Origin of the sequence: Flavobacterium sp. NRK1, assembly GCF_024054175.1 — a bacterium.
Lineage (GTDB): Bacteria > Bacteroidota > Bacteroidia > Flavobacteriales > Flavobacteriaceae > Flavobacterium.
In genome coordinates, this window is the sequence record NZ_JAMXLA010000001.1 from 245,940 (window position 1) to 288,372 (window position 42,433).

Annotated in this window: 44 protein-coding genes and 3 tRNA genes; 23 read left to right on the forward strand and 24 right to left on the reverse strand. The window is 37.1% G+C overall.

From position 1 onward, the window contains the following. The first annotated feature begins 31 nt into the window (after window positions 1-31). Window positions 32-113: transfer RNA gene (locus NHE85_RS01170), tRNA-Leu, on the forward strand. A 94-nt stretch (window positions 114-207) separates the two neighbouring features. Here NHE85_RS01170 and NHE85_RS01175 read toward each other — a convergent pair. Beyond that, window positions 208-555, reverse strand: a complete 348-nt coding sequence (locus tag NHE85_RS01175; RefSeq protein ID WP_252808897.1) for a nuclear transport factor 2 family protein — start codon at window positions 553-555, stop codon at window positions 208-210. 400 nt (window positions 556-955) lie between these two features. Here NHE85_RS01175 and NHE85_RS01180 point away from each other — a divergent pair, with 400 nt between their 5' ends. Beyond that, window positions 956-1,528, forward strand: coding sequence for a dihydrofolate reductase family protein (locus NHE85_RS01180; protein WP_252808898.1), 573 nt, complete (start codon window positions 956-958; stop codon window positions 1,526-1,528). Between the two features lie 70 nt (window positions 1,529-1,598). Next, entirely contained in the window at window positions 1,599-2,162 is a 564-nt protein-coding gene (locus tag NHE85_RS01185) for an outer membrane beta-barrel protein (protein ID WP_252808905.1), read from the forward strand. 191 nt (window positions 2,163-2,353) lie between these two features. Here NHE85_RS01185 and NHE85_RS01190 read toward each other — a convergent pair whose 3' ends face one another. Beyond that, window positions 2,354-3,787, reverse strand: coding sequence for a hypothetical protein (locus tag NHE85_RS01190; protein WP_252808907.1), 1,434 nt, complete (start codon window positions 3,785-3,787; stop codon window positions 2,354-2,356). Window positions 3,788-4,070: 283 nt separating this feature from the next. Between NHE85_RS01190 and NHE85_RS01195 the strand changes: the two genes are divergently transcribed. The 4 genes from NHE85_RS01195 (at window position 4,071) to NHE85_RS01210 (ending at window position 7,901) form a co-directional block, all read left to right on the forward strand. Beyond that, window positions 4,071-4,919 carry an SDR family NAD(P)-dependent oxidoreductase gene (locus tag NHE85_RS01195; RefSeq protein WP_252808908.1) on the forward strand — a complete coding sequence of 283 codons (849 nt, stop codon included), beginning with the start codon at window positions 4,071-4,073 and terminating at the stop codon, window positions 4,917-4,919. Between the two features lie 84 nt (window positions 4,920-5,003). Continuing rightward, window positions 5,004-5,924, forward strand: a complete 921-nt coding sequence (locus tag NHE85_RS01200) for an AraC family transcriptional regulator (RefSeq protein ID WP_252808910.1) — start codon at window positions 5,004-5,006, stop codon at window positions 5,922-5,924. 29 nt (window positions 5,925-5,953) lie between these two features. Further along, window positions 5,954-6,709, forward strand: a complete 756-nt coding sequence (locus NHE85_RS01205) for an AraC family transcriptional regulator (protein WP_252808913.1) — start codon at window positions 5,954-5,956, stop codon at window positions 6,707-6,709. A gap of 28 nt (window positions 6,710-6,737) precedes the next feature. Then, window positions 6,738-7,901 (forward strand): NAD(P)/FAD-dependent oxidoreductase, encoded by a 1,164-nt coding sequence (locus NHE85_RS01210; RefSeq protein WP_252808915.1) that lies wholly within the window; start codon window positions 6,738-6,740, stop codon window positions 7,899-7,901. 40 nt (window positions 7,902-7,941) lie between these two features. On the opposite strand, the gene NHE85_RS01215 is transcribed toward NHE85_RS01210, so the two are convergent. Then, a complete protein-coding gene (locus NHE85_RS01215; RefSeq protein ID WP_252808917.1) occupies window positions 7,942-8,862 on the reverse strand; it encodes an SRPBCC domain-containing protein in 921 nt (306 codons plus the stop codon). A 226-nt stretch (window positions 8,863-9,088) separates the two neighbouring features. On the opposite strand from NHE85_RS01215, the gene NHE85_RS01220 reads away from it, so the two are divergent. Beyond that, window positions 9,089-10,084, forward strand: coding sequence for a GlxA family transcriptional regulator (locus NHE85_RS01220; protein ID WP_252808919.1), 996 nt, complete (start codon window positions 9,089-9,091; stop codon window positions 10,082-10,084). Between the two features lie 49 nt (window positions 10,085-10,133). On the opposite strand, the gene katG is transcribed toward NHE85_RS01220, so the two are convergent. Continuing rightward, entirely contained in the window at window positions 10,134-12,407 is a 2,274-nt protein-coding gene (gene katG / locus NHE85_RS01225; RefSeq protein WP_252808921.1) for a catalase/peroxidase HPI, read from the reverse strand. 227 nt (window positions 12,408-12,634) lie between these two features. On the opposite strand from katG, the gene NHE85_RS01230 reads away from it, so the two are divergent. Further along, window positions 12,635-13,330, forward strand: a complete 696-nt coding sequence (locus NHE85_RS01230) for a VIT family protein (RefSeq protein WP_252808923.1) — start codon at window positions 12,635-12,637, stop codon at window positions 13,328-13,330. 68 nt (window positions 13,331-13,398) lie between these two features. Next, window positions 13,399-14,316: a phytanoyl-CoA dioxygenase family protein gene (locus NHE85_RS01235; protein ID WP_252808925.1), complete on the forward strand. Its 918-nt coding sequence runs from the start codon at window positions 13,399-13,401 to the stop codon at window positions 14,314-14,316. A gap of 101 nt (window positions 14,317-14,417) precedes the next feature. Here the strand turns inward: NHE85_RS01235 and rpsT are convergent, their stop codons facing one another. From rpsT to proS, 4 genes are all read right to left on the reverse strand, one after another. After that, window positions 14,418-14,672: a 30S ribosomal protein S20 gene (rpsT, locus tag NHE85_RS01240; RefSeq protein WP_252808927.1), complete on the reverse strand. Its 255-nt coding sequence runs from the start codon at window positions 14,670-14,672 to the stop codon at window positions 14,418-14,420. 35 nt (window positions 14,673-14,707) lie between these two features. Beyond that, window positions 14,708-14,779, reverse strand: a tRNA-Glu gene (locus NHE85_RS01245). A 22-nt stretch (window positions 14,780-14,801) separates the two neighbouring features. Continuing rightward, window positions 14,802-14,873, reverse strand: a tRNA-Glu gene (locus tag NHE85_RS01250). A 79-nt stretch (window positions 14,874-14,952) separates the two neighbouring features. Then, the gene (gene proS, locus NHE85_RS01255; protein ID WP_252808929.1) at window positions 14,953-16,425 is read right to left on the reverse strand and encodes a proline--tRNA ligase; all 1,473 of its coding nucleotides are present in this window, start codon (window positions 16,423-16,425) and stop codon (window positions 14,953-14,955) included. 103 nt (window positions 16,426-16,528) lie between these two features. On the opposite strand from proS, the gene NHE85_RS01260 reads away from it, so the two are divergent. The 4 genes from NHE85_RS01260 to NHE85_RS01275 all read left to right on the forward strand — a co-directional run bounded on the left by NHE85_RS01260 (window position 16,529) and on the right by NHE85_RS01275 (window position 21,182). Continuing rightward, window positions 16,529-17,638 carry a hypothetical protein gene (locus tag NHE85_RS01260; RefSeq protein WP_252808931.1) on the forward strand — a complete coding sequence of 370 codons (1,110 nt, stop codon included), beginning with the start codon at window positions 16,529-16,531 and terminating at the stop codon, window positions 17,636-17,638. A 64-nt stretch (window positions 17,639-17,702) separates the two neighbouring features. Further along, window positions 17,703-19,220: an OmpP1/FadL family transporter gene (locus NHE85_RS01265; protein ID WP_252808932.1), complete on the forward strand. Its 1,518-nt coding sequence runs from the start codon at window positions 17,703-17,705 to the stop codon at window positions 19,218-19,220. A gap of 168 nt (window positions 19,221-19,388) precedes the next feature. Next, window positions 19,389-20,717 (forward strand): 30S ribosomal protein S12 methylthiotransferase RimO, encoded by a 1,329-nt coding sequence (gene rimO, locus NHE85_RS01270; protein ID WP_252808933.1) that lies wholly within the window; start codon window positions 19,389-19,391, stop codon window positions 20,715-20,717. 78 nt (window positions 20,718-20,795) lie between these two features. Next, window positions 20,796-21,182 (forward strand): hypothetical protein, encoded by a 387-nt coding sequence (locus NHE85_RS01275; RefSeq protein ID WP_252808934.1) that lies wholly within the window; start codon window positions 20,796-20,798, stop codon window positions 21,180-21,182. A 1-nt stretch (window position 21,183) separates the two neighbouring features. Here NHE85_RS01275 and NHE85_RS01280 read toward each other — a convergent pair whose 3' ends face one another. Then, window positions 21,184-23,385 (reverse strand): radical SAM protein, encoded by a 2,202-nt coding sequence (locus NHE85_RS01280; RefSeq protein ID WP_252808935.1) that lies wholly within the window; start codon window positions 23,383-23,385, stop codon window positions 21,184-21,186. Window positions 23,386-23,600: 215 nt separating this feature from the next. Between NHE85_RS01280 and NHE85_RS01285 the strand changes: the two genes are divergently transcribed. The 5 genes from NHE85_RS01285 (at window position 23,601) to NHE85_RS01305 (ending at window position 26,891) form a co-directional block, all read left to right on the forward strand. Next, window positions 23,601-23,879: a hypothetical protein gene (locus tag NHE85_RS01285; RefSeq protein ID WP_252808936.1), complete on the forward strand. Its 279-nt coding sequence runs from the start codon at window positions 23,601-23,603 to the stop codon at window positions 23,877-23,879. A 63-nt stretch (window positions 23,880-23,942) separates the two neighbouring features. Continuing rightward, window positions 23,943-24,398, forward strand: a complete 456-nt coding sequence (locus NHE85_RS01290; RefSeq protein ID WP_252808937.1) for a hypothetical protein — start codon at window positions 23,943-23,945, stop codon at window positions 24,396-24,398. Continuing rightward, window positions 24,398-24,742: a hypothetical protein gene (locus tag NHE85_RS01295; protein ID WP_252808938.1), complete on the forward strand. Its 345-nt coding sequence runs from the start codon at window positions 24,398-24,400 to the stop codon at window positions 24,740-24,742. Before NHE85_RS01290 ends, NHE85_RS01295 begins: the two co-directional genes overlap by 1 nt. 60 nt (window positions 24,743-24,802) lie before the next feature. Further along, entirely contained in the window at window positions 24,803-26,392 is a 1,590-nt protein-coding gene (bshC, locus tag NHE85_RS01300; RefSeq protein WP_252808940.1) for a bacillithiol biosynthesis cysteine-adding enzyme BshC, read from the forward strand. 79 nt (window positions 26,393-26,471) lie between these two features. Then, the gene (locus NHE85_RS01305) at window positions 26,472-26,891 is read left to right on the forward strand and encodes a nucleoside-diphosphate kinase (protein WP_252808942.1); all 420 of its coding nucleotides are present in this window, start codon (window positions 26,472-26,474) and stop codon (window positions 26,889-26,891) included. A 72-nt stretch (window positions 26,892-26,963) separates the two neighbouring features. Here NHE85_RS01305 and NHE85_RS01310 read toward each other — a convergent pair whose 3' ends face one another. Beyond that, window positions 26,964-27,260, reverse strand: a complete 297-nt coding sequence (locus NHE85_RS01310; protein WP_252808944.1) for a DUF721 domain-containing protein — start codon at window positions 27,258-27,260, stop codon at window positions 26,964-26,966. Next, window positions 27,260-27,679 (reverse strand): hypothetical protein, encoded by a 420-nt coding sequence (locus tag NHE85_RS01315; protein ID WP_252808946.1) that lies wholly within the window; start codon window positions 27,677-27,679, stop codon window positions 27,260-27,262. Before NHE85_RS01315 ends, NHE85_RS01310 begins: the two co-directional genes overlap by 1 nt. Before the next feature lie 102 nt (window positions 27,680-27,781). Between NHE85_RS01315 and NHE85_RS01320 the strand changes: the two genes are divergently transcribed. Then, window positions 27,782-28,855, forward strand: coding sequence for a serine hydrolase (locus NHE85_RS01320; RefSeq protein ID WP_252808948.1), 1,074 nt, complete (start codon window positions 27,782-27,784; stop codon window positions 28,853-28,855). Window positions 28,856-28,924: 69 nt separating this feature from the next. Here the strand turns inward: NHE85_RS01320 and NHE85_RS01325 are convergent, their stop codons facing one another. The 11 genes from NHE85_RS01325 to ddpX form a co-directional block, all read right to left on the reverse strand. Beyond that, window positions 28,925-30,142, reverse strand: coding sequence for a hypothetical protein (locus NHE85_RS01325; RefSeq protein ID WP_252808950.1), 1,218 nt, complete (start codon window positions 30,140-30,142; stop codon window positions 28,925-28,927). A gap of 117 nt (window positions 30,143-30,259) precedes the next feature. Then, a complete protein-coding gene (ftsY, locus tag NHE85_RS01330) occupies window positions 30,260-31,213 on the reverse strand; it encodes a signal recognition particle-docking protein FtsY (RefSeq protein WP_252808952.1) in 954 nt (317 codons plus the stop codon). 101 nt (window positions 31,214-31,314) lie between these two features. After that, window positions 31,315-31,467: a DUF4295 domain-containing protein gene (locus NHE85_RS01335; RefSeq protein ID WP_143373223.1), complete on the reverse strand. Its 153-nt coding sequence runs from the start codon at window positions 31,465-31,467 to the stop codon at window positions 31,315-31,317. Window positions 31,468-31,476: 9 nt separating this feature from the next. Continuing rightward, window positions 31,477-31,659, reverse strand: a complete 183-nt coding sequence (rpmG, locus tag NHE85_RS01340; protein WP_008253902.1) for a 50S ribosomal protein L33 — start codon at window positions 31,657-31,659, stop codon at window positions 31,477-31,479. A gap of 26 nt (window positions 31,660-31,685) precedes the next feature. Continuing rightward, a complete protein-coding gene (gene rpmB / locus NHE85_RS01345) occupies window positions 31,686-31,922 on the reverse strand; it encodes a 50S ribosomal protein L28 (RefSeq protein WP_135218024.1) in 237 nt (78 codons plus the stop codon). A 79-nt stretch (window positions 31,923-32,001) separates the two neighbouring features. Continuing rightward, entirely contained in the window at window positions 32,002-33,249 is a 1,248-nt protein-coding gene (locus NHE85_RS01350; protein WP_252808953.1) for a CinA family nicotinamide mononucleotide deamidase-related protein, read from the reverse strand. A 3-nt stretch (window positions 33,250-33,252) separates the two neighbouring features. Continuing rightward, on the reverse strand, window positions 33,253-33,597 hold the full coding sequence (locus tag NHE85_RS01355; protein ID WP_252808955.1) for an Hpt domain-containing protein: 345 nt from the start codon (window positions 33,595-33,597) through the stop codon (window positions 33,253-33,255). Beyond that, window positions 33,597-34,208, reverse strand: a complete 612-nt coding sequence (locus NHE85_RS01360; RefSeq protein WP_252808957.1) for a fumarylacetoacetate hydrolase family protein — start codon at window positions 34,206-34,208, stop codon at window positions 33,597-33,599. Before NHE85_RS01360 ends, NHE85_RS01355 begins: the two co-directional genes overlap by 1 nt. A gap of 21 nt (window positions 34,209-34,229) precedes the next feature. Then, complete coding sequence (locus NHE85_RS01365) at window positions 34,230-35,006, reverse strand: 3'-5' exonuclease (RefSeq protein WP_252808959.1); 777 nt, start codon at window positions 35,004-35,006, stop codon at window positions 34,230-34,232. Window positions 35,007-35,081: 75 nt separating this feature from the next. Next, window positions 35,082-35,303 carry a hypothetical protein gene (locus NHE85_RS01370; protein WP_252808960.1) on the reverse strand — a complete coding sequence of 74 codons (222 nt, stop codon included), beginning with the start codon at window positions 35,301-35,303 and terminating at the stop codon, window positions 35,082-35,084. Then, complete coding sequence (gene ddpX, locus NHE85_RS01375) at window positions 35,269-35,919, reverse strand: D-alanyl-D-alanine dipeptidase (protein ID WP_252808963.1); 651 nt, start codon at window positions 35,917-35,919, stop codon at window positions 35,269-35,271. Before ddpX ends, NHE85_RS01370 begins: the two co-directional genes overlap by 35 nt. A gap of 232 nt (window positions 35,920-36,151) precedes the next feature. Here ddpX and NHE85_RS01380 point away from each other — a divergent pair, with 232 nt between their 5' ends. Both NHE85_RS01380 and NHE85_RS01385 read left to right on the forward strand, forming a co-directional pair. Then, the gene (locus tag NHE85_RS01380; RefSeq protein ID WP_252808965.1) at window positions 36,152-36,595 is read left to right on the forward strand and encodes a hypothetical protein; all 444 of its coding nucleotides are present in this window, start codon (window positions 36,152-36,154) and stop codon (window positions 36,593-36,595) included. A gap of 101 nt (window positions 36,596-36,696) precedes the next feature. Next, complete coding sequence (locus NHE85_RS01385) at window positions 36,697-36,948, forward strand: T9SS type A sorting domain-containing protein (protein WP_252808967.1); 252 nt, start codon at window positions 36,697-36,699, stop codon at window positions 36,946-36,948. A gap of 56 nt (window positions 36,949-37,004) precedes the next feature. Here the strand turns inward: NHE85_RS01385 and NHE85_RS01390 are convergent, their stop codons facing one another. Both NHE85_RS01390 and NHE85_RS01395 read right to left on the reverse strand, forming a co-directional pair. Then, window positions 37,005-38,429, reverse strand: coding sequence for an RtcB family protein (locus NHE85_RS01390; protein ID WP_252808969.1), 1,425 nt, complete (start codon window positions 38,427-38,429; stop codon window positions 37,005-37,007). A gap of 1,155 nt (window positions 38,430-39,584) precedes the next feature. Next, window positions 39,585-41,102, reverse strand: a complete 1,518-nt coding sequence (locus NHE85_RS01395; RefSeq protein ID WP_252808970.1) for a TROVE domain-containing protein — start codon at window positions 41,100-41,102, stop codon at window positions 39,585-39,587. Between the two features lie 283 nt (window positions 41,103-41,385). Between NHE85_RS01395 and NHE85_RS01400 the strand changes: the two genes are divergently transcribed. Then, the gene (locus tag NHE85_RS01400) at window positions 41,386-42,408 is read left to right on the forward strand and encodes a YafY family protein (protein WP_252808974.1); all 1,023 of its coding nucleotides are present in this window, start codon (window positions 41,386-41,388) and stop codon (window positions 42,406-42,408) included. The last annotated feature ends 25 nt before the right edge of the window (window positions 42,409-42,433 follow it).

The following is a 42,433-nucleotide window of genomic DNA, read 5'->3' on the forward strand; positions in this document are numbered from 1 at the left end:
GCTAATGCTTAACTTTTTTTGTTTATACTAAGGCCTCGTGGAGAAATTGGTAGACTCGCCATCTTGAGGGGGTGGTGCTGCAAGGCGTATGGGTTCGAATCCCATCGAGGTCACAGAAAAATTTAAAGCCTTCAAAATCAATGATTTTGAAGGCTTTTTTAGTTCATGCATTTTAATATTTATCATAATTATGCTTCAGACTAATAATTAAATTTCAATATCCATTCTTCTTAACAAGTCGGCCTCTAAGGTATAGATGTGTTTTACTTGCCCATCAAAAATTGAATTTCCTTGCAGGTCTCTCACAATTTGATGAACAGTCACTTCAAATGCGCCATTTGATCGTTGATTAAATCCGATGGGTTCAACAGTTGGGTTTATTTCCGTCCATTGTCGTGTCCAATATCCTCTTATTGCATCGTGTCCACTTACATAACCGCCTTCAAAGGCTTTTGGCCATTGAACTTCCGGGTGAAAAGTTGAAAGTGCCGTATCTATATCTCTTAAATTAAAAGCCGCATAGGCTTTTTTGATTAAATTTTCAAAATGAGTCATTAATAAAGGTCTTTTATTTTTTTTATAATCAGAATGTAAAAGTCTGGATTTCTATTGTTAGTTGTATATATCAATCGAGGAATTTATAACTAAATCTAAGAGTTTGTTTTTATAATAGATATTGAGTACAAATTTGAAACATTCCCCTTATATAGCAATATGAACTGTAGTAAATTTAAATGGAAAACCTTTTGTTTTAATACTAATCGTAAAAATGGAAAAAATAGATGTAGTTGAAAATCAAATACTAGTAATAGGCCATGCCATTAATAGAACTCTATAATAAAATTGTCGCGTTATCCCCTTACAATTGTCTTTAATGCACGTTTATATAAAAATCAGATAGCATACTTTTGATAAAATTTTTACCTAACCAACAACAAATTAAAATATAGAAACTATGAGAAAAATAATTTCATTTATGCATATATCGCTTGACGGCTTTGTAGCAGGACCGAACGGAGAAATGGACTGGATAAAAGTTGACGAAGAAATTTTTGATCATGTAGGTAAACGTATAAGCGAAGGTGACACTTCATTATATGGGCGGGTAACTTACGAGATGATGGAAAATTACTGGCCTACAGCAGCAGACAAACCTACCGCTACCAAGCATGATATTGAACACTCACAGTGGTATAGTAAAGTTCATAAAGTTGTTTTATCAAAAACAATGAAAGGCATGGACTTAGATAACACAACAATTATTAGCGGCAATCTTACGGACAGAATAAATGAAATAAAACAACAGACTGGTAAAGACATCTTACTTTTTGGCAGCCCGAAAGCAACACATTCACTTATTCAAAACAATTTAATTGACGGATTCTGGCTGTTTGTTAATCCTATAATTCTTGGACAAGGGATTCCATTATTTAAAGATATCAAAGACAAAATAAAACTGAATTTATTGACTACAAAGCAATTTACCTGTGGAGTAACTGAATTGAACTACATAGTAGACAGGCAGTAATAATAAATACTTATCGAGTAAACAGAATTAAAGCAATAAATAGTAAGTTTGCGCGCTAAAAATACTTCAAATGAACAAACTTTGTTTTTACTTTATTGTCATTCTATTTTCAGGTATATTATTTAATCCTGTTTATGCGCAAATAAAAAAAGGTGAGTATATAAATGCCTCCATAGGAATAGGAATATGTGCACCCTCTGACGAATCTGAAATAGATGGGTCTGGATTTTATGCACAGGCCGAATATGTTTTGAACTTTAATAGCTGGATAGGTGTAAGACCATATGTAGGCGTAGTTGTAGCATCAGGCGAATCTGAAGAACAAGAAATGCCTGAATTGAGAATTAAATCTAACGCAGCTTTACTGGGAGCAAAATTTCGTCTTACCGCTCCTATCCCCTACGTTGCGCCATTCGTCGAATTAGGTATTGGTATGTCTGCCGGCTCATTTGAAACCCATACAGAATATACCGACCTGAAAAAAAATGGGGTGCTTTTACACGTTCCTTTCACATTAGGATTGGCATTAGACCGCAAAAATAATTTTGATGTTAAATTCTCCTACTATTACCATAATTCTGTTGATCAGTTCTCGGGAGCAGCAGCACTTGGATTTTCTTTTCCAATAGAATAAAATCATGTAACAATTTTAATTTGGCTACTACCAGTTATAATACTTGATTAAATTTATTTATATTTTTCTTGAGTTACACAGTATAAAATTAAAGCCTGTAAAATCAATGATTCTACAGGCTTTTTTTAGTCTATTATATTTACAGGTCAATTAAAAGACCTGCGATATAAAAGTCAGTTATGCTGTACTAATTAATTTGCGTCCGGAATAGCATAAACAACAGAAGTTACCGGAGTACCCGATAAATTATTGGTAATAATACAGGTATTACCTTTAAGACCATCAGTACCAAATGACATCACGGTTGTTGTATCGATTATGGGGTAAGCCAAAATATACATAAGCGGAACATAAATAATACTATTCATGGTAACACCATTATAAATAACCTGGTTATTGTTTGTTACTGTTAATGTATCGCCTTGCTTATTAGTCATAGTAACACCGCCAAATACAGTTAAAGGAACCGGATTAAAAAGTGTATAACCTGTTACCTTATGCCCCATGATACTGCCGGTTATAGTAACCAGAGAGTCATTCTCAGAATTATATTCACGGTTAAATGTTAAAGTTATTGACTCATTCTTCATCGTCAATGTATTATTTTCAAATGTCATTGTTTTCGGATCAAAATAGTATCCTTTAGAGGTAACACCATCCAATGAAACACTAATCATTACCTGGTAAACATCATAATCTTTTGCTTCGTTTGCGGTTACATATTGTGCCTGAACTGATAAAAAAGCAAGTGATGTAAGAGATGATGTAGAAGCAACAGACTGAGTATTATCAAGCGATTTAAGTGGATAATAGCCACTAAACCCAGCCAATGCATTTCCGGTAATGTCATTCAATTCAAATGGAGCCATTGTAGCGGTTGGTATCGTCAATAAAGACCTCGTATTTACAGTATTTGATGCTTTGTCAACAATCATATTATTGCAGGCAAAACCTTTTTCTGCGGCAGTACCCATAATTAAGCTTACAGAATCGGAACCATCAACAAACGAGAAATAATACATATTTAAATTATACACATAAGTTGAAACAGGCTGTAATCCGTCTTTACCATTATCATACAAAATTTTATAATCCTCTTCAATACTCATTACATTCTTTTGTACTTTATTTTCTGGAAAGTAATATTTACCTACGTAAAGAGAAGAAGGTATAGGATTATTATAGGTTGTTCCTGTTACAGTTACAGCAGACTTTCCCTGAAGTGAAATCGATCCTGAGCATGTCGCAGTCGTTCCTTCACTTCTATCTGTACGGGTAAAGGTTAAATTAAAATCCGCACCCCCTAAATTAACATAGGGCTGTACTAATTTTGTACCATCAAAAGTTCCTGTGAACGGATATCGGTTAGATGTTTTTCCGTCTAGCGATACTATTAAGTCTAAAAAATAAACAGGAGTTGTCGATCCATTTTTAATAAGCATATTAGCATCAATTGCAAAAAAAGCTCCCTCAGCTGTATTTAATGTGTAATAACCATTAAATTTCATTAACGCCTGATTATCTGGATTCGGCTTGATGTCAGCTACCTGAATCTTCTCAATTTGTCGGTGATATTTAGCCAATTCTAACATTGGTACAGCGGTCTTAACCATTTCTTTTTCCATTGTAAAACGTATTTATTTATAAGTGAAATTTTAATTTGTGTTTATCTGAAAACATAAAGCCTTTACACTTATAAAAGTAAACTCCTAATCAAAGGAAAATATGAGTATAAATACCTGATTTCAGTAATCACGTACTTACACCTAATAATACTCTCCTAAAATTAAAACACGAATATTGTTTTATGACCTGTTTTCTCATTTAGGTTACAAATACCCTCATTTAGACTACATACGGCTAATGCTATCTGCTGACCTTTGTAGTATCAATTTAAACTAAAAATTTATGATACAGGAAAGTAATTCATCAGGTAAAGTATGGTTCATTACAGGTACTTCGAGAGGTTTTGGCCGTGTCTGGACCGAAGCTGCACTAAAGCGTGGCGATAAAGTAGCTGCTACAGCACGTAACATGGCAAGTATAGCCGACTTAAATGAAAAGTACGGTGAAAATGTATTAACTCTTGAACTGGATGTTACAAAACCGGAACAAGTTAAAACAGCCGTAACACAAGCTCACGATCACTTTGGAAGGCTGGATATTGTTTTCAACAATGCAGGATACTCATTAGTCGGTACCATAGAAGAAGCAAGTGCAGATGATGTAAAGGCTATGTATGAAACAAATATTTTTGGTGCTCTTTCTGTTATTCAGGCAGCTTTACCATTATTGCGCAAACAAGGTAGCGGACATATAATAGGCACGTCAAGTAATCTTGGCCATGTTGTCCTGCCCGTAATTGGATATTACTGTTCGTCTAAATGGGCGTTTGAAGCCATACATGAAACCCTTGCAGCAGAAGTTAAAGCTTTTGGCATTAATGTAACTATTATAGAGCCTGGTGCTTATGCCACAGAATTTGGCAGTCAGGAATCATTAAAGTTTGCACCGGCACTTGACATTTACACCGATTTTAAAGAGCAGTTTTTTGACAGCTTAAAAAGTATGGAAAGAGGTGACCCGAATGCAACACAGGAAGCTATTTTTAAAATAGTTGATGCCGAGCATCCGCCATTAAGGTTGTTTTTAGGAGACCAATGCCTGCCCTGGGTACGCACAGCTTATGCGGAAAGATTGGCTACGTGGGAAGAATGGGCAACGGTTTCAAACTCCGCTCAGGGAAAATCAGTATAGATAAGTAACGGAATAATTGTTGATTAAAAAATGATAACCGATATACCCCCTTGTATTGGTTATCATTTTTACTAAATTTATAGTATGAAAAAAGAAGAAGATATCCCTTATAAATTTGATTCTTTGTTAGATGCTTATAATGCTTTAGGCCTTCCAAAGCCTAAGCATCCGTTAATAGGCTTAATAAATGGTGCAAGTGATGATATTGTTCCGGAGAGACTTCCGAAAAATCATGTACTTAGTTTTTATAAAATATCCTATAAACCTAAGCTTGGCGGCAAATTAAAATACGGTCAGAACTATTACGATTTTGACGAAGGAGGGTTACTCTTTGCTTCGCCCGGCCAGCTAATTGGCGCTAATGATAATGATGCCAGTGTGTGTTCTGAATATACTTTGCTTATTCACCCTGATTTCTTTTTAGGTTACCCTTTGGCTAAAATAGTTAAGCAATATGGTTTCTTCTCCTACTCTGCTAATGAAACACTGCACCTTTCGGAAGATGAAAAGGCAACGATAATGTCTATTTTTAGATTGATTGAAACCGAATTAAACAGCAGGATAGACGATTTTAGTCAGGATGTGATTATTTCTCAGATAGAATTATTACTTAATTATGCAAACCGTTTTTATAAACGCCAGTTTATAACCCGCAAGGCAGTAAGTAATGATTTACTGCAAAAACTGGAAGATTTGCTGGATAATCATTTCAATAATGAAACAGCAATAAGCCAGGGAATCCCAACAGTACAATTTCTTTCGGAAAAACTAAATATATCACCCAGTTATTTAAGTGACATGCTGCGTTCACTAACAGGTCAGAATGCGCAGCAGCATATACATAATAAGCTTATAGAAAAAGCAAAAGAAAAATTATCTACCACCAGTTTATCTGTAAGCGAAGTAGCTTATGCCCTGGGTTTTGAACATCCACAGTCTTTCAGCAAATTGTTCAAAACAAAAACCAGCCTTTCACCGTTAGAATTTAGAAAGTCATTTAATTAGCATACTATAAAAATACCGTTCCACGAATTATGGATGATAACTTCTATTGCAAATTCATTGAGCCTGAACAATCGCTTGCCGATTTTGTGGAGAGTATTGGTGTATTTTATAATCCGTCTGATAAACCTAAAGACGTTGTTGTATTGCCGGACGGGCGGGTTGATTTATTCTTTTCGAAATCAGATTCAGAGCCTTTTCATGTTACGCTTATGGGATTGGAAACTGAACCCGAACAGCGGAGCGTTCCTCCAAAAACTTTAAATTTTGCTATAAGCTTTAGGCCTATTGCAGTTGAATATATTTTACAGACTTCTATTGCTGATTTTCTGAACAGTGGAAAGGAATACCCGAATGATTTTTGGGGTTTCGGTATTGATGACCTAAATGATTTTGACGCTTTTTACAAAAAAATATCACTAAAGGTAAAAGAACTTATCCCTAAGGAAGTTGATGAAAGAAAACGTAATCTCTTTAATCTTATCTATTCTTCAAAAGGTGAAATGAGTGTAAAAGAGCTTTCAGAAAAAATATCCTGGAGCAGCAGGCAAATTAACCGCTATTTTAGTCAATACTTCGGTCTTTCCTTAAAAGCATACTGTAGTATTTTACGTTTCAGGAAATCACTGGAACACATTGCAAACGGAAAGCTTTTTCCCGAACTTAACTTTACCGATCAAACCCATTTTATTAAAGAAATAAAAAAGTTTGCGGGTGTAGTGCCAAAAGAACTATCTAAAAATAAAGATGACCGATTTGTACTATTATCAGTCCTGAAACGAAAATAACTTTGTACCGTTAATTAAAATTAATGGTATGAAATTAAACAGCAAAAAAATAGCAATTGTAGGCGGCGGTCCCGGTGGCCTTACACTAGCAAGGCTCTTACAGTTAAAAGGAGCCAATGTAACAGTATATGAAAGGGATTTTGATAAACATGCGCGTGTACAGGGCTCACCTCTTGACCTGCATAAAGATTCCGGGCTTGCAGCACTGCGTGTAGCAAACCTATTGGAAGAATTTAAGAAAGCTTACCGCCCGGGAGCCGATAGACTAACCATAGCTAATAATAAGGGGCAAGTTATATTTAGTGAAGATGACACAGATATAAAAGAAGATTTTGACAGTGAGTATTTCCGTCCTGAAATAGATCGCGGTCCTTTACGAATGTTATTACTGGACTCCTTAAAACCCGAAACTGTTGTATGGGATAGTCATTTTGTTTCGATGGAAAAGCAAAACGAGGGCTGGCTGCTGCATTTTAAAAACGGCACATCGGCTTATGCAGATGTTGTAGTAGCTGCCGACGGAGCCAACTCTAAAATACGTCCCTATATTACAGATACTAAAGCCTTTTATTCGGGTATTACCATGATAGAGGTAAACATACCTAATGCTGAAAAAGGATCTCCAAACATTTATAAGTTAACCAATGGCGGTAAAATAATGGCTTTTGGCAATAGTAAGTGCGTACTTACCGGACTTAAAGGCAACGGAGACCTTGGGTTTTACCTCAGCTTAAAAACAGATGAAAACTGGGCTCAGGTAAATAGTATAGACTGTAATGATAAAGCACATATATTAGAGTGGTTCAAAAAAACCTATCCTGAATGGGACAAGAGCTGGTATGAGCTTTTTGAAAATATAGCCACTCCTTTTATTCCCCGCCCTATTTACTGTATGCCTTTAAATCAAAACTGGGAGAGCCTGACTAATCTTACCATGCTTGGCGATGCGGCACACGTAATGCCCCCATTTGCAGGCGAAGGTGTTAATATGGCAATGCTTGATGCTCTGGAGCTTAGTGAATGCCTTACTTCTGATAAAAACAGTACCCTACAGGAAGCTATTACACATTATGAAACCAATATGCGTAAGAGAGCCTCTGTTATAGCACAGGAATCATTGGAAAACGGTGAAATTATGCATTCTGAAAATGCGTTAACCGAGATGCTGAATATGTTTAGCGCTTTTAAATAATAAAAAAAGCAGCCGGAATATCCGGCTGCTTTTGTACTAATTAATATTTATTAAAATCCGGATAAGGCTTTCCTTTACCTGTTTCACACAGCATTTTAAGGCTTCTTAAAAAAAGTGCCCAGTCAAAACTACATGAAGCAAACTCTTGCGAATATGCCGCCCAATTATCATGATGAAACATTAGTGTACATCCTTTATTATGCGGTTCAAGCTCAAAAGTAATGGTTGTGTCCACCCATTCTTCAGAAGCATTAAGGCAAAGCCATTTTACTTTACTATAGGGTTTAAGTTCTTCAACTTTAATTTCTTTAAAGTAATTGGGACCAAAAGCAAATCGTGAAACACTGCCAACTTCAGGTTTAGCTATAGTGTCAGGTGTCCACCATCCGGCAAGTCCTTCCTGTTTGGTAAGGTTACCGTAAACTGTTTCTATAGGTTTTTCAATAAGCAGCCTGTGATAAATACTTTTAGTTGTTGTTTGTTGTACCGAATCATCTTCCTTATTGGTTTCTATGGTTTCTTTAGGTGTTGGACTCCCTTTACCCTTCTCGATAAGATCTTTTAAGCTTTGCTGTATATAATGTGTCCATGCATCATGGCAAATCTGGTAACATTCATAATCAGGCACCAGTCCCTGGTGAGTAAATAGCAATTCCGTTTTATCATCTTTGGCTGTTATTTCAAAAACTATCTTAGTGCCTTTCCATTCAGTTTCATCTTTAGTGAATTTAAAATAGTTATCAAGTACATGCCAGACAACTTTTTTATTGGGTATCATCTCAATAACTTTTATTCTTGCCCTGTGCACATCAATGTAGTGGTATAAAAATTCACTATCTATTTTATCGGTATCACCCTTTATGTTTTCCGACCACCATGCGCGAACATTATTTATAGCATCATAAACCTTAGAAGGAGATGCATCTGTTATAAGAGTTGTTTTAAAATCCTGATTATCCATGACTTAATTTTATTTTAGATTAAATGTATTAAGTTAATAATACATTATTTATTTTGTTTAGAAGCTTCAAATTCAAAATTAGTGACATATTCGCCCCTAAAAAAGGTGTAAATAAGACATAGTGTCGGGTTGATTTAGACAACGCTATTCAATATCTTTGTACAAGCTTAGTACACATAAAATCAACAGGATAGGAAATCATTTCATTAATATTTTACTGTTAGTCATGAAACATCTTACCATCTTAATACCCGATGCACAAACTTCGTTTAATACGTTTGCCTGCATTATAGGCGCCTATGATATTTTTAAACGCGCTAACGCATTTTGGAAAGAGACAGGGAGAGAACAGTTATTTAAGGTAGAGCTGGCAGGAACATCTGAAAAAACTGAAATAAACGATGGATTACTTACCATTAAATCTGAAATAAATATTTCATCTGTAAAACAAACCGATTTAATTATTATTCCTGCCATAAGCCATGATTTTACCCAGCCTGAAAAGGGAAACATAGGGATAATAAACTGGATTGAAAAACAATATAAAAATGGAGCCGAAGTTGCAAGTATGTGTAGCGGAGCCATGATATTGGCTTCTACAGGTTTGCTGGATGGCAAAAGCTGTTCCATTCACTGGAATACGGCAGACAGGCTGAAAAAGCTGTTCCCTAAAGTACTGGTAAAAACGGACAGGCTTATAACCGATGAACACGGCATCTATACTAATGGTGGTGGCTATTCATTTTTAAATCTCATCCTCTATCTTATAGAAAAATATTATGATAGGGAAACAGCTATTTATTGCTCTAAAATCTACCAGATAGAAATAGACAGGCAAAGACAGTCAGGGTTTACTATATTTAAAGGACAGAAAGCACATGGCGATACTATAGTAGAGAAAGCTCAAAATTATATTGAAGATAATTTTCAGGAAAAAATATCAATAGAAGAACTCTCTAAAATGTTTTCTGTAGGAAGAAGGAATTTTGACAGGCGATTTATTAAAGCCACAGGAAATACTCCTGTAGAATATATGCAAAGGGTAAAAATAGAATCGGCTAAGAAAGCTTTTGAAACCACACGCAAAAATATTAATGAAGTAATGTTTGAAGTGGGCTACACCGATGAAAAGGCCTTTAGGGAAGTATTTAGAAAAATAACAGGAATGTCGCCTTTGGGCTATAAGAAAAAATATAATAAAGAGGCAATGGTCGAATATTAAAAAGAAAAGCTCAGCTAATGCCGAGCTTTTCTTTTATTAAATTTTATTATTACGCTAAATCAAATCTGTCTGCATTCATTACTTTATTCCAAGCAGCTACAAAATCTTTTACAAATTTACTTTGCGCATCAGCACTCGCATATACCTCGGCTACAGCCCTTAGTTCTGAATTCGATCCTAAAACAAGATCAGCACGTGTACCGGCCCATTTAATAGTACCAGTAGTACGGTCATTACCTAAATAAACTTCTTTATCGTCTGATGCAGCTTTCCACTGAACATTCATGTCTAGCAGATTAATAAAGAAATCATTAGTAAGCTGTCCTGGACGTGAAGTAAATACTCCATAATTAGAACCGTCATAATTGGTATTAAGTACACGCATACCACCTACCAGTACTGTAAGTTCAGGTGCTGTAAGCGTAAGCAGTTGTGCTTTATCTATAAGCCATTCTTCTGTAGAAACAGAACTTTTATCCTTACGGTAATTACGGAAACCATCGGCTTTTGGCTCAAGGAAACTGAATGATTCAACATCGGTTTGTTCCTGAGAGGCATCCATACGTCCCGGTGTAAAAGGAACGGTCACTTCAGTACCTGCGTCTTTTGCCGCTTTTTCAACACCGGCACATCCTGCAAGCACTATTAAATCGGCAAGAGAAACTTTTTTATCTCCGCTTTGAGAATTATTAAAGTTGCTTTGAATTTTCTCTAATACATCCAATACTTTTTGAAGCTCGGCAGGATTATTTACTTTCCAGCTTTTTTGAGGTTCTAAACGAATACGGGCACCGTTAGCACCACCTCTTTTATCAGACCCTCGGAATGTTGATGCCGAAGCCCAGGCTGTTGAAACAAGTTGTGACACAGTCAGTCCTGATAACAGTATCTTAGCTTTAAGATCAGCCACATCGGTATCATTTATAAGAGTATGATTAACCGCAGGGATAGGATCCTGCCAAAGCAATTCTTCCTGTGGCACATCAGGACCAAGGTATCGGCTACGTGGTCCCATGTCACGATGCGTTAATTTATACCATGCACGTGCAAAAGCATCTGCAAAGGCATCCGGATTTTCTAAAAAGTGTCTGGATATTTTTTCATATTCAGGATCAAACTTTAAAGAAAGATCGGTAGTAAGCATGGTTGGTCTGTGCTTTTTCGAGCTATCATACGCATCGGGAATAATATCATCTGCATTTTTAGCTACCCATTGATGTGCTCCGGCAGGACTTTTAGTAAGTTCCCATTCAAAGCCAAACAGGTTCTCGAAAAAGTTATTGCTCCACTGTGTAGGTGTTTTAGTCCATGTTACTTCCAGTCCGCTGGTAATAGTATCAGGCCCTTTACCTGATTTATAGCTATTACTCCATCCAAATCCCTGCGACTCCAGCCCCGCTGCTTCAGGTTCATCTCCTACGTGGTCGGCAGAGGCTGCGCCGTGAGTTTTACCAAAGCTATGCCCACCTGCAATAAGTGCAACAGTTTCTTCATCATTCATTGCCATACGTCCAAAAGTATCTCTTATATCTTTTGCTGCTGCTATAGGATCAGGATTACCGTCCGGCCCTTCCGGATTCACATATATAAGTCCCATTTGCACCGCTGCTAACGGGTTTTCAAGATTTCGGCTGTGTTTATCTCCATCGGCATCATCATCAGAAACAAGTACACCATGATCTTCCACCACACCTTCCGAGCCATGAGCATAACGCAGGTCACCGCCCAGCCAGGTAGTTTCATTTCCCCAGTAAACATCTTCCTCAGGCTCCCATACATCTTCACGTCCTCCGGCAAAACCAAATGTTTTAAAACCCATAGATTCTAAAGCTACGTTTCCCGTAAGAATCATAAGGTCTGCCCAGGATATTTTGCGTCCGTATTTTTGTTTAATAGGCCAAAGCAATCTACGGGCTTTATCAAGACTAACATTATCAGGCCAGCTGTTAAGTGGCGCAAAACGCTGCTGCCCTGCTCCTGCACCACCGCGTCCGTCACCTACGCGGTAAGTACCGGCACTGTGCCACGCCATACGTATAAACAAAGGCCCATAATGACCAAAATCGGCTGGCCACCAGTCTTGTGAATCCGGCATAAGATCATGAAGATCTTTTTTTACAGCTTCAAGGTCAAGGCTTTTAAACTCTTCTGCATAATTAAAATCTTTATCCATAGGGTTAGACAAAGAAGAATTTTGCCGCAACAAACTTACTTTTAATTGTTTCGGCCACCAATCATGATTTTTTGTTCCACCTCCGGCAACATTGCTAAGACTGCCGTTATGAAATGGACATTTACTGATATCATTAGAATTATTTTCCATACTGTAATAATTTATGTTGGTATTATTTATTAATGTTAAAACAAACATTATAAAGTTATGATATTAAGGCACATAATCAAAAAGAAATAAAATTGATTAATTCTATATCTTAATAATCAATTCCTATTAATAAGTAATCTAAAGCCATATAGTATTAAAAATTATACCTTTATGCTATCATATTTTAAATTGCTAAAAGCATTATAATCTAATAATCCCTGTTAATTATGTCTACACCGGTTGAAAAACATTATATAACCAGAAGCGGCTGGTTACGCGCTGCAGTTTTAGGTGCTAATGACGGTATATTGTCTACAACAAGTTTAGCTATTGGTATAGCAGCAGCCAGTGACACAAGAGATCCTATTGTACTCGCGGTAATAGCAGGTGTTGTTGCCGGGGCTTTATCTATGGCTGCAGGAGAATATGTATCTGTAAGTTCGCAGTCTGATGTGGAAACATCCGATCTTGAAAGAGAGAAAAATGAACTGGCAACTATGCCGGAATCTGAATTGGCAGAACTGGCAGACATTTATGTACAACGAGGATTAAACAAAGAGCTTGCAATGCAGGTAGCTATAGAACTTACTGCACATAATGCACTCGAAGCCCATGCAAGGGATGAACTGGGTATTAATGAAATTACCCAGGCTAAGCCATTAACTACAGCTTTTGCATCAGCAGTTGCCTTTACTGTTGGAGGAGCCCTGCCTTTATTGGTCGCCTTTTTTGCACCGGTAAAAAATATGATATTTTATCAATATGGGTTTTCTATAGTTTTTCTGGCTTTGTCAGGTGCTATTGCAGCAAGAGCAGGAGGGTCTAATCTTGTAAAATCTATTATAAGAATTTGTATCTGGGGAACTTTTGCAATGGGCATGTCCGCTTTAGTAGGACATATTTTTGGTGTACAAACAACATAGCACTATAACTAAATCCAGCATTAACAGTTATTTCTTATTTTTGAAAATAACCTTACAACCAAAATACAATGCCATATACAATTCTGGAAAACCTTTGGAGACGAACATTAAATCCACAAACAGCCTTTTCTGACAACAATAATGCCTGGAATAGAGAGAATGAAACTCTTTACAAAATGGGCATCAGTATGGAAGATACTTTAAAGTATCTTTATTTTGAAAAACCCGACCTGGATAGCTTTAAAGCATGGATAGCAGAAAACAAAAAGTTCGTTGCAGCCGATGATAGGGAGTTTATAGATGATGTGCTTACTAAAGATGATCTTGAATTTTGGGATAAAAACGGATATGTTATTGTAAAAGAAGCTATTTCTAAGCAGGAGTGTGAAGAAACCACACAGGCAATTTGGGAGTTTTTAAAAATGAGCCCAGATAATAGTGCTTCATGGTACAAACCACATGAAGATTTAAAAGGATTAATGCTAAGCTTTTTTGATCATGCTGCCTTAAATAAGAACAGGGAATCTAAACGCATAAAAAAAGCATATGAACAACTTTATAAAACAAACAGAATATTCAAGACTATTGATAAAGTAAGTTTTAATCCGCCTGAAACCAAAAACTTTCATTTTAAAGGCAGTCCATTACATTGGGATATAAGTTTAAAAATGCCTGCACCTTTCGGGCTTCAGGGCTTACTGTATCTTACAGACTGTGATGCTCATGATGGGGCTTTTCATTGTGTACCGGGCTTTCATAAAAAAATTGAAAGCTGGCTTAAAGAACTATCGCCCGACGAAAATCCACGAAGTAAAGCTTTAGAAGTTTTACACCCTGCACCTGTAACCGGTAATGCAGGTGATTTTATAATATGGCAAAATACCCTTCCGCATTGTGCATCACCAAATAATGGGAAAGTGCCCAGAATGGTACAATACCTTACATACTTGCCTGATGACTATATAACGCCGGCCGAATGGATATAAAGCATATTCAAAATGCTTAACCGAAATTCTTTACAATTTATTCCAAAACAAATAAGCTCCCTATTGGGAGCTCAATATTTTGTATAAGAAGCGTGCTTTGCTTATGCTAAGTTAGCAACGTGCTTAGTTAATTTTGATTTAAGGTTTGAAGCCTTGTTAGCGTGAATAATATTTTTCTTCGCTAATTTGTCAATCATAGAGATAACTGAAGAAAGTTTCTCTGAAGCTTCGCTCTTCACAGTAGCTAAACGTATAGCTTTGATAGCATTACGTGTAGTTTTGTGCTGATACTTGTTCAACACTCTTTTCTTTTCGCTAGTCCTGATTCTTTTTAATGCTGACTTGTGATTTGCCATTTTCTTAACTTATAAACTTGTTAATGTTTTTATTGTAGTCCGTAGGGGAATCGAACCCCTGTTACCAGGATGAAAACCTGGCGTCCTAACCCCTAGACGAACGGACCATTGTACAGTAAATTTCTTTTGTAGCCCGTGGGGGAATCGAACCCCCCTTACCAGGATGAAAACCTGGCGTCCTAACCGATAGACGAACGGGCCATTTTGTTTCTCTAATGCGGTGCAAAAATACAACTATTTTTTATTTGCGCAATAGTCGAAACAAAAAAAATTAAAAAAATTAATAAGCTCTTGCAAAAAGCACCCTCCCTACAGACGGAGCACCAGTAAACACACAGGCTCCTGCCTCTTCAACCCTGTCTAAAGCGATGCAGCGAATAGTAGCTTTTGTAAGTTCTTTTATCTTTTCTTCGGTCTCAGGTGTACCGTCCCAATGGGCTGCCACAAAACCTCCTTTATTATCAAGCACATCTTTAAACTCCTCAAAAGAATTTACCTCTGTAATATGCGAATCCCTGTATTCCAGCGCCTTATTAAATAAATTACACTGCATTTGCTCAAGAGTATCCTGTATATAGCTTACCACTTCGGTATTTTTAACTACTTCTTTTGATAAAGTATCTCTCCTGGCAACTTCAAAAGTTCCGTTAGCAAGGTCGTTCGGACCTATGGCAACACGCAACGGAACACCTTTGAGTTCGTACTCATTAAACTTCCATCCCGGTTTCTGAGTTGTCCTATCGTCATATTTTACAGATATACCCAGTTTTCTAAGGTTTGCCATAAGTTCTTTTGCTTCTGCAGATATTGCAGCAAGTTGTTCATCTCCCTTATAAATAGGCACAATAACAACCTGTATAGGTGCAAGATTAGGAGGAAGCACAAGTCCGTTATCATCAGAGTGTGTCATTACAAGCGCTCCCATAAGGCGTGTAGAAACACCCCATGAAGTAGCCCATACATATTCCTGCTTACCTTCTTGCGTTGCAAATTTTACATCAAATGCTTTAGCAAAGTTTTGTCCTAAAAAGTGAGATGTACCCGCCTGAAGCGCTTTACCATCCTGCATTAACGCTTCAATACAGTAGGTTTCAAGAGCACCGGCAAAACGTTCGTTAGCTGTTTTTACACCTTTTATAACCGGTATAGCCATAAAGTTTTCAGCAAAATCAGCATATATGTTCATCATTTGCTCTGCTTCAGCAATAGCTTCCTGTTGCGTAGCATGTGCAGTATGCCCTTCCTGCCAAAGAAACTCGGCAGTTCTCAGGAAAAGTCTTGTCCTCATCTCCCAACGTACTACATTCGCCCATTGGTTTACGAGTATAGGCAGGTCACGGTACGATTGTATCCATTTCCTGTAAGTATCCCATATAATAGTTTCAGATGTAGGCCTTACAATCAGCTCCTCTTCAAGTTTAGCATCAGGATCTACTTCAATAGATCCGTCTTCTGCTGTTTTAAGCCTGTAGTGAGTAACAACTGCGCACTCTTTTGCAAAACCATCTACGTGGCTTGCTTCTTTGCTGAAATAAGACTTGGGTATAAACAAAGGAAAATAAGCATTTTCATGACCTGTTTCTTTGAACTTTTTATCAAGTTCTGCCTGCATTTTTTCCCAAATTGCATAACCGTATGGCTTAATAACCATACATCCCCTAACCCCTGAATTTTCAGCAAGGTCTGCTTTTACAACCAGTTCATTATACCATTTGGAATAATCTTCTGCTCGTTTAGTTAAATTCTTACTCATTTTAAATAGATTGGCACAAATATTGTTTTACTTTTATATATCAAAATATGGTTTAGCAAAACTAACCATTTTTGAAACTTCAACAATAAAAAAATGCACCGATATGAAAACTAATTACTTCAATATCCGTCAAATCTCCTTCTTCTCTATATTGGGAATTTTAGGTTTGGCAGTAAGCTCGTGCAGTTCTTATCAGAATACATCCTCTTATGATAATGATGGTATTTATGGTTCTGTACCCCATGATGCTAATGGCAACCCTGTATATACTTACAATGATGGTAACGTACAACAGTATAATGACGGCAATAACTCAGGGCAAAATATGAACTACAAATCATATTTTAGCACGTTAGAGGATGATTTCCCATACGTACCCGTTGAAAATGATACCGTTGTAGAAACAGAAACTTATAACTCATATCCCGGATGGGGTGAAACAACCGACAACGTAAACGTTAATGTTTATGGCGGATACGGTGGTTATGGCTATGGCGGATGGGGATATCCCTATTACGGCCTTGGTTACGGATATGGCGGTTGGGGTTATCCTTATTATGGTGGCTACTACGGTGGATGGGGACTTGGCTACGGATATGGCGGTTGGGGTCTTGGCATAGGATGGGGTTATGGCTACGGCGGATGGGGCTATCCTTATTACGGAGGCTATTATGGCGGATGGGGTTACCCATACTATGGCGGCGGTTATTACTATGGCAACAACAGCTATTACAGAAATCCACGATCTACAGCTTATTATAACGGTGGAAGAAACAGCTACTATGCTAACAGCAGAGCTGCTTCAAATGCAAGATACAGCAGCAGAAATATGAACTCCCGCTCTGCGGCAAGCAGCAGAAGTTTTACCAACAGCAACAGAAACTTTACAAATGGCAGAAACGTAAATACTATCCGCACGAGAGACAATGGCACATATTCTACACGTAATGTAAACAACAGTAGAAATTCTTACAATAACTCGTCCAGATACAATAATAATTCTTACTCTACTCCTACCAGAAGTAATAATAATTATACTCCTTCAAGAAGTAACAATAATTACACACCTACAAGGAGCAGTGCACCTTCAAGAAGCAGCAGTCCGACTTACAGCGCACCTACACGAAGCAGCGGTGGCAGCTTTGGAGGAGGAAGATCCGGCGGCGGCGGCGGTGGAGGTTCCCGTGGCGGTGGAGGCGGCCGAAGAGGATAAAAATATCAGTCCCCATGTTCTTATAAAACAGCATGGGGATTACTGTATAAAATAAAATTACGTTATGAGAAAGCATATACTTACCGCTGCGATAGCACTTATGGCAGCTTCAACTTACGCACAGCAAAGTCTTAACACTGCCGAAAACGCAGTACGATATACTACCGATAATCTTACAGGTACAGCCCGATTCAGAGCTATGAGCGGGGCTTTTGGTGCTGTAGGAGGAGATCTTTCGGCTATACATGTTAACCCGGCAGGTTCTGCTATATTCAATTATAATTCCGGTACCGCTTCCTTATCCAGTTATAATATCAGCAATGATGCAAAATACTTTGGCACTTCTCAAAGAAAAAACGACAACAGCCTTGACCTTAATCAGCTAGGTGCTGTTTTTGTTTTTAATAATAGTAATGAGAATGCATTTATGAGAAAATTTGCGCTTGCTTTTGATTATGAGAACACTAACAGCTTTCACAATACAACGTATAGCAGGGGTATAAATCCAAATAATTCAATAGACCAGTACTTTTTAAACTACGCTAACGGGATTAACGAAGGCCCAATATCGCTTAATACCCTTAATAATGCTTATTACGAAGATCTTAATTATAATGACCAACAGGCATTTTTAGGTTATAATGCATATCTATTTAACCCTAACAATAATAATGTGGGCCCGGCTTATGTTAGTAATGTACCTTCTACAGGAAATTACTACCACGAAAACTATATTAATACAACCGGATATAATGGTAAAGTAGCACTTAATTTTTCGGCACAGTTAAAAAACAGGCTGTATGTAGGTGGTAATTTAAATATCCATTTTACCGATTATATTGAAACACAGCGTTTTTATGAAGATGTAAACAATCCCTTGTCAACCGGTATGCAGTCTATACGGTTTGACAATGAACGTTACACCTATGGAGGCGGTTTTTCGCTTAACCTGGGTGCAATTTATAAAATTACCGAATCATTGCGTGCAGGTGTAGCTTATGAATCTCCTACCTGGATGAGGCTTCAAAACGAGATTACCCAAAGAATATCATCCTACTGTCCTCAATGCGAAGCTAACAATTCTGCGGATACTTTTGTTTTTGACCCTAATACTACTTTTGTTTTTGATGATTACACTGTTAAAAACCCTTCAAAATGGACAGGAAGCTTAGCCTATATATTTGGCAAAAACGGATTAATAAGTGTTGATTACAGTATTAAGGATTATAGCAATACAAAATATACCAGCTCAGGCTACGGAATGGTTAACAGCCAGTTAAGTAGTACGCTTGATGTTGCCAGTACTGTAAGAGTTGGTGCAGAATACCGTATAAAAAAATTCAGCCTAAGGGGTGGTTACCGATATGAGCAGAGCCCTTATAAGAACGGCACTACAATTGGCGATCTAAACGGAGCATCCGGTGGTTTAGGTTATTCTTTTGGAGCATCAAGGCTTGACCTTGCCTACTCCTGGTATCAGCGAAAATATGCTACTCCGCTATTCAGTACAGGTTTAACAGATGCGCCAGGTATTAAAAGCACTAATAACAACGTAACTTTATCTTATACTATAGATTTATAACTCTTTCATCTTGTTATAAAGGAAAAAGCCTTCTTTAGAAATAAGGAAGGCTTTTTTATGTTTAGCGTCCTGATATATTCAGTTACTACAACTTTAACCTCAAACTTTATTATATAAATCCCTAACAAACCAAATAATTGCTTAATTTTGCACTCCAATTTCAACTACATGAGAACCAAATCGTTAAAGAAAAATAAGATCAATGTAATAACCCTCGGATGTTCTAAGAACGTTTACGATAGTGAAGTACTTATGGGGCAGCTAAGGGCAAGCGGTAAAGATGTAACTCACGAAGCACCTGCTGAAGAAGAAGGTAACATTATAGTTATCAATACATGCGGTTTTATTGATAATGCAAAGGAAGAGTCGGTAAACATGATATTGAATTATGCTGACAAAAAAGAACAGGGCCTTGTAGATAAGGTATTTGTTACCGGATGCCTATCTGAACGTTATAAACCGGACTTACAAAGAGAGATACCTAATATAGATGAGTATTTTGGTACTACAGAGTTACCGGGACTACTGAAAGCCCTTGGCGCAGATTATAAGCACGAGCTTCTTGGCGAACGCCTTACCACTACGCCAAAAAACTATGCTTATCTTAAAATTGCCGAAGGATGCGACCGTCCGTGTAGTTTTTGTGCTATTCCGCTTATGCGTGGCAAGCATGTTTCGCAGCCTATAGAAAAACTGGTTAAAGAAGCAGAGGGCCTAGCTCGCGACGGCGTTAAAGAGCTTATACTTATTGCACAGGATCTTACTTATTATGGCCTTGACCTTTATAAAAAACGTAACCTTGCTGAATTGCTTGAAAACCTTGCAAAAGTAGAAGGTATAGAATGGATCCGTCTTCATTATGCATTCCCTTCAGGCTTCCCTATGGATGTGCTTGATCTAATGAAGCGTGAACCTAAAATATGCAACTATATAGATATCCCTTTGCAGCATATAAGCGATAACATATTAAAATCTATGCGTCGCGGTACTACTCAGGAGAAAACAACAAAGTTGCTTAAAGAGTTTAGAGAAGCAGTACCCGGAATGACAATAAGAACTACTCTTATTGTTGGCTATCCCGGCGAAACGGAAGAAGATTTCCAGATACTTAAAAACTGGGTTGAAGAAATGCGTTTTGAGCGTTTAGGTTGTTTTACCTACTCTCATGAAGAAAACACCCATGCTTACCTGCTTGAGGATGATGTACCTGCCGAAGTAAAACAACAGCGTGCTAACGAGATAATGGAAATTCAGTCACAGATTTCGTGGGAACTGAACCAGGAAAAAATAGGCCAGACTTTCCGTTGTATTATAGACCGTAAGGAGGGCGCTCATTTTGTAGCGCGTACAGAGTTTGATAGCCCGGATGTAGATAATGAAGTACTTATAGATGCTTCGCTTGCTTATCTTAAAACTGGTGAGTTTGTAAATATTAAAATTACCGATGCCACAGAGTTTGACTTATATGGTGTTCCGGCAGATTTATCACTAAATTAATATTGAAAAGCTAAAGCCTCAAAACTTTAGCTTTTTTGCTATAATTTTATTACGTTTGACTTTATATACTTATAGTTTATGAAACTGAAAGCATCCTACATTTTCCTTTTATTTGCAGCGCTTTTTACAACTGCAGCTTCGGCACAGGTTGACCGTAGAATAGGTCAGGGACAATACAAACGCAGTCGCGGGAAAGCTGAAAAAATAGATTTTATTCAGGAATCTACCGATTATCTTGCCAAAGAGCTTAAACTGGATGATTTTCAGAAGGCAGCAGTAAAAAGCATAATGTCTGATGAAAAAGACGCCATAATGGCGATTAATGAAGCAACCGACATGTCTGATCTTGAAAAAAGAGATAAAACAAGAGAGATATCACAAAGGATATATAAAAAAGTAATGCCACTCTTATCTAAAGAACAAGGAGAGAAATATACTAAAATGGAGGAAGCTAAAAAGCTTTAAACTATAATACCAAAAGCCCGTATTCACGTAAAGTGTTTACGGGTTTACTATACCAAAGCAGTTCGAAATTTTCAAGTCCGGCATCTTCATAATTTTTCATAGCCTGCGCAAAAGTTGTTACTCCGTTTGCACTTACAGCTATTTTTTCTAAAAAAGCAGCAAGCCATTCCCCTTGCTCCTGCCCTGCCTGAATGGTGTAACTCTCTTTTTTATCGTGAAAAGTTAGCGAAGCCATTTCAAAGCTGTTACCCTTTTTAGTTTTGGTAAAATAAGATACCGAAGGCTTCCCTCCTATCCATACTACTTTAGCAGTAGGCTTAGTAGTAAAGCTATCATCTTCCTGCAACACATTATAAATATAATCATCAGGCACTTTTGTACGGGGCACTTTGAATTCGAACCAGTCCTGTAACGGATAGTCAAAACAGATACCATGCATGTAGTTAAACAGCGATTTTTTCAGTCCAAAACTGAATTTATCATGATTAGTTCCTGTTTTATCTATATGTACAATATCATTATTGGCAAAACTCCCTAAAGTGTCATTTTCCTTTAGCACACCAAATTTCTCAGGATACATACCCACAGGGCTATGCGCTGTCATAGCAAACTGATGCCAGAATCCTGATTGCAGTATTCCGGTTTCAAACATCTGACGTACCATTTCAAGCGAATCTATAGTTTCCTGGGCCGTTTGGGTAGGAAACCCATACATAAGGTAAGCGTGTATCATAACACCGGCTTCGGTAAAATTGCGTGTTACTCTGGCCACCTGCGCAACGGTTACACCTTTTTGAATCAGATCCAGCAACCTGTCCGACGCTACTTCGAGTCCGCCCGAAACAGCTATACAGCCCGATGCTTTAAGCAGTCGGCATAAATCGGCAGTAAAACTCTTTTCAAAACGAATGTTAGTCCACCATGTTACAGCAAGATTACGGCGTAAAATTTCTAATGCTAATTCGCGCATCAATGCCGGAGGTGCTGCTTCATCTACAAAATGGAAACCATTTTGACCTGTTTGCAGTATCAGTTCCTCCATACGGTCGCATAGCAAACGTGCAGCAACAGGCTCGTAAATTTTTATATAATCAAGAGAGATGTCGCAAAATGTACACTTACCCCAGTAACAGCCATGCGCCATAGTAAGTTTATTCCATCGGCCATCACTCCACATACGGTGCATTGGGTTTACAATTTCAATAACCGATATGTAATCATCCAGCAATAAATCGGAATAATCAGGCGTACCTACTTCTGCCTGCTTGTAGTCTTTACAGTCCGAATTATCAATATATTTTACCGCACCATCAACCAGTGCAAATGTTCTTTTTAACTGTTCAATACTTCTTTTCCCTTCTATATGTTCTAGAAGGCATTCCACAGGAGCTTCGCCATCATCAAGCGTTATAAAATCAAAAAACTCCATTACGCGGGCATCTCTCAACGAACGTAATTCTGTATTAGGAAAACCACCTCCCATAGTAATTTTTACATCCGGAAAATGTTGCTTTATGTATTGTGCGCTTCTGAAAGCAGCATATAAATTCCCTGGAAAGGGTACAGAAAAACCAACAAGCTGAGGATTAACTTCAATCATGCGCTGATGTAAAAGCTCTAAAAGCAATTCATCAATATAAGTATAAGGCTGTTGCAGACTTTGATACAATTCATCAAACGAATTGGCCGAACGCCCTAACCTTTCGGCATAACGGCTAAACCCAAAATTCGAGTCGATACATTCCACAATAAGGTCAGATATATCTTCAAGATATAATGTAGCAAGATGCTTTGCCTTATCCTGCGTACCCATAGACCCAAATGCCCAGTCAAGTTCCTCGAGTTGTGCAAAACGCGAAGCGTAGGGTAAAAAATCTTCACTGCAAATAAGATGCGCAAGCGTAGGGTTTTTACCCTGCAGGAAAAGCATAACAGCATCTATTGTTTTAAGGTACTCATCTTTAAGCGCAATAATACGTTGTGAGTTAGGACTTATTGACTGCTGATTGTTAGCTTCAATCCTGGAAAATAGAGCTATAAGCCCTTGTTTTGAAAATAGCTTTAAAATTACTTCAATACCAAGGTCGGCCTGAAACGAGGCAATACCTTTAGTATTAAGAAAGCCCTTTAAGTAGGCTGTCGCCGGATATGGCGTGTTAAGCTGGGTAAAAGGCGGTGTTATTAAAAAAGCTTTGGTTTGCAAAACAATCAGGGTTTAAGAGTGCAAAAATAAGGCATATTTTTGGGATTTGAACAGTGAATAAAATTTGCTTATTTGCTGCTCATCAATAGCCATTATTCAGAAAACAACTAATTGTTTTTCCCTAAGTTTAATCACAAAATGCACCTAATCAATTACAAACCAAACATCAAGTAAGATTTTTATTATATTTGCCGCTCCAAACCCCCTAATCAATTATGAAGAAAATAATTAATCTAAACGGCACGCTGGTAGAATTAAGCAGGATAAAAGGCATATGCATAAACAGCGAAGGATTTACCGAAATTAAGCTTGCTCCAAATCAAATTAAAATATTACTTTCCGGCAGAAAAGAATACATCTATAATCCTGAAAGAAGAGCCTACGAATTAATTGATATTGAAGATGAAATAATCATTGAATATCCCAATACAGAATATGCTTACAGCAATTTTCTTGGCCTTATGGAAATTTGGGAAACTACTCTTAATCAATAAAATGCTGTTTACAAACCTTTATTAATGTGTTTTTTATTAATTTTATAAAAAAACCAATACCTAATGTCAAGCCAGCTAAAACATAGAGCCGTTTCACTTTTCAGCCTGTTGCTAATAAGCCTGTCCTTTATATCGTGTAAGGTACAGCTGGTACCCCCTTATGACGATGGCATAGTACAGCAAATTGAAACTACAGCCAAAGAAATAGACCGCTTTTACCTGAATATGCTTGAGAGCGAATCAAGAGATTATCTTCTCTATCAGAAAGACTATATTAATTTTGAAGTGGAACTGAATTCACTTTTAATGAAAAACAAAGTGAAACCGCTTAATGAACATTCTATCCGAATTTGTGAAATCACGTTGCAATTATGGAGAAAATATAAAGAGGAGCATCACAAAGATGACACCTTAAGCGATGGCTTAATTAAACTGAACCGTAAAACATTTGATGATCTGTTTTTCGCAATGCTGTCTGCCGAAAGAGGAAAACAAATAGCAACTAACCCTCCCGAATAATGAGCAATACAGACCAACCTATTTTTGACATAAACGAAGTGCTTGCCAATATGTTAAGCGCCGTTAAAGGCGTGGTAGATGACAATTGGGATGAAGTAAAATCTACCGCTAATGAGTTTTTGCAGCGTCGTAAAGAAAGGCTTGAACTACTGGCTGAACTGGTTATTTCAGGCGATCTGGCACTGGAAAAGCTAAAGTCAAGGCTTGAAGATGAAAAATTGATTTTTGAAGCTGAATTGCATGCCATAGCCATAATATCTAAAGCTATTGCGCAAAGGGCTTCTAACGCTGCTTTAGATGTTTTATACAAAGCCGTAAAAGATATTATTGATGTGGTTTTATAAATAAAGGCAGGATATTTACTAATCAATTTTCCTTACTTTTACATAAAATAAATTACCACAATGCCATCAGACTGTATCAGCTTTCAGAGTTCAGGATATTTTACGCCGCTTGTAAACGACTACCTTAACCAGAAAGATGCGCTGAAACCACTTTACAACCGTTTTCCTGCTGTAGATAATTTCAAGCTGCAAATGGATGAAAAGCGTAACAACTATAACCCCGAGTTTCGCAATACGCTGGTTAAAGTGCTTAACAGCCAATATAAAAACATAAATGCTTCTGCATATACGCAGCAAAATATAAAACTGCTTGCCGAACCCGAAACGTATACTATTACTACCGGGCATCAGCTTAACTTATTTACCGGGCCGCTATACTTTTTGTACAAAATTGTTTCGGCAATTAATCTTAGCAGGGAGCTTAAAGAAGCCTATCCCGGCCAGGATTTTGTTCCTGTGTACTGGATGGCTACCGAAGACCATGATTTTGAAGAAATAAACTACTTTAATTTTAAGGATAAAAAAATAAAGTGGAGCCGTGAAAGTACAGGCCCTGTAGGGAGGCTTTCTACAAACGGACTTGATGCTGTGCTTGACGTTTTTGAGAAAGAAATTGGTGTTGGCAACAATGCCGATTGGCTGAAAGAATTATTTGAAAAAGCCTATCTGAAACATGACAATCTTGCTGATGCTACCCGATACCTTGCCAACGAGATTTTTGGGACGGAAGGACTGGTAATTTTAGATGGAGATGATGCCGATCTAAAAAGGCAGTTTGCTCCACATGTAAAAGAAGAATTGCTTCATCAGACATCACATCAAAAAGTAGCTGAAACAGCAGAGTTGCTTAAAGACTATAACATACAGGTAAATCCGCGTGAGATTAATCTGTTTTATATAGAAGACAATATTAGAGAGCGCATTATTTTGCAGGAAGGTATTTATTATATTAATAATACCGACTTAAAATTCTCCGAACACGAAATTTTAGCACTTTTGAAATCAAACCCTGAAAAGTTTAGTCCTAATGTTATTATGCGTCCTTTATACGAGGAAGTAATATTGCCCAATCTTTGCTATATAGGCGGAGGAGGAGAACTGGCGTACTGGCTGGAGTTGAAATCGTACTTCAACTCAGCTAACGTAACCTTCCCGATACTGCTATTGCGAAATTCAGTTGTGCTGGCAACGCAAAAACAAGCTGACAAACTGGATAAGCTTGGACTGACCTGGGCAGATATGTTTTCTAAACAGCAGGATTTGCTTAACGCGAAAATTCAATCTTTCTCAGAATTTAAATTAGATTTTACAGAACAGAAAGAATTTCTTAAAAAGCAATTTGAAACACTGACAGCAATCGCAGCAAAAACCGATGCTTCATTTAAAGGAGCAGTAAAGGCGCAGGAAGTAAAGCAGCTAAAAGGGCTTGAAAACCTTGAGAAACGCCTGCTTAAAGCTGAAAAACGAAGCCACAAAGAACAATTGGATCGTATAGTACAAATACAAAATGAAATTTTCCCTAACCGGAGCCTGCAGGAACGTAAAGCTAACTTTTCCGAATTTTATCTTGAATTTGATGGTAAGCTTATTGCTGAATTATTTAATAAACTAAAACCGCTTGAACATGAATTTAATGTTATTGTGCTGTGAAAAAAGACAAAAACATTAACGGTTTATTAAAATTATTTGGTTAAAAACCACTACTTTTGCACAAAATTTAAAAACGACAATGGCAACAAACAGGACTTTCACAATGATCAAGCCGGATGCTGTAGAAAAAGGGCATATCGGTGGTATTTTAGCAATGATAACAGATGCAGGTTTCAGAATTGTATCTTTAAAACTTACTCAACTTACTGTAGCTGATGCTCAGGCATTCTATGCCGTTCACAGCGCAAGGCCTTTTTACGGAGAGCTTGTAGAATTTATGTCAAGAGGTCCTATCGTGGCTGCTATCCTTGAAAAAGAAAATGCAGTTGAAGATTTCAGAACTCTTATCGGAGCTACTAACCCTGCTGATGCAGCTGAAGGTACTATCCGTAAAAAATATGCTACTTCTGTAGGCGAAAATGCTGTTCACGGTTCTGACAGCGATGAGAATGCTGCTATAGAAAGCGCTTTCCATTTTTCAGGAAGAGAGCAGTTCTAATAAAAAAGAACTCACAATTTCATATAAAAAATGCCGCTGTATCAGCGGCATTTTTGTTTATCTATTATTTATTTATCGAAGCACAACATCTTTTACAACTTCCCGTTTCAGCTCTTCGTTAATCATTTTAATTATTTTAGCTTTCCCATAACTAAGCTCCTCCCTTAACACTGCAGATGTAAGCTCTACATACAAAGTGGTACCCTTAAGCATAATTTCGCGGGTATAGTTATTTACGCCATTTCCCATAAGGTTTTTCCATGCGTCGCGCACATCTATTTTATCCATTCCAGTCTGCAGTCTGTTATCCTGCATAAACTGCTTAAGCACATCTCCTACTGACTGTTCTTCATTAAATCGCTTTGCCATTATTTTACTGAAAAAGGTTTTGGTTTAATATAATGGTATTCTAAATCGTGTTCGTTCTTAAGCATGAGCTCTTGATCATTAATATCTATAATCTGCTCTTTCCACTTAGCATATTCAGTAGTATATTTTATAAATGTTTTTCCATCTTCCTGCACTACTTCTATTTTTTCAGAAAGGTCATTTACCCTATAAGTACCGTCAAACTGTGGCATAACCTTTTTCCGAAAACCTGTTTTACCCTTCAGTTCGAAATAATCAATCGTAGGATTTATAGTGTAATCTTTCTTAGTACCGTCAGCCATTATGGCCTCCTGTATTTCCCAATAACCATTTAATTTTGCTATATCATCATCAGCAATAGTATGTCCGCATGAAAACGTAATGAACAATACAAAAAGCAATACAACAGTTTTTCTCATAAAGAAGCAGTTTATTATAGGACAAATTTAGGCATTAAAATTCTGACTGCTCAAAATATCGTATGAAACTATTCCTTACATTTAGACATCAATTATACTACTATGAAAACATTTTGGTTATCTGCCTTAAGCTTTTTTCTTTTAATGGCATGCAGTTCGTCAGATGACAATACTTCCGGCAATCCTGAAAATGAGGATATGTATTTCCCAGAAAACAATTCTGATACCTGGGAAACAAAAACACCAGCCTCTCTGGGATGGAATGAAGATGCCATACAGCCGCTTTTAAGCTTTCTTGAACAGAAGCATTCAAGGTCATTCATTATTTTGGTTAATGGCCGTATAGTAATGGAAAACTATTTTAATGGTCATACTGCTACTACCCCATGGTACTGGGCCAGCGCAGGAAAAACATTAACATCAACCATTACAGGAATTGCACAGGAAGAAGGACTTATAAACATAAATAATAAAGTTTCTGATTATTTAGGCACAGGATGGACAAGTGCTCCTGCAGATAAAGAAAACCTTATTACCTGCAAACACCTGCTCACCATGACATCAGGACTGGATGATGAAGGAGGCGACAGCGTAGCCCCTGAAAATCTGCATTATCTTGCCGACGCCGGCACACGCTGGGCTTATGATAATGTATATGTAAAACTTCAGGATGTGATTGCTACTGCAAGCGGACAAACATGGAGCAGCTATTTCAATACTAAATTAAGAGATAAAACAGGTATGACAGGTGCATGGATAGAATCGGGAGATGACTTAAGTGTTTATTGGAGTACTACCAGAAGTATGGCCCGTTTTGGACTGCTTATACTTAATAACGGTGACTGGAACGGAACGCAGATAGTTAACAGTAATTATTTGGCTGCTGCAACAAGTACATCGCAGCAAATTAATAAATCATACGGTTATTTATGGTGGATAAATGGCGAGGATAGCTACCATTTGCCGCAAACTCAAATACAATTTCCAGGAATGCTCATTTCTAATGGAGCTAATGATATGTTTATGGCCCTTGGAAAAAATGACCAGAAAATTTATGTAATTCCTTCTAAAAAAATGGTAGTAATACGAATGGGTGATGCTGCCGACGAAGAAAACTGGGCATTATCAGGATTTGATAATGATCTGTGGGGAAAAATAAATGCGGTAATTAATTAAACGTGTAGGAGATCTTGGCTGGCTACTAATTTTATTAAACCTCTTAATCTATTTTAGCAAGATACACAGTTAATAAAAGGTATATTTAAATTCTATGCCCACTCTGTTAATTTTTGTTTTAAAGGAGCTATGCTGACCTTCGAGATAATTCCTGTTTGTTAAATAACGAAAAACAATACCATATTTTTTGTCAAATGTATAACCCACTCCTAAATTTATACCGAAACCTGTTGTAAGATTGTACTCATTATGGTCGCCGCTATAGGGTTCTCCATTATTAACCGGATAAATTATTGTAGTTTTTTTTATATCACCAAAAGGCTGGCTAAAACAAAAACCCGCATCTGCCAGTATGCTGCTTTTCTCTGACAACAAAAAATTATATCTCGGACCAAATATAAAATTAAGAGCGCTCCCTTTTATTTTATAAGTACTTTCAAGAACATTATACCCCTGATCATAGGAGTCAACCACATCAGAGGTAAGTAATTCATATTCTACCCTAAAAAATAAGGCAGGTCTTTCCGAATGAAAAACGTACGTTACTTCACTTCCAAAATTATAGTTTATTTTAGACTGGTTATCTACAGCAGGAAAAGCATAGCTAATACCTACATTAAGATTATTAACGCCAGCAAAAACACTGTAGTTAAAACCAGATTTCTTTTTGGGCCCGTATATAACCGACTTATAACCTTTGCATGAGTTATAATTTTTAAACACATCCATCAACTGCTTTTTATCATACATTATATCTTTAAAATCAGAAACATATTGTCCATCGCAACGCACAGCATTATAAAGTTGCTGCCTAAAGCCTGTATTTTCTTTTGTTTCAGAATCAGAAATTTTGTATTTTTTATAGATTAGGTGAGTTACCTCCTGAGGTTTTGCTTTAGTATTAAAAAAGAAAATTGTTTTATAATCTTTAGTATAAGAATACAGCGTAGCATTTCCTTCAATCAAAACATTTAAAAAAACTGTCCGGGTTTGTAATTCGGGATTCTTTTCAAAAGAATCATTACCCGAAACATCAACCTGTACTACATGTTTTTCAAATTTGAGATTATCATCATACATGCCATATTCAACAACATCGTTAGAAAAACCTTTATAATCATCATTCCTGGATTGTTTAAACTTCAGGGATTCTGCATCATAAAAATCACCATACTTAAAAAAGCCCTCTGTTTTATTTCCTGAAACTGTAATATAATATCCTTTAACATCCTGAGCATTTAATTGAACTGCAAAAAATGCAGCTATGAGTAAAGTAAAAAATTTCATTAATATAGTCGGTTTGTTTGTTGTTTTTCAAAAATAGAAATATTCCTGTTAAAACTTTATTGTAATAAATAAAAAAAAGTAGTGTTACCACTACTTTTAAAATATAATAAAGGGTATTTACTTGAAAAATGAATCTACAAATTCATATTTATTAAATACCTGAAGATCCTCTATACCTTCACCAACACCAATGTATTTTACCGGAATCTGAAACTGATCTGATATTCCAATAACAACGCCGCCTTTTGCAGTACCGTCTAATTTAGTAACTGCCAAACAGGTTACCTCAGTGGCTGCTGTAAATTGCTTAGCCTGCTCAAAAGCATTTTGACCTGTAGAACCATCCAGCACAAGTAAAACATCGTGTGGCGCATCATCTACCACTTTTTGCATTACCCTTTTTACCTTCGTAAGTTCATTCATAAGGTTTACCTTATTATGTAAGCGGCCCGCAGTATCTATAATAACAACATCGGCGTTTTGGCTAACAGCACTTTGCAAAGTATCAAAAGCTACCGATGCAGGATCACTACCCATTTGCTGCCTTACAATAGGCACACCAACTCTGTCTGCCCAAACCTGCAGCTGATCTATAGCGGCAGCCCTAAAAGTATCTGCAGCACCAAGAACTACATTAAGACCTGCTTTTTTAAACTGGTAAGCCAGTTTACCAATGGTAGTAGTTTTACCGACACCATTAACACCAACTACCATAATAACATAAGGCTTTTTATTTGCAGGAATTTCAAATTCAGAAGCTTCACCACTATTGGTTTCACTAAGCAAACCGGCAATTTCTTCCCTAAGTATCTGGTTAAGTTCTTCAGTCCCCAAATATTTATCTTTAGAAACACGTTCTTCAATACGTTCTATAATTTTTAGTGTTGTATTTACACCAACGTCAGACGATACAAGTATCTCCTCAAGGTTATCAAGAACCTCATCGTCAACCTTAGATTTTCCGGCTACTGCTTTAGACAGTTTTGATAGAAAAGAGGTCTTTGTTTTTTCGAGTCCTTTATCTAAAGTTTCTTTCTTTTCAGAAGAAAATATTTTTTTAAAGAAGTTCATATAAGCAGTTGTAGTTTATGTTTTTTCCCGTGGTAAATATAGAAAATAAAAAAGCTACTTTCATAAACAGAAAGTAGCTTTTATATATATTGTGTAAGATATTATTTCTTCTTAAGGAATGTATCTACTTCTTCAGGAGTCATAACGCTTTCAACAAAAGTATAAGCTCCTGTTTTAGGAGACTTAACCATCTTGATAGCTTTAGTTAACCTTTTTGAAGATGTCTGTAACGATGCTACGGTTTTCTTTGCCATGACTAATGATTATTTAATTTCTTTATGTACTGTTACTCTTTTAAGGATAGGATTAAATTTTTTAATCTCTAATCTGTCCGGAGTATTTTTTTTGTTTTTTGTAGTAATGTACCTTGAAGTTCCCGGAACACCAGAAGTCTTGTGCTCAGTACACTCTAAAATCACCTGGATTCTATTACCTTTCTTTGCCATCTTGCTATATATTTATTAGGTACGTCTTATTTAATAAAACCTTTAGCTTTAGCTTCTTTCAAAACTGCAGCAATACCGTTTTTGTTAATTGTCTTGATAGTAGAAGCGGCTACTCTAAGTGTGATCCACCTGTCTTCTTCAGGAAGATAAAAACGCTTCTTCACTAAGTTTACACTAAACTTCCTTTTAGTTTTGTTCATTGCGTGGGAAACGTTATTTCCAACCATCGCTTTTTTACCGGTAAGGGCACAAACTCTTGACATTATTTCTCGCTTTTATATCGTTATTCAAAATCAGGGTGCAAAGAAAAGAAAAATAAAACTATTACACAAACATAATCAGCTAGTTTTTTAAAATTTCCTGATAAATCTTTTCAAGAGCCTTATTTGCAGCCCTCTCGATAACTTTTTCACGAGGCTGGCCAAGATCTAACTTTTCACTATACACCCCTTTAGCGGTAGCAATACCTATAAAAACGGTACCAACCTCTACCGCAGAATCACCTTTTAAAGGGCCCGCATTTCCGGTTGTAGAAACAGCATAATCGGCATTAAAAAGCTGCCTTGCCTTCAGTGCCATATTTTCTGCTACCTGAGCACTTACTACACTAAAAACATCAATAAGCTGCTGCTCTATTTTAAGTACGTTAACTTTTGCTTCAGTTGCATAGGTTACAGCGCTGCCTTTAAAATAGGCCGATGACCCCGCTACAGACGTTATCATTTGGGCTATCTTACCACCTGTGCAGCTTTCTGCCAGGGCAATAGTTTTCCCTTTTTGCTTTAATATGCGCCCCAATACAACTTCAATAGTATCGCCTTCATCAAAACCTATAATAATATCTCCAATAAGCACTTTAAGCTTCTCCACTTCAGTATTAATACTATTCTGTAAAAAAGCTTCATCTGTTCCTCGGGCACTTAGCCGTAGCCTTACCCTCCCCGGATTTGGCAGATAAGCCAGTTTAATAAAATCAGGAAGGTTATTCTCCCAGTCTTCTATGCGCTCTGCCACAAGGCTCTCTCCCTGCCCATGGGTAATTATGGTTTTATGGATTATGTACGGACGCTCAAATCGTTCAATAAGAAAAGGGATAATTTCATTATCTACTAAATATTTCATTTCATACGGAACACCCGGCAGCGATATATATATTGTATCGGCACGTTTCATAAGCATTCCCGGTGCAGTACCAACAGCGTTATGCAGTATCTTAGCCTTTGATGGAACCAATGCCTGATCCTTATTAATTTGGGATGCAGGCCTGTTCATAGCCCTTTCAATGAGCGCAATTACATGAGTTTCCACTTCTTCATTGCGCACCAGATAGTCATCAAAATATTCACAAAAGGCCATTTTTGTAACATCATCTTTTGTAGGGCCAAGGCCGCCGGTTACAACAACTACATCTACCCTATTCTGAAAATAAGAAAGAGTATCCATAATATGATGTCTTTCATCACTTATAGATCGTGTTTCATATACACCTATACCTATTTTATCCAGAGCTTTGGCTATATAACCTGAATTTGTATCTGTTATCTGCCCTATAAGTATTTCATCGCCTATGGTAACAACCGCTGCTTTCATTATCTAAAGGTCATAATCTTTTTTAAGTTCTTTTGCCGTCCTGCCTATATATTCTTTAAGGCTTTTTACCACCTCTTTAATTTCCTTCTTTTTCCCTTCGCTACGGCTCCAGTTTTCTATAGCCAACACATCGTCATAAGCTAAATCCATCCCAAAAAGGTCAAGAGTAGGCTTTATTTTATGTGCAGCGTGGTAAACCTTCTCATGATCTTTTTCTTTAAGACCATGTTTTATATTTCTCATCTCTAGAGGCACCTCTTCCAAAAAGAGTTCCACTATTTTCTTAGCAAACTCTATATCATGATCTGAGATTGCATATACTTTTGATAAATTGTAGTGTAATGCCATTATTTTACCTGTATTCTAAATATTCTTTTCCCCTCTATATACCCCTCCAACACATCATCCGGACTCACTTTTGCTACACCTTCCGGAGTACCTGTAAAAATAATATCTCCTGTACGAAGCGTAAAATATTGCGACACGTAAGCTATAATTTCATCTATTTTCCACAGCATCTGCCTGGTATTTCCTTTCTGAACCACATTGCCATTATTAGTTAGCTCAAAATTGATATTATCTAAAGATTGAAACTCGGTTTTCGATATAAAATCCCCTATTACGGCCGATCCGTCAAAGGCTTTGGCTTTTTCCCACGGCAATCCTTTTTCTTTTAGTTTAGCCTGTAAATCGCGGGCAGTAAAATCTATTCCTAATCCAATTTCATCATAATATTTATGAGCAAATCTGGCATCTATATATTTACCAACTTTATTTATTTTAACCAGTACCTCAACTTCATGATGAACATCGTCACTAAATTCAGGTATAACAAATGGAAACTGTTTTTGCACAACAGCCGTATCAGGCTTTAAGAAGATAACAGGCTCATCTGGCCTTTCATTTTGCAGTTCTTCTATGTGCTTTACATAATTCCTGCCTATGCAGATTATTTTCATAGTAGTTTGAGGGAAATTATTTTAAGCCAATTTATTATTTAATTTTCGGAGTTTAATTGCCGTTAGCACTTTTTTAGTATATAGCGGAAAATCAGCATTTTGAATCCACCCGAAATATCCCGGCTCCTGTTCCAGTACCTTGGCCACCTTCGCCCCTTTATGCTTTCCAAACGTAAACATCTCTTCCCCATCTGCATCCAGTACAATAAATCCTGCAAAATCCACTACTTTTTTTCGTGTGGTGAATTCAGACAATGATTTCATATCATTTTCCAGATCCCCATAACGCTCTAATTGTGATTTAAGGATTTCATATGTCGCATTGGTATCTGCTTCGGCAGTATGTGCATTATCAAGGGTTTTACCACAATAAAATTTATATGCAGCACTAAGTGTTCTTTCTTCTTTTTTATGGAAAATAGTCTGTACATCTACAGAAACCCTGTTTTTCATATCAAAATCAACCCCAGCACGAAGCAGTTCTTCAGCCAGTAAGGGAATATCAAACCTGTCAGAATTATATCCTCCCAGATCCGAATCCTTAATCATATTATATATTGTATGAGCAAGTTCTTTAAACGTAGGTTCATTTGCTACCTTATCATCTGTAATGCCATGAAAGGCTGTTGTAGAAGGCGGTATTGGCCTTTCCGGATTTACAAGCCATGTGCGGCTTTCTTTATTACCGTTAGGGTAAACTTTTAACACAGATATCTCTACGATACGGTCTTTACAAATGTCTGTACCTGTAGTTTCCAGGTCAAAAAAGCATATAGGTTTATGCAGTTTAAGTTCCATAATCAAAATGTATAATTACAAATATAGCTTGAGAATTATTTAAAAAGAAGGTTTTTATGAATAATTACCCCCAACTTATTCTGCCGGTTTTTCAACTTTAATTATAAATAACATAATCAGGGCAAATACAGCCCCCTGAGCCAAACATATATAAAAATTTAAGGAAGCAGGATTAAAACTGCCAAATCCCTGAAACGCCATAGTTAATACCGTATAGATAATGAAGCATGGCAAAAAAATGTATTTAATTCTTTTTTTCATATCAATCACATTCCCATCTAAAGTCAGCAGTTTCATATTCCTGTTTTTTATAATCAAAATGCCACCACTCGTGGCTATAAGGAGTAAACCCTGCGTTTTTCATAATATTGCGCAACAGCTTCCTGTTTTTTTGCGCGTCACGCGATAACCCTTTGGCAGCATAATTAGATTTCTCTGTAAAATCATCAAACGGAGTTCCCATATCTAAAAGGTTTCCGTTTTCATCTGCTAAAGAAATATCTACAGCACGTCCACGGTTATGGTTAGAACCTTTTCCCGGTGGTGCCACATATCGTGGATCGTTTACTAGATCATACATCACCTTCTGATACCCATACGGACGGTAACAGTCATATATAACCAATATACATCCTTTATCTTTTGCTATTTGGCTTGCTTCTTCTAAAGCCTCCGCTACTTCAGGGCGTAAAAAACAACGCGCACAGGGGTATATTTTATGATGCATAAAATTTGCCGTATCTGCATAAGCCATTCGGTTTTGTATACCCTGCAATTCAAAGTTAACCTCAGCCCAGCCTTTTATTGTATCCTGAAATATTATCTTATCGCTTTTGCGGAAGTTTATGTCTTTCGGTAAAAGCACCAACAGACTTACAAGAGTTAGAAAGAATAAATAAAAGATAATTTTCATGAGGAATAATTATATATACAAATATAGCTAATCTAAAAAAAATCATTTTGAAAACTTTTTCCTACTTTAGCATCACTAACAATTTTGCTATGAAAAAAAATTACTTTTAGGATTACTACTAGCTCCGTCCTTTTATGGTACAGCACAAACCATCAGCATTCCTGACCCTCTATTTGAACAGATCCTCATCGATCAGGAAATAGATTCTGACGGAATCATAAATGGAGAAATTTTGACGGCAGATGCTCTTGCTGTAACTACACTTATTATTGCTCCTGAACCTGGTTCAGGCGAATACATAGAAGATTTAACAGGAATTGAAGGATTTATTAATCTTGAAAGCTTAACTGTAAATTTTACCAATATAGGAGAACTCAATGTCAGCACACTTGTAAATCTCAAATATTTAGACTGTGTTGACAATGGCCTTACCAGCCTAGACGTAAGCTCAAACCCGCTTTTAGAATATCTTGATATTACATCGGCAGGAGATGTAGGGTATCTAAACAATATTAGCGAAATTGATCTTAGTAATAATCCTAATATTAAAACTCTGACAGCCTATGGCGGAATAGATCGTATAAACCTGAAAAACGGAAATAATAATCCGGACATGAGCATCAACATTAATGCATTCTATATTGAAGGACCAGAACCTGAAGAACATACTGTATAGAAGTAGATGATGCTGTTGCAGCACAGAATAATCAATCACCTTATTCTGAATGGACAATTCTTCATAGTTATACTACCTACACTTTTACAGAAAACTGTGCATTGTCAACTGATACAGTTAATAAAAATACTGTCTCTGTATATCCAAACCCAACAGCAGATGTTTTATATTTTGAAACAGCGGATGATACTACTATAAACAAAGTAACTATATTTGATATTAGAGGAATAGTTGTAAAAGAATATAATAACATCACAGATTTTATTTCTGTTTCAAATCTTCAAACGGGAATTTATATTATAAAACTGGTTTCAGGAAATACTACTTTTACACAGAAGATAATTAAGAGATAAAGAAGGTTAATTATACAAAAAGCTCCGCAAATGCGGAGCTTTTTCAATTTAAAAATCTAATCTTCCCTGCTTCCGTCATCTGCCATTCTCACCATCTTAGGTGTAAATTTAGCAACAACATCAACAAGATCGGTCTGCGATGCCATAACAGCATTAATATCCTTATAGGCCATTGGCGCTTCATCCCTACCGGCACCTATCAACGATACGCCGTGGTCTTTTAACACCTGCCTCATATCGGCCTTGGTAATGCTTTTTATAGCCTGAGTACGGCTCATTTGCCTTCCGGCACCATGTGAAGCCGAGTTGATAGCATCTGACTCACCTTTACCTCTTACAAGAAATCCCGGTGCTGTCATACTTCCCGGAATGATACCCATAACACCTTTACCGGCAGGAGTTGCACCTTTTCTATGCACTATCACTTCTTCGCCATTCAGTATTTCTTTCCAGGCAAAGTTATGATGGTTTTCTACTTTGGCTAATACTTCTGCACCAAGGGCTCTTTTCATTTTATCATGAATTACCTGGTGGCATGCCGAAGCATAATCACCTGCAAGATTCATAGCTATCCAGTACTCCTGCCCTTCCTGAGAGTTCATATCTAAATACGCCAAATTAGCAGCCTCCTTAGGGAGTTTAGTTATATTTTTAGCCAGCTTTGTATAGTGACCTGCTATAGTAGCACCAAATCCTCTCGAACCCGAATGGGTAAGCAATGCCACATAACGGCCTTTATCTATATTCAGCACTTCATCTTTTTGTTCAAATTCAATAATACCAAACTCTACAAAATGGTTACCTCCTCCAGATGTACCTAGTTGCGACCAGGCTTTAGCATGCAGGTTTTTTATAAATGGTGTAATACCAAACTCTTTTCTATCCAAAACATCATGATCTGTTTTATATTGACCATGATAACCATGCCCTGCACCAAATTTGGTATGCGCTATAAGCTCCCTTTTATATTTAGCTTCATTCAGAACAAAATGTTCTTCGGGAATATCATAGACAGATAATGCCATCCTGCACCCAATATCTACACCCACACCATAAGGAATGATTGCATTTTTAGTTGCCAGCACACCACCTATCGGTAATCCATACCCCTGATGCGCATCGGGCATTAAGGCGCCTGCCACCGTTACCGGAAGCTTCATAGCCACATCCATCTGGGCTTTAGCACCCTGTTCAATTTGTGCTTCTCCGTAAACGTAATAAGCATCAGCAGTTTCCTTTAAAGCTATTATTTCTTCTTTAGAACCATTAGCCTCTTCCATCATAGCAGATGCCAATTGTGCAAACACCTCATCATCAAGAAAGTTTTCAGGATAGTCTATTACTTTTTTAAATAGTGCAAGCACTTCTTCTCTTGGCTGATCGTTGTATTTTGAATTAGCCAATTGTAAAGCAAGTCCTAATATACTCGTTTCTTTGTAGCCTATATAAAGTAAATCGGTTCTGTTTATTACTGCTTCCATAGTTGTATGGTTTTTAAAATTAAAATAGTTTGTTTTTATTATAAAAATGGTTAATTAAATAGTAAAAGAGGCAATAACTGTTGAGTGTGAAAATTTCTTTAGAGCGAAGTAACACTTAACAACGGCACTCTTTAGTATTAAGAGCTAGAACTAATAAGTGGTTTTTACTTCAGGATTCGAACCTGATTTTGCCAACCAGACGGAGTAACACTTATTAACGGCATCTTAATATTTTCCAGGAGCAAAAAGCAGCAAAGCTAACGGGGCATGCGTTGCCGGAATCGAACCGGATAACCTTGCCGTATAAAACGACTACGCTATTCCTCCCCAAGATGGTCGCGAAGTAAGCCTCACTTACGGCATCCTGTAAATTTGGTAAGGTAAATTGCGAAAAGGGTTTCACACGATTATCTTCGGGATAAAAGTGACGGGACTCGAACCCGCAATTACCAATGAAGTAACCCTTATCTACGACACTTACCTGCATTTTATCTTTATTCAAATTCCCTCTCTTTGAGAGAGTGAAGTATTTTTATAAACTCCCGCAGCATCCACATACGCAAGGCAACTGTTAAAGAAAGTGTTTGCTCTACCAACTGAGCTACATTGTCTAAACCCAATCAATGATGGGAATCGAACCCACGACACAACGAAGTAACTTTCTTAAACGACACTTGCTTTATTTGTATTCTCACATCCAGCCCCTCTCACCATTGAGAGGGAAGCAAGAAAATATTTTTTATTAGCTCCCGCAACATCCTATGGCTCCGGGAGCACCACTCTATAGTGTAACAGGGCAAAAAGCAAAAAGGGACTGTTTCCTGCTCTACCGACTGAGCTACATACCCAATCTGTAAACAGCGTTGAATATGGTGGGGCTCGAACCCACGACCTGGGCGTTAAAAATGCGAAGTAACCCTTATTTACGGCACCTGTTATATTTTTTTATTTTAAAGAAAGTGAGACTATTAAAAAACGCATATACCCGTAGCCGTTACCATTCAGGACCCTCAATCTTTTCAGACGGCAGGATTCGAACCTGCACGCGGATTATAGCAATTTTCCGTCGTCGAAGTATTGCAATTCCTCCCAATAGTAATCACATCACTGTAACCGTAAACCCAAGCTAAATGAGCAATAATTAAAGTGTATTATTTAAAGGATTATACTGTTTATCTTAGTTAATGCATTACCTGCATCTTCCATAGAAAAAAGTACATCAAATATCTTGTCGCTCCAGCCTGCTATTAAGTACACATCGTTTCTGCGCATATCAAGCGGCTGCTTACCATGACCGGCAAGATCGAATATATACAATTTGGCATTTGGCGCAATGGCTTTGTATTGAGACCATGATTTTTCAAACGAGTTAAACACACCATTACTATCATACATCTGCGCATCTGTAAACAAGAATACTTTATCAGCTTTATGCTTTCTTTTTATAAGGTCATCTATCACCAGGTAACCGTTTGTGGCATAACCAACTTCCCCTTCCCTTCGGTAGAACTCCAATACATTAGCAAGCACATTTCGCTGGGGCATGTTTACTATTTTCCACGTATCACCAAACATGCCCGTAACCACATTTTTACATTGCGACTGCATAAGCATTGCAAGCATTAAACCTATATCATACAACTGTATTTTACTTTTTGCCGACACAGGCTGCTGCATAGAACCCGAAACATCTGCCGCAATTACTACCGACGTATCATAATCAAATCCTTTTATGTTTTTAGCACTATACATCACAGCATCTTCAAGCGCATTTAATATTGCCGATGTGTAGCCCGATTTTAAAGCTTTTATTTCTCTGTATGCCGAAAGGAAACGAAAAGGTAACTGCTTAGAACTTACAACTGCTTTTTCGTTAGCTATATAGTCACACACCATTTGTATATGCCTTGCCGAAACTTCAGCTTCAACAATATTTCTTAAGTTTCTCATTAACGCCATGTAGCCTACCTTCCTGCTTTCTATCAATTCACCCCATTTGGCGGCTACAGCTCTTTTTTTATCTGCCTCATTAGCAAATTTTGTTTTACCCAATTCAGACAATTCTGTTTCCCAAGTATATGGTGTTGCCAGTGTATCGGCAGCTATTTTATTAAATATATCCTGCTGGGCTTCATCTTTTGCCTTTGGGTGAACCAAAAACAAGGCATCTCTTAACTTCACATCGGTTGCACGGTTGTATTTAGCAAACTGGTATTCATCAAACTTATTGAAGGATACTGCAAGACCTTTTTGCACTTGTTTAGATAACCTGTTAAGTTTTTTATTTTCAGTTCTTTGGTTAGCTATCTGGTAATAAGAAAGCAATTCTGTTATTTCATCAGCTCGTTGTATAACGTTGCTTACAGTCTTACTTACCGTATCATTACCCGATGTTTGCTTTGCCAACTCTACCAAAAGCACCATTGGTACAGATCTTAAATACATCTCTGTTCTTGCATACACTGCCAGTTTAGCTACAAATTCAGCATCACATTTAGCGATAAGGCTTTTTATTTTTTCAAGCCTTTCATTACCCGATTCGTAAAATGAATCATTCAATCCTGTTGTAACCACGGCTGAGTATAATTCAAGTTCGGGAGTCATTCTGTATGCTTTTGCACCTTCATGATTAACTGTAACATTGTTTTGCCTGTTTAAAAAATTGAATTTCATAATACAAATCTTTTTTAGGTTATTATCTTATTGTTTTTAAGGAGAGTAATTATTGTCTCATCCTGACATTGCAAAGATGCACGCACATGTACGCAGTGAAAATACGCAGTAATAAAATATTTTTAAAAAATTCAAAAAACACTCATTAACAATAACTTAAAACAAAAATAAAAACATAAAATTGTTGTAAAATATCTAACTACGCAGTTACATTGCGTATTAAAACAAATTTTTATTTATTTTTGAGAAATACTTTTTATCAAAAACAGTCAAAAACCACAAAATGGCTACAAACAAACTTGCATTACTGCGTTATAAAACCATAGATGAATGCCTGAAGAACCGTTTCAGAAAATGGACACTAGATGATATTATAGAAAAGGTAGCCGATGCACTTTACGAATATGAAGGAATAACCAGCGGTGTAAGCAAACGAACCATTCAGGCAGATATTCAGGTAATGCGTAGCGATAGCCTTGGCTATAATGCCCCTATAGTAGTTACCGACAGGCGATTTTACACCTATGAAGATGCTGCCTACAGCATAACAAAGTCGCCTATTAATGATACCGACATGGAAAAGATGAAAGAAATTGTAAGTGTACTAAAACAACTGAACGGTTTTAATTATTTTGACGAAATGAGCGAGCTTATCGCTAAATTGGAAAACAATGTAAACAAGTCGGCTAAAAAAACGAAGAATTACATACAGTTTGACGATAATAAGAAACTAAGAGGAATTGAACATATAAATCCGCTATATCAGGCGATACTTAACAAAACACCGCTATTTATAGAGTACCAATCTTTTAAAGCACAAAAACCCTCAAAGGAAATTTACTATCCCTACTTATTGAAAGAATACCGTAACCGCTGGTTTTTGGTAACAATGAAAAAGAAGCATCCGTATTTAATGACGCTTGCACTTGACCGTATGATAGAATTTCAGCCGCTTACAAAAGAGCAGTATGTAGAATATGAGGGCGTAGATTTTGAGCGTTACTTTGACGATTTAATAGGTGTAACCAAATCACAGCGCGACAGGGCACAAAAGGTGATACTTAAATTTAACAAAGTAAATGCACCTTACGTTATTACAAAACCCCTTCACCATTCACAAAAAGTATTGAATGAGAATGAAAACGGTATCATCATCCGTATTGATGTAGTATTAAACTTTGAACTGGAAAAAGAAATATTGGGATTTGGCGAATGCGTAAAAGTTGTATCGCCCCGAAATTTGCAGGAAAGAATAAAAAGAAGAATAGACCGGGCTGCGGAGCTTTATATAGAGAAGAAAGAATAAAAAACGCCTCCAAATTGGAGGCGTT

Coding starts and splice junctions, on each gene's coding strand:
- ftsY (WP_252808952.1), bottom strand. CDS start 31,213: ATGAACTTCTTTAAAAAAATATTTTCTTCTGAAAAGAAAGAAACTTTA.
- NHE85_RS01355 (WP_252808955.1), bottom strand. CDS start 33,597: ATGGCATTACACTACAATTTATCAAAAGTATATGCAATCTCAGATCAT.
- NHE85_RS01400 (WP_252808974.1), top strand. CDS start 41,386: ATGGCTACAAACAAACTTGCATTACTGCGTTATAAAACCATAGATGAA.
- NHE85_RS01365 (WP_252808959.1), bottom strand. CDS start 35,006: ATGGAACTTAAACTGCATAAACCTATATGCTTTTTTGACCTGGAAACT.
- proS (WP_252808929.1), bottom strand. CDS start 16,425: ATGAGTAAGAATTTAACTAAACGAGCAGAAGATTATTCCAAATGGTAT.
- NHE85_RS01265 (WP_252808932.1), top strand. CDS start 17,703: ATGAGAAAGCATATACTTACCGCTGCGATAGCACTTATGGCAGCTTCA.
- NHE85_RS01295 (WP_252808938.1), top strand. CDS start 24,398: ATGAGCAATACAGACCAACCTATTTTTGACATAAACGAAGTGCTTGCC.
- rpsT (WP_252808927.1), bottom strand. CDS start 14,672: ATGGCAAATCACAAGTCAGCATTAAAAAGAATCAGGACTAGCGAAAAG.
- katG (WP_252808921.1), bottom strand. CDS start 12,407: ATGGAAAATAATTCTAATGATATCAGTAAATGTCCATTTCATAACGGC.
- NHE85_RS01360 (WP_252808957.1), bottom strand. CDS start 34,208: ATGAAAATAATCTGCATAGGCAGGAATTATGTAAAGCACATAGAAGAA.
- NHE85_RS01220 (WP_252808919.1), top strand. CDS start 9,089: ATGAAACATCTTACCATCTTAATACCCGATGCACAAACTTCGTTTAAT.
- NHE85_RS01315 (WP_252808946.1), bottom strand. CDS start 27,679: ATGAGAAAAACTGTTGTATTGCTTTTTGTATTGTTCATTACGTTTTCA.
- NHE85_RS01275 (WP_252808934.1), top strand. CDS start 20,796: ATGAAACTGAAAGCATCCTACATTTTCCTTTTATTTGCAGCGCTTTTT.
- NHE85_RS01260 (WP_252808931.1), top strand. CDS start 16,529: ATGAAAACTAATTACTTCAATATCCGTCAAATCTCCTTCTTCTCTATA.
- NHE85_RS01325 (WP_252808950.1), bottom strand. CDS start 30,142: ATGAAATTTTTTACTTTACTCATAGCTGCATTTTTTGCAGTTCAATTA.
- NHE85_RS01370 (WP_252808960.1), bottom strand. CDS start 35,303: ATGAAACTGCTGACTTTAGATGGGAATGTGATTGATATGAAAAAAAGA.
- rimO (WP_252808933.1), top strand. CDS start 19,389: ATGAGAACCAAATCGTTAAAGAAAAATAAGATCAATGTAATAACCCTC.
- NHE85_RS01335 (WP_143373223.1), bottom strand. CDS start 31,467: ATGGCAAAGAAAACCGTAGCATCGTTACAGACATCTTCAAAAAGGTTA.
- NHE85_RS01230 (WP_252808923.1), top strand. CDS start 12,635: ATGTCTACACCGGTTGAAAAACATTATATAACCAGAAGCGGCTGGTTA.
- NHE85_RS01200 (WP_252808910.1), top strand. CDS start 5,004: ATGAAAAAAGAAGAAGATATCCCTTATAAATTTGATTCTTTGTTAGAT.
- NHE85_RS01310 (WP_252808944.1), bottom strand. CDS start 27,260: ATGGCAAAGCGATTTAATGAAGAACAGTCAGTAGGAGATGTGCTTAAG.
- NHE85_RS01285 (WP_252808936.1), top strand. CDS start 23,601: ATGAAGAAAATAATTAATCTAAACGGCACGCTGGTAGAATTAAGCAGG.
- NHE85_RS01205 (WP_252808913.1), top strand. CDS start 5,954: ATGGATGATAACTTCTATTGCAAATTCATTGAGCCTGAACAATCGCTT.
- NHE85_RS01185 (WP_252808905.1), top strand. CDS start 1,599: ATGAACAAACTTTGTTTTTACTTTATTGTCATTCTATTTTCAGGTATA.
- NHE85_RS01290 (WP_252808937.1), top strand. CDS start 23,943: ATGTCAAGCCAGCTAAAACATAGAGCCGTTTCACTTTTCAGCCTGTTG.
- NHE85_RS01395 (WP_252808970.1), bottom strand. CDS start 41,102: ATGAAATTCAATTTTTTAAACAGGCAAAACAATGTTACAGTTAATCAT.
- NHE85_RS01305 (WP_252808942.1), top strand. CDS start 26,472: ATGGCAACAAACAGGACTTTCACAATGATCAAGCCGGATGCTGTAGAA.
- NHE85_RS01350 (WP_252808953.1), bottom strand. CDS start 33,249: ATGAAAGCAGCGGTTGTTACCATAGGCGATGAAATACTTATAGGGCAG.
- NHE85_RS01235 (WP_252808925.1), top strand. CDS start 13,399: ATGCCATATACAATTCTGGAAAACCTTTGGAGACGAACATTAAATCCA.
- NHE85_RS01195 (WP_252808908.1), top strand. CDS start 4,071: ATGATACAGGAAAGTAATTCATCAGGTAAAGTATGGTTCATTACAGGT.
- rpmB (WP_135218024.1), bottom strand. CDS start 31,922: ATGTCAAGAGTTTGTGCCCTTACCGGTAAAAAAGCGATGGTTGGAAAT.
- NHE85_RS01190 (WP_252808907.1), bottom strand. CDS start 3,787: ATGGAAAAAGAAATGGTTAAGACCGCTGTACCAATGTTAGAATTGGCT.
- NHE85_RS01320 (WP_252808948.1), top strand. CDS start 27,782: ATGAAAACATTTTGGTTATCTGCCTTAAGCTTTTTTCTTTTAATGGCA.
- NHE85_RS01175 (WP_252808897.1), bottom strand. CDS start 555: ATGACTCATTTTGAAAATTTAATCAAAAAAGCCTATGCGGCTTTTAAT.
- NHE85_RS01215 (WP_252808917.1), bottom strand. CDS start 8,862: ATGGATAATCAGGATTTTAAAACAACTCTTATAACAGATGCATCTCCT.
- NHE85_RS01390 (WP_252808969.1), bottom strand. CDS start 38,429: ATGGAAGCAGTAATAAACAGAACCGATTTACTTTATATAGGCTACAAA.
- rpmG (WP_008253902.1), bottom strand. CDS start 31,659: ATGGCAAAGAAAGGTAATAGAATCCAGGTGATTTTAGAGTGTACTGAG.
- bshC (WP_252808940.1), top strand. CDS start 24,803: ATGCCATCAGACTGTATCAGCTTTCAGAGTTCAGGATATTTTACGCCG.
- ddpX (WP_252808963.1), bottom strand. CDS start 35,919: ATGAAAATTATCTTTTATTTATTCTTTCTAACTCTTGTAAGTCTGTTG.
- NHE85_RS01180 (WP_252808898.1), top strand. CDS start 956: ATGAGAAAAATAATTTCATTTATGCATATATCGCTTGACGGCTTTGTA.
- NHE85_RS01210 (WP_252808915.1), top strand. CDS start 6,738: ATGAAATTAAACAGCAAAAAAATAGCAATTGTAGGCGGCGGTCCCGGT.